The sequence below is a fragment of the Streptomyces sp. NPDC008150 genome, from assembly GCF_042956945.1.
Lineage (GTDB): Bacteria > Actinomycetota > Actinomycetes > Streptomycetales > Streptomycetaceae > Streptomyces.
This window is the reverse complement of record NZ_JBIBHJ010000011.1, coordinates 14,310-70,336: the sequence shown is the minus strand read 5'-3', so window position 1 is coordinate 70,336 and position 56,027 is coordinate 14,310. Positions and strand designations below refer to the sequence as shown.

The 56,027-nt window shown below is 70.3% G+C and carries 50 protein-coding genes, 6 pseudogenes and 1 riboswitch (1 of these 57 only partly in view); of the genes and pseudogenes, 21 read left to right on the top strand and 35 right to left on the bottom strand.

Annotation, left to right across the window (positions count from 1 at the left end; translation table 11 throughout):
* Positions 1–423 carry the 5' portion of a TetR family transcriptional regulator gene (locus ACFZA0_RS25330; protein WP_391020975.1) on the bottom strand. It extends 174 nt beyond the left edge of the window, so 423 of the gene's 597 nt are visible here — the first part of the coding sequence; it begins with the start codon at positions 421–423; its stop codon lies beyond the left edge, outside the window.
* A 72-nt stretch (positions 424–495) separates the two neighbouring features.
* Between ACFZA0_RS25330 and ACFZA0_RS25325 the strand changes: the two genes are divergently transcribed.
* Complete coding sequence (locus ACFZA0_RS25325) at positions 496–1,017, top strand: GNAT family N-acetyltransferase (RefSeq protein WP_391020973.1); 522 nt, start codon at positions 496–498, stop codon at positions 1,015–1,017.
* 634 nt (positions 1,018–1,651) lie between these two features.
* Positions 1,652–2,947 (top strand): SpoIIE family protein phosphatase, encoded by a 1,296-nt coding sequence (locus ACFZA0_RS25320; protein WP_391020971.1) that lies wholly within the window; start codon positions 1,652–1,654, stop codon positions 2,945–2,947.
* A gap of 462 nt (positions 2,948–3,409) precedes the next feature.
* Here the strand turns inward: ACFZA0_RS25320 and ACFZA0_RS25315 are convergent, their stop codons facing one another.
* From ACFZA0_RS25315 to uvrA, 8 genes are all read right to left on the bottom strand, one after another.
* The gene (locus ACFZA0_RS25315; protein ID WP_391020969.1) at positions 3,410–3,922 is read right to left on the bottom strand and encodes a DUF2199 domain-containing protein; all 513 of its coding nucleotides are present in this window, start codon (positions 3,920–3,922) and stop codon (positions 3,410–3,412) included.
* 83 nt (positions 3,923–4,005) lie between these two features.
* Positions 4,006–4,695 carry an HAD-IA family hydrolase gene (locus tag ACFZA0_RS25310; RefSeq protein ID WP_391020967.1) on the bottom strand — a complete coding sequence of 230 codons (690 nt, stop codon included), beginning with the start codon at positions 4,693–4,695 and terminating at the stop codon, positions 4,006–4,008.
* Between the two features lie 20 nt (positions 4,696–4,715).
* Positions 4,716–5,696, bottom strand: a complete 981-nt coding sequence (locus tag ACFZA0_RS25305; RefSeq protein ID WP_391021370.1) for a phosphotransferase — start codon at positions 5,694–5,696, stop codon at positions 4,716–4,718.
* A gap of 367 nt (positions 5,697–6,063) precedes the next feature.
* Positions 6,064–6,546, bottom strand: coding sequence for a hypothetical protein (locus tag ACFZA0_RS25300; RefSeq protein WP_391020965.1), 483 nt, complete (start codon positions 6,544–6,546; stop codon positions 6,064–6,066).
* Between the two features lie 988 nt (positions 6,547–7,534).
* Positions 7,535–8,602, bottom strand: coding sequence for a CU044_5270 family protein (locus tag ACFZA0_RS25295; RefSeq protein WP_391020963.1), 1,068 nt, complete (start codon positions 8,600–8,602; stop codon positions 7,535–7,537).
* Positions 8,599–9,255, bottom strand: coding sequence for a sigma-70 family RNA polymerase sigma factor (locus ACFZA0_RS25290; protein ID WP_391020961.1), 657 nt, complete (start codon positions 9,253–9,255; stop codon positions 8,599–8,601). The genes ACFZA0_RS25295 and ACFZA0_RS25290 overlap by 4 nt, the downstream gene beginning before the upstream one ends.
* 937 nt (positions 9,256–10,192) lie before the next feature.
* On the bottom strand, positions 10,193–10,561 hold the full coding sequence (locus tag ACFZA0_RS25285; protein ID WP_391020959.1) for an anti-sigma factor antagonist: 369 nt from the start codon (positions 10,559–10,561) through the stop codon (positions 10,193–10,195).
* A 378-nt stretch (positions 10,562–10,939) separates the two neighbouring features.
* On the bottom strand, positions 10,940–13,408 hold the full coding sequence (gene uvrA, locus ACFZA0_RS25280; RefSeq protein WP_391020957.1) for an excinuclease ABC subunit UvrA: 2,469 nt from the start codon (positions 13,406–13,408) through the stop codon (positions 10,940–10,942).
* Positions 13,409–13,653: 245 nt separating this feature from the next.
* Between uvrA and ACFZA0_RS25275 the strand changes: the two genes are divergently transcribed.
* Positions 13,654–14,154, top strand: coding sequence for a hypothetical protein (locus tag ACFZA0_RS25275; RefSeq protein WP_391020955.1), 501 nt, complete (start codon positions 13,654–13,656; stop codon positions 14,152–14,154).
* A gap of 192 nt (positions 14,155–14,346) precedes the next feature.
* On the opposite strand, the gene ACFZA0_RS25270 is transcribed toward ACFZA0_RS25275, so the two are convergent.
* A complete protein-coding gene (locus tag ACFZA0_RS25270; RefSeq protein WP_391021369.1) occupies positions 14,347–14,751 on the bottom strand; it encodes a MerR family transcriptional regulator in 405 nt (134 codons plus the stop codon).
* Positions 14,752–14,829: 78 nt separating this feature from the next.
* Here ACFZA0_RS25270 and ACFZA0_RS25265 point away from each other — a divergent pair, with 78 nt between their 5' ends.
* Positions 14,830–16,014, top strand: coding sequence for an MFS transporter (locus ACFZA0_RS25265; protein ID WP_391020953.1), 1,185 nt, complete (start codon positions 14,830–14,832; stop codon positions 16,012–16,014).
* Positions 16,015–16,147: 133 nt separating this feature from the next.
* Here the strand turns inward: ACFZA0_RS25265 and ACFZA0_RS25260 are convergent, their stop codons facing one another.
* Positions 16,148–16,411: a hypothetical protein gene (locus tag ACFZA0_RS25260; protein ID WP_391020951.1), complete on the bottom strand. Its 264-nt coding sequence runs from the start codon at positions 16,409–16,411 to the stop codon at positions 16,148–16,150.
* 220 nt (positions 16,412–16,631) lie between these two features.
* Between ACFZA0_RS25260 and ACFZA0_RS25255 the strand changes: the two genes are divergently transcribed.
* Entirely contained in the window at positions 16,632–17,273 is a 642-nt protein-coding gene (locus ACFZA0_RS25255; RefSeq protein ID WP_391020949.1) for a hypothetical protein, read from the top strand.
* 451 nt (positions 17,274–17,724) lie between these two features.
* On the opposite strand, the gene ACFZA0_RS25250 is transcribed toward ACFZA0_RS25255, so the two are convergent.
* The gene (locus tag ACFZA0_RS25250; RefSeq protein ID WP_391020948.1) at positions 17,725–18,111 is read right to left on the bottom strand and encodes a hypothetical protein; all 387 of its coding nucleotides are present in this window, start codon (positions 18,109–18,111) and stop codon (positions 17,725–17,727) included.
* A 2,229-nt stretch (positions 18,112–20,340) separates the two neighbouring features.
* Here ACFZA0_RS25250 and ACFZA0_RS25245 point away from each other — a divergent pair.
* Complete coding sequence (locus tag ACFZA0_RS25245; protein WP_391020946.1) at positions 20,341–20,553, top strand: DUF6199 family natural product biosynthesis protein; 213 nt, start codon at positions 20,341–20,343, stop codon at positions 20,551–20,553.
* Positions 20,554–20,579: 26 nt separating this feature from the next.
* On the opposite strand, the pseudogene ACFZA0_RS25240 reads toward ACFZA0_RS25245, so the two are convergent.
* Together ACFZA0_RS25240 and ACFZA0_RS25235 are read right to left on the bottom strand one after the other, a co-directional pair.
* Positions 20,580–20,756: pseudogene (locus ACFZA0_RS25240) on the bottom strand (IS5/IS1182 family transposase); the annotation flags it as partial.
* A 1,118-nt stretch (positions 20,757–21,874) separates the two neighbouring features.
* Complete coding sequence (locus tag ACFZA0_RS25235; protein WP_391020944.1) at positions 21,875–22,282, bottom strand: DCC1-like thiol-disulfide oxidoreductase family protein; 408 nt, start codon at positions 22,280–22,282, stop codon at positions 21,875–21,877.
* A 185-nt stretch (positions 22,283–22,467) separates the two neighbouring features.
* Here ACFZA0_RS25235 and ACFZA0_RS25230 point away from each other — a divergent pair.
* A pseudogene (locus ACFZA0_RS25230) lies at positions 22,468–22,623 on the top strand (transposase family protein); the annotation flags it as partial.
* A 20-nt stretch (positions 22,624–22,643) separates the two neighbouring features.
* On the opposite strand, the gene ACFZA0_RS25225 reads toward ACFZA0_RS25230, so the two are convergent.
* The 3 genes from ACFZA0_RS25225 to ACFZA0_RS25215 all read right to left on the bottom strand — a co-directional run bounded on the left by ACFZA0_RS25225 (position 22,644) and on the right by ACFZA0_RS25215 (position 25,645).
* A complete protein-coding gene (locus tag ACFZA0_RS25225; RefSeq protein ID WP_391020942.1) occupies positions 22,644–23,327 on the bottom strand; it encodes a hypothetical protein in 684 nt (227 codons plus the stop codon).
* Positions 23,327–24,265: a hypothetical protein gene (locus ACFZA0_RS25220; RefSeq protein ID WP_391020940.1), complete on the bottom strand. Its 939-nt coding sequence runs from the start codon at positions 24,263–24,265 to the stop codon at positions 23,327–23,329. Before ACFZA0_RS25220 ends, ACFZA0_RS25225 begins: the two co-directional genes overlap by 1 nt.
* Before the next feature lie 75 nt (positions 24,266–24,340).
* Positions 24,341–25,645, bottom strand: coding sequence for a discoidin domain-containing protein (locus ACFZA0_RS25215; RefSeq protein ID WP_391020938.1), 1,305 nt, complete (start codon positions 25,643–25,645; stop codon positions 24,341–24,343).
* A 463-nt stretch (positions 25,646–26,108) separates the two neighbouring features.
* Between ACFZA0_RS25215 and ACFZA0_RS25210 the strand changes: the two genes are divergently transcribed.
* From ACFZA0_RS25210 to ACFZA0_RS25200, 3 genes are all read left to right on the top strand, one after another.
* A complete protein-coding gene (locus tag ACFZA0_RS25210; RefSeq protein ID WP_391020936.1) occupies positions 26,109–26,756 on the top strand; it encodes a TetR family transcriptional regulator in 648 nt (215 codons plus the stop codon).
* Positions 26,757–26,850: 94 nt separating this feature from the next.
* The gene (locus ACFZA0_RS25205; protein ID WP_391020935.1) at positions 26,851–27,018 is read left to right on the top strand and encodes a hypothetical protein; all 168 of its coding nucleotides are present in this window, start codon (positions 26,851–26,853) and stop codon (positions 27,016–27,018) included.
* A gap of 59 nt (positions 27,019–27,077) precedes the next feature.
* Entirely contained in the window at positions 27,078–27,335 is a 258-nt protein-coding gene (locus tag ACFZA0_RS25200; protein ID WP_391020933.1) for a hypothetical protein, read from the top strand.
* 179 nt (positions 27,336–27,514) lie between these two features.
* Here ACFZA0_RS25200 and ACFZA0_RS25195 read toward each other — a convergent pair whose 3' ends face one another.
* Positions 27,515–27,724, bottom strand: a complete 210-nt coding sequence (locus ACFZA0_RS25195; protein ID WP_391020931.1) for a hypothetical protein — start codon at positions 27,722–27,724, stop codon at positions 27,515–27,517.
* Between the two features lie 251 nt (positions 27,725–27,975).
* Here ACFZA0_RS25195 and ACFZA0_RS25190 point away from each other — a divergent pair, with 251 nt between their 5' ends.
* Together ACFZA0_RS25190 and ACFZA0_RS25185 are read left to right on the top strand one after the other, a co-directional pair.
* On the top strand, positions 27,976–28,566 hold the full coding sequence (locus ACFZA0_RS25190) for an SUMF1/EgtB/PvdO family nonheme iron enzyme (RefSeq protein ID WP_391020929.1): 591 nt from the start codon (positions 27,976–27,978) through the stop codon (positions 28,564–28,566).
* 56 nt (positions 28,567–28,622) lie between these two features.
* A pseudogene (locus ACFZA0_RS25185) lies at positions 28,623–29,422 on the top strand (phosphotransferase).
* A 481-nt stretch (positions 29,423–29,903) separates the two neighbouring features.
* Here the strand turns inward: ACFZA0_RS25185 and ACFZA0_RS25180 are convergent.
* The 5 genes and pseudogenes from ACFZA0_RS25180 to ACFZA0_RS25160 form a co-directional block, all read right to left on the bottom strand.
* A pseudogene (locus ACFZA0_RS25180) lies at positions 29,904–30,672 on the bottom strand (transposase).
* Between the two features lie 32 nt (positions 30,673–30,704).
* The gene (locus tag ACFZA0_RS25175; RefSeq protein ID WP_391020927.1) at positions 30,705–31,082 is read right to left on the bottom strand and encodes a hypothetical protein; all 378 of its coding nucleotides are present in this window, start codon (positions 31,080–31,082) and stop codon (positions 30,705–30,707) included.
* Positions 31,083–31,270: 188 nt separating this feature from the next.
* Positions 31,271–31,438, bottom strand: coding sequence for a hypothetical protein (locus tag ACFZA0_RS25170; protein WP_391020926.1), 168 nt, complete (start codon positions 31,436–31,438; stop codon positions 31,271–31,273).
* Between the two features lie 603 nt (positions 31,439–32,041).
* On the bottom strand, positions 32,042–32,848 hold the full coding sequence (locus ACFZA0_RS25165) for a hypothetical protein (protein ID WP_391020924.1): 807 nt from the start codon (positions 32,846–32,848) through the stop codon (positions 32,042–32,044).
* Between the two features lie 59 nt (positions 32,849–32,907).
* Positions 32,908–33,162, bottom strand: a pseudogene (locus ACFZA0_RS25160) (IS256 family transposase); the annotation flags it as partial.
* 47 nt (positions 33,163–33,209) lie between these two features.
* Between ACFZA0_RS25160 and ACFZA0_RS25155 the strand changes: the two are divergent.
* A pseudogene (locus ACFZA0_RS25155) lies at positions 33,210–33,404 on the top strand (chloramphenicol phosphotransferase); the annotation flags it as partial.
* 51 nt (positions 33,405–33,455) lie between these two features.
* Here the strand turns inward: ACFZA0_RS25155 and ACFZA0_RS25150 are convergent.
* From ACFZA0_RS25150 to ACFZA0_RS25125, 6 genes are all read right to left on the bottom strand, one after another.
* Complete coding sequence (locus tag ACFZA0_RS25150) at positions 33,456–34,565, bottom strand: LLM class flavin-dependent oxidoreductase (RefSeq protein WP_391020922.1); 1,110 nt, start codon at positions 34,563–34,565, stop codon at positions 33,456–33,458.
* A 12-nt stretch (positions 34,566–34,577) separates the two neighbouring features.
* Positions 34,578–36,425, bottom strand: coding sequence for a dipeptide ABC transporter ATP-binding protein (locus ACFZA0_RS25145; protein ID WP_391020920.1), 1,848 nt, complete (start codon positions 36,423–36,425; stop codon positions 34,578–34,580).
* 272 nt (positions 36,426–36,697) lie between these two features.
* Entirely contained in the window at positions 36,698–37,633 is a 936-nt protein-coding gene (locus ACFZA0_RS25140) for an ABC transporter permease subunit (protein WP_391020918.1), read from the bottom strand.
* Positions 37,630–38,589: an ABC transporter permease subunit gene (locus ACFZA0_RS25135; protein WP_391020916.1), complete on the bottom strand. Its 960-nt coding sequence runs from the start codon at positions 38,587–38,589 to the stop codon at positions 37,630–37,632. Before ACFZA0_RS25135 ends, ACFZA0_RS25140 begins: the two co-directional genes overlap by 4 nt.
* 2 nt (positions 38,590–38,591) lie before the next feature.
* A complete protein-coding gene (locus tag ACFZA0_RS25130) occupies positions 38,592–40,223 on the bottom strand; it encodes an ABC transporter substrate-binding protein (RefSeq protein WP_391020914.1) in 1,632 nt (543 codons plus the stop codon).
* 204 nt (positions 40,224–40,427) lie between these two features.
* On the bottom strand, positions 40,428–40,547 hold the full coding sequence (locus ACFZA0_RS25125) for a putative leader peptide (protein ID WP_391020913.1): 120 nt from the start codon (positions 40,545–40,547) through the stop codon (positions 40,428–40,430).
* A 32-nt stretch (positions 40,548–40,579) separates the two neighbouring features.
* Positions 40,580–40,692: riboswitch (SAM riboswitch) on the bottom strand.
* Positions 40,693–41,331: 639 nt separating this feature from the next.
* Here ACFZA0_RS25125 and ACFZA0_RS25120 point away from each other — a divergent pair.
* The 6 genes from ACFZA0_RS25120 to ACFZA0_RS25095 all read left to right on the top strand — a co-directional run bounded on the left by ACFZA0_RS25120 (position 41,332) and on the right by ACFZA0_RS25095 (position 49,202).
* Positions 41,332–42,765 carry an MFS transporter gene (locus ACFZA0_RS25120; RefSeq protein ID WP_391020911.1) on the top strand — a complete coding sequence of 478 codons (1,434 nt, stop codon included), beginning with the start codon at positions 41,332–41,334 and terminating at the stop codon, positions 42,763–42,765.
* Positions 42,758–43,924: an LLM class flavin-dependent oxidoreductase gene (locus ACFZA0_RS25115; RefSeq protein ID WP_391020910.1), complete on the top strand. Its 1,167-nt coding sequence runs from the start codon at positions 42,758–42,760 to the stop codon at positions 43,922–43,924. Before ACFZA0_RS25120 ends, ACFZA0_RS25115 begins: the two co-directional genes overlap by 8 nt.
* A 10-nt stretch (positions 43,925–43,934) precedes the next feature.
* Complete coding sequence (locus ACFZA0_RS25110; RefSeq protein ID WP_391020908.1) at positions 43,935–45,248, top strand: NtaA/DmoA family FMN-dependent monooxygenase; 1,314 nt, start codon at positions 43,935–43,937, stop codon at positions 45,246–45,248.
* A 424-nt stretch (positions 45,249–45,672) separates the two neighbouring features.
* Positions 45,673–46,698 carry a 2-oxoglutarate and iron-dependent oxygenase domain-containing protein gene (locus tag ACFZA0_RS25105; protein ID WP_391020906.1) on the top strand — a complete coding sequence of 342 codons (1,026 nt, stop codon included), beginning with the start codon at positions 45,673–45,675 and terminating at the stop codon, positions 46,696–46,698.
* Entirely contained in the window at positions 46,695–48,011 is a 1,317-nt protein-coding gene (locus ACFZA0_RS25100) for a PLP-dependent transferase (RefSeq protein ID WP_391020904.1), read from the top strand. Before ACFZA0_RS25105 ends, ACFZA0_RS25100 begins: the two co-directional genes overlap by 4 nt.
* A gap of 597 nt (positions 48,012–48,608) precedes the next feature.
* Entirely contained in the window at positions 48,609–49,202 is a 594-nt protein-coding gene (locus ACFZA0_RS25095) for a TIGR00730 family Rossman fold protein (RefSeq protein ID WP_391020902.1), read from the top strand.
* Between the two features lie 112 nt (positions 49,203–49,314).
* Here the strand turns inward: ACFZA0_RS25095 and ACFZA0_RS25090 are convergent, their stop codons facing one another.
* Positions 49,315–50,202, bottom strand: a complete 888-nt coding sequence (locus ACFZA0_RS25090; protein WP_391020901.1) for a helix-turn-helix domain-containing protein — start codon at positions 50,200–50,202, stop codon at positions 49,315–49,317.
* A 141-nt stretch (positions 50,203–50,343) separates the two neighbouring features.
* Here ACFZA0_RS25090 and ACFZA0_RS25085 point away from each other — a divergent pair, with 141 nt between their 5' ends.
* Entirely contained in the window at positions 50,344–51,198 is an 855-nt protein-coding gene (locus ACFZA0_RS25085) for an NAD-dependent epimerase/dehydratase family protein (RefSeq protein ID WP_391020899.1), read from the top strand.
* Positions 51,199–51,587: 389 nt separating this feature from the next.
* Here ACFZA0_RS25085 and ACFZA0_RS25080 read toward each other — a convergent pair whose 3' ends face one another.
* The gene (locus ACFZA0_RS25080) at positions 51,588–51,869 is read right to left on the bottom strand and encodes a MarR family transcriptional regulator (protein ID WP_391020897.1); all 282 of its coding nucleotides are present in this window, start codon (positions 51,867–51,869) and stop codon (positions 51,588–51,590) included.
* A gap of 16 nt (positions 51,870–51,885) precedes the next feature.
* Here ACFZA0_RS25080 and ACFZA0_RS25075 point away from each other — a divergent pair, with 16 nt between their 5' ends.
* The gene (locus ACFZA0_RS25075; protein WP_391020896.1) at positions 51,886–52,311 is read left to right on the top strand and encodes a hypothetical protein; all 426 of its coding nucleotides are present in this window, start codon (positions 51,886–51,888) and stop codon (positions 52,309–52,311) included.
* 396 nt (positions 52,312–52,707) lie between these two features.
* On the opposite strand, the gene ACFZA0_RS25070 is transcribed toward ACFZA0_RS25075, so the two are convergent.
* From ACFZA0_RS25070 to ACFZA0_RS25055, 4 genes are all read right to left on the bottom strand, one after another.
* Positions 52,708–53,154 (bottom strand): hypothetical protein, encoded by a 447-nt coding sequence (locus ACFZA0_RS25070; protein ID WP_391020895.1) that lies wholly within the window; start codon positions 53,152–53,154, stop codon positions 52,708–52,710.
* Positions 53,155–53,500: 346 nt separating this feature from the next.
* The gene (locus ACFZA0_RS25065) at positions 53,501–53,734 is read right to left on the bottom strand and encodes a hypothetical protein (protein WP_391020893.1); all 234 of its coding nucleotides are present in this window, start codon (positions 53,732–53,734) and stop codon (positions 53,501–53,503) included.
* Positions 53,735–53,820: 86 nt separating this feature from the next.
* Positions 53,821–55,029, bottom strand: a complete 1,209-nt coding sequence (locus tag ACFZA0_RS25060; protein WP_391020891.1) for a hypothetical protein — start codon at positions 55,027–55,029, stop codon at positions 53,821–53,823.
* A 63-nt stretch (positions 55,030–55,092) separates the two neighbouring features.
* On the bottom strand, positions 55,093–55,824 hold the full coding sequence (locus ACFZA0_RS25055; RefSeq protein ID WP_391020889.1) for a PA14 domain-containing protein: 732 nt from the start codon (positions 55,822–55,824) through the stop codon (positions 55,093–55,095).
* Positions 55,825–56,027: the final 203 nt, after the last annotated feature.

Here is a 56,027-nt window from a genome sequence, read left to right as displayed (position 1 = left end):
GCACACGGCCAACACGTCGAGCCAGTCGTCCACGGTGGACTTGGCGAACCCGGCCCAGGGGCCGTCGGGCTCGACGAGGGAGCGGGCGTAGGCCTCCGCCCACAGCCGCAGCAGGGAACGGTGCTCACCGGCGGAGAGCCACGTCCACACCTGCTCGATCGCCGGTACCAGCCCGGCGGGGCGGTCGGCCTGGCGGAGGTGCTCCAGCAGTGCGACTTCCTCAGTGCGGGCCCGCTCCAGCAGTGCTCGCACGAGTCCGTCCTTGTTGCCGAAGAGGAACATCAGCACCCGGGTACTGGAGCCGATGGCCTCCGCCAGGGGACGCAGTGACAGATCGGCCAGCCCGTGAGCGAGGGCGTACTCGTATGCGGCTTCGAGCAGCTGCGTCTGGCGCGCGGACGGGTTTGCGGACTTCGAGGGCATGGATCTAGCCTAGACCGACTGACACGACCGTGTCAGTAGCGGTGGGTGACCAGTGAGTTCGGAGAGTGCGCAGTGCCGAAGGAAGCATCCCAGCGGCGGACCGTCATCCGCCGCGCCGACCGTCCTGGCGACCTGGGCTGGGTGGTGATGGCCCACGGCGAGACGTACAGCCGGCAGTTCGGCTTCAACACCGACTTCGAGGCCCTGGTGGCCAAGATCGTCGGCGACTATGCCGTGAAGCACTCCCCGGTCGCGGAGGCGGCGTGGGTCGCCGAGGTCGAGGGCGAACGTGCGGGATCTGTGTTCCTGGTCGCCGGTGAAGAGCCGGATGTGGCCAAGTTGCGTGTGCTGCTTGTCACCTCGGCGGCCCGGGGACTCGGCCTGGGCACCCGCCTTGTCGAACAGGCACTCGCCTTCGCTCGCGAAGCCGGCTACCGGTCGGTGACCCTGTGGACCACCGACAACCTCGTGTCCGCCCGCAGGATCTACGAACACTTCGGGTTCGTCCTCACCGACGAGAGGCCCCACCACGGATTCGGTCACCACCTCGTGGGCCAGACCTGGACCCTCGACCTCCACGACAAGGCGGCATGAACGCGGCGACCTCGCCGTCATCCATCTCGCCGTCCTGCCACGGAGCCGCGTCGCGTCACGCCGGGCAGCGGCGCCCGCAGGCCCCCGTCGCAGACGCTGTGTCTCGAGGTGTCTTCCCGGCTCGCGTCGCAGCGAGTCGAGTGGGACTCCCCTGCGGTGGGACTGACGAACTCGTAGCCGAAACAGCCTAGTTGGGCGTTCTGGGTGCCTCCAGTCCTTCGGGGACCGGGGGACCGGGGGACCGGCCGGGGCCGCTTGCGCCTCGGTGCCTGCCATCCGGCGACCACTTTGGCGGTACTGCCAGTCGCAGTGCGCACCGCCCTCCATGGCGCTCAGCCCGACCCGTCGCGTTCCGCCGTTCCACCTGACGCCTCGCATCTTGCGCCTGGTGACGTATGCGGACGAAGGCGTGGCAAAGCGAAGGAAGCGCCACAATGGTACATACGTCCGGTGGTGTGAGGAGCGGCCCGTCGGCGGGTCCGTCGGAGGGATCGCCCTCGCGGGTCCGGTCGTATCCCCAGGTCACAGGACGGGCGATCGTCGTTCACTCCGCGCCGCGTCCCGACCTCCTGCCATCGGGGGATACGTACTGTCCCGCTCAGCGGGAAAGAGGAGCGGCAGGAAGGGAGCTGACATGGAGCGTGAGCGCATCGGACTGGCTGAGGTACTGGCAGCGGCGGAGGAAGCCGCGCCCGTGGACTCTCTCGACGTGGTGGCGCGCAACCTGCGCGATCGGTTCGGCGCCAAGTACGTGTCGTTCCTGTTCGTCGACGTGGTGGGCCGACGGCTGCTGCGCGTCAACGACACGGCGGTGACCGCGGTCCCGCCCCCGCAGCTGGTGCCGTCCTCGGTCCCCGCCTCGTACGGTGATCCCCATACCCGGGCGGCGCACGACGGGGAGCAGGAAGTACGGGCCGAGCAGGTGCCGCTTCTCGGCAGCAGCGTCTACGACGAGGTGCTGCGTTCGCAGAAGCCGGTGCAGGAGCCGCACGGTGAACAGGGGCAGCGGGTGCTCTCCCCGGTGACCAACCGCGGCGACACGATCGGCGTCCTGGAACTGTTCCTCGACGAGGTGGACCCGGACGTGCTGGAGCAGGTCGAGGAAGCCGCGCACGCACTGGCGTACATCATCGTCACCGACCGCCGCTTCACGGACCTCTACCACTGGGGCAACCGCACCACCTCGGTCAGCCTGGCCGCCGAGATCCAGCGCCAGTTGCTGCCCTCGGCGCCGTCGTGCGAGGCCGCGGAGTTCAGCCTCGCCGGCGCCCTCGTGCCCGCTTCCGACATCGCGGGTGACACGTACGACTACAGCGTGGACTCCGACACCCTGCACGTGTCCGTGACCGACGCCATGGGCCACGACGTCGACGCGTCGCTCATCGCCACGCTCGCCGTCAACGCCTCCCGGGGCGCCCGCCGTTCCGGTGCGGACCTCACCGAACAGGCACGCCAGATCCACCGGGCCCTCGTCGACCACGGCCGCCGCACCTTCACCACCGGGCAACTGCTGCGCGTCGCCCTGGACGGCAGCGGTGCGCAGATCGTCAACGCCGGCCACCCCTGGCCTCTGCGGCTGCGCGACGGTGAAGTCGAGGAACTCACGCTCTCCGTCAGCCTCCCCTTCGGCATCGAGGGGCCTGTGCCGTACCGCGTGCAGGACATCGACCTGCGTCCGGGGGACCGTCTGCTGTTCCACACCGACGGGATGCAGGACCGCCTCGCGCGGGCGGTCGACCTCCGGGCCCTCCTGCGTGCCACCGCCGCCGCACACCCGCGCGAGGTCGTGCGCACCCTGGTCGCCGCGGTGAGCTGTGCCTACGAGGGGCTGCCGCCCAAGGACGACGCGACGGTACTGTGCGTCGACTGGCACGGCCCCGACCCCTCCCGGGCCGGTACGGCGTCCACGAGAGCGGCCGGGCACGCCTGACCTTCCCGGCGGCCCCCGTTGCAAGGCCGAACACCCAGTCCCGCCCCGCTCCGCCCCGCGCCGTGATCGACCTGCACGAAGTCGCCTGGTCAAGGCGCCCTCCTGCGCAATGGCAGGCCAACTGGCTGACTGCGGCGCCGCGTTGGTGAAGCCCGACCGCGGTGCGGCCCCATTCCCGGCTGGGATATCACGCAGGTCGACCGGTGACGGGGTCACCGACATCGACGGTGCATCCCGCTTTGCCGTGGTGTGGTCGCACAAGCGGGTTCACGTCCGTTCTCGGCCTCTCATCCGACTCCGCAGGACCCGGTGGTCAGCAGGCAGATGAGGTCGAGGCAGGGGGTGCGTTCGCGGCTGTGCGCCGGGTTCCGTGCACGTTGTCGGTCCGGTGACTGGGCCGCGAGTGGCCGACACCGCTGGGCGATAGTTCAGGAGAACCCATCCAGAGGTTGCGAGCCTTGGTCAATTCGCGGGATGGAGGACGCCTTCGGCGATCTCGCGTACGCGGTCCATGGTGATGCCGGTGTGCTGTTCGACGGCGAGCGGGTGGTCGGTGGGCTCCAGCTCGACGAACGGGCGTTGGCCGACCTGCCTGGTGTGGACGCGGGTCTTCAGGTTGACGGTGCTCGGTGAGTACAGAGCGAGGTCTGTGCTCAGCCACCCGAAGTAGGGCTCTTCGGCTTCGCGTTGTGGACTGTCCCAGAGGTCTGCGGCGCGGGAGAAGTTGTCCCGGCTCAGGGAGACCCAGACCGCCCACGAGAAGACTTCTTCGCTGCCGGCGACCGGTATCTCGATCAGGCCCTTGACGAAGTAGTGCTGCTCCCGGATCACACACTGGTCCGAGGAGAGCAGACTGTCCGGCGTGTCCGCGAAGCTCTCGTTCCACATGTAGGGGGCCGTGGCGGCGTAGCCCATCGGCAGCTGCGCATGGTGCTCGCCACAGCACGAGCAGGTGAATCCGTGATCGCTGGTCATGGGCGGGAGCCTAACGACCGCTGCCGGGTCTGCTCGCGACCGCATCGGCGCAGCGCGCGACATGTGACGGCGGCGAGCGATTGTCACAACCTGTGGGCTGGCACTGCCTGGTGAAGAGCCGACTGCCGTTCGGCGATGAGGTTCGGTAGCCGGCGCATGTCGTAGAAGACGACGGTGTCGGGGCCTTCGAGGCGTTCGGCCGGGGTGAGTCCGCCGGCATAGCCGAAGGCTCGCATGCCGGCGGCGCGGGCAGCGTGGACGCCGGGTTGGCTGTCTTCGACGACCACGCAGGCTTCAGGATCGACGCCCATCTGCTGGGCGGCGTGCAGGAACAGGTCAGGGGCGGGCTTGCCGCGGGAGACATCGGTGGAGCTGTGGATACGGCCTGCGAAGCGTTCGTAGAGCCCGGTGCGGCCCAGAGTGTGCCGCATCTTGTCGTGGGAGCCGCTGGAGGCGACGCATGTCGGCAGAGTGAGCGCGTCGAGTGCTTCCGGCAAGCCGTCCACCGGGGCAAGTTCGGCGTCCACGGCCTCCCGGTGGAGCTGCTCGAACCTCGCCGCCCAGACCGCGGCAGTGTCCGGGCCGAGCTGAACAGCGACCTGTTCGTGGATGGCGGCGTGTGAGCGCCCGATGAACCGGTCCACGACCTCGGCCTCGGTCAGCGGCCAACCCAGCTCGGCTCCGAGGGCGACCTGGATACGAGCGGCTATGCGTTCGCTGTCGACCAGCACGCCGTCGCAGTCGAATATGACAAGTTCGATGGGCTTGATCATTTCCGCAGCATAGGCCGTCTTCAACCTGCCAGGACGAGAGCCAGCGCCTCGGATAGGTGATGCTCGGCGATCCCCCGCATGAACTCCCGGTTGGGGAAGTCCCCGTCGAGCAGACGCAGCGGGCCGGCTGTCAGCGACAGATGCTGGGTGAGTTTGTAGAGGGCAAGGCGGTCCTCGTCGAGGCCGTCCACCGCCAGCCGCCGATACTGGCTGTTGGTATGGCGGAGACGTAGGAACACGTGCTCCCACTCGACGTCGAAGTACAGCAGGTTCTCGATGTCGATGATGACGGGACGGCCGTCTCGGTTGACCATGACGTGGTCCAGGCCCAGCTCGCCATGGACGACGGAGTACTCGGCGCGTGGCCGCACCGCCGCGGTCAGCTGCCGCAGCCGCTCCTCCAACTGATCGCGGGCGTCGGCGATCCTGTGGTCGCGCGCGGTCGCCTCGGCGAGGCAGCGCAGCGCGAAGGCGAGCGCTGCCTGCTCGCATGAGGCCGAACGTGACGTGCCGCCTGCGTCGATCAGAGCCACCTTGCCGAAGGACGGTGCCCTGTGGGCGCGCATCATCGCCAGGCTTTCGGCAAGGCGCGTCATGGTCGGCTCCGCGGCGCGCGGGTCGCGGTTGCAGAGGTCCATCAGGTCCTCGCCGGGCACGTCCTCCACGATTGCCAGGTCGGCCGGGTAGTGGGTGCGGTCACGGTCGACCAGGTGGATCTTGAAGACCCGCAGGCCCAATGTCTCAAGTTGCGCGTGCGCGGCCTCGAACAGGTCGAGCCCGATGCCGCGCGAGAACGGGTCGGCGAGGTCGCCATCGTGCTCGGTGATCGGCCAGTAGTTCTCGGAGTCCTCCCACAGGTAGGCGATCGCCGTCGTGGCGTCGTCCATCGTCAGCCGGTAGACGCCCTTCGTGGTGCCGCCCGCGAGTCGCTCCACCGCCTCCAGTCGTCGCCCGCCGCCCAGCGCGGCCCGCGCCGCACCCGCCAACTGATCCCGCGTCACTTTCTTGGGTGCCACGCCCGCAATCCGCCTTCCGCCTCGATGACTGGGGCACCGTACGCGAGCCGTTGCTCAACGCCGAACGAATTGTCCCGGAGATGGCCGGGCGGCACGCCGTCCCGCTTGAACTCCGGCGTAGGGGAACGGCGAGGTCGCGGCCTCTCCGCAGTAGTTGCTCTCCATGATGAAGGCCATGCTGCGCCGGTCCCGATCGACGAGCACTGCCCGCCGCGGTCACGCGGCGCGGCGGGCAGTGTGGACGCCCTTCCGGACGGCCGGGTCCTGGCGGGAGCCCCAACACGGCTGTGGCAGGGCCCTGTTGCCGACGTGCTGAAGCTGCGACGCGGCTACCGGTACGTCGCGAGGGGGATCAGCACGGCCGGATGTAGTAGACCGGGGTCCACGAGGCGGTTCCGGTGTCCTTCGCGGTGTTGTACCACCGCAGGGAACCGTTCGAGTTGTAGAACCTGGCAGTGGTGCCCGACGTCTGGTTGTTGTTGAACGTGCCGTCGCCGATGCCGTCGAAGCTGTAGTAGCCGCAGTAGTAGTAGTCGTACACGTCGCCCGTGCCGTCCTGGATGCACAGGTGTCCGTTGGCGCACGCCAGTGCTGCGGAGGCCTCGCTGTTGCCGGGTGCGGCGAGCGTCACGCTGCCCCCGGGGATCGCCACCTTGTTCGCGGAGATCTGGTGCGTGCCCGGATGCGCCGCGACGTAGCCGTTCACCTGTTGCTGGAGCTGTGCCGTCCCGGCCGGGCCGGACGCCGCCGTTGCGGCTCCCGCCAGGACCGGGCTCGCGGCCAGTATCGCGGCCGAGGCGAGCGTCGCCAGGACCCTGCGCGATGTGGTGCTCATGTTCCCCTCCTCATGTCCTCCCCGGCACCCGCTCGTCGGCGGGTGCCCTCCTGGGCCACCAGCGTGGCGGGGAGCAACTTGTCCCAGAAGGGCAGGAATGGACAACAACACGGGGGAGGGAGTGGCAAGTTCCGTCGCCCGACCGAGGTCGGAGTTCCGCCAGCAAGGCGCACGCGGAGGCGCGGCCGGCCGCCTGACGCGGTCCGGAACAGGCCCTAACAGGCCAGGAGTTACTCCGCGCAAGCCCTGTACCTGAACATCGATGGCCGGTGGCGGACCCATGAATTCCAGCACAGACCGCCTGCGTGCGCCGGAGGGCAACCGAGGCCGAGGCGAAGCCTTCTGGTCAGCCGGGTGCACTGAGTAAAGCGCCGGGAGGAGCCAGGTTTCTGCTCGTCCGCCTGCTCGGGGTCGACAGACCGGCTCAGTGATGCAAGGCGTGCCGGACGGGCCGTCCTGAGCCCCCGGGGAGACCAACAGGCGGCTCGGACGCGCCATTCACGGCCTGCCGGAAAGCGTGCAAGCGAAGTGGAACCGGTCTGTCGGCAGGCCGACAACACGTAGGCACGCACAAGCCTGTGCCGCCGGACTGCCGGACTGCCGGACCGCCTGACCTTCCGACCGGTCGCGAGGTGCGGGCCCGTGTGCCGGGTGGACATCCCGCATCGGTGAAGGGCCGAGACCAAGTGGCAGGCGGCACCGGCCCGGAAAGCGGGTCGACCGCCCGGCGGCTCGCGCGGTCGCCTCCGACGCCCCACGCCTCGCGCCCCACGTCTCGTGCCCAACGCCCGGCAGCGCGGCCCGCGTTGGGATACGTTCACCGGCGGTTCGGGTGATGTCGCCGCGAGATGCGGGGCGCCCCTTTCCCGGCAGCTCGAACACCGGGGAAGGGGCGCTGCCTTGCGACCGTGGTCGGCCGGCGGCCGGGCCCGGCCCGTCAGCCGACGCTGTAGTCGCGCGTCGGCGTCTTGTGATCAGGCGTGCGGCCTCAGTCGAGGTAGGTGTCGTACTGCTCGACGTCACCGGGCTTCAGCTGCGTCTTCGGGTCGGTCTTGATGCTGGAGAGCTCCGTGCCCAGGATGCGCCCGGTGTGCTCGTCGAGGATGATCGTCCACCGCACCGTCCCTTTGAAGTTCACGCCGTACGCCTGGCCTTCGCGCCCCGCACGGTCCTTGACCGGACCGAGGGCACGCAGGTCGGACTGCTGGGCGAGCAGGCCGTCGATCGCGGCAGTCTGGGCGGGGCCGGGTGTCCATTCACGCAGCAGCCCCTCCACGGCGTCCACCGTCCAGTAGGCGCTGCCGCGGGTGTTGGGGTCGTACTTCGCCAGGTAGTCGGCGAAGCCGCGGACGGTGGTCGGGGGTGTGCTCCGGAAGTCGGCGTTCTTCTCCCATGTCCCTGCCGGCTCGTGCGTGCGGTCGACGACCCGGCCGTCCTTGAAGACCTCCACCTCACCGGTGCCGTCGGCGTTCCAGCGATCGCGGGTCTCGTACACCGGCATCACCTCCGGCTTGTGCTTGCCGTCGTCCCACAGCCCCAGTGCCCACTCCCGGATGTGGGTCCCGCGGTGCGCGGCGCCGGGGGAGTCGGCGAGGGCGGCGGCCCGCTTCGCGACGGTGGCGAGCGGCACGGTGGCCCGGGAGTTCTCCACCTTGAGCGGGGCGGGCGCGGCGACGGCTGTCTGACCGCTGCTGCCGGTGAGGGCGATGCCCGCCACCGCCGCCGCGACGACGGCGGCGGCCGCCCCGAGGGACATCGACCGGACGGGCGTCAGCCAGCCGAAGGGGACGGGACGGCGGGCGGCGGAGCCGGGCTTCGCGGCCTCGGACGGGGCGGCCGTGCCGTTGATCTCGTACATCAGCTGTGCCTCAAGGTCCGCGCTACGGGCGGACGAAAGCCCGGGGGCGGCCGGCGGCGGGACCATCTCACGCAGCGCGGCGAGCTCGATGCGGTCGCGGGCCTCCTGCCACTCCCGGTTCCCCTCCTCGTTGGACGGGCCGGCCGGACGGGAGGATGGGGTGGCGGCACCGGAGCGGTTCCGGAACAGGGCGTTCATGCGAGGTTCTCCTGAGTGGTTCGAGCCGGCGTGCTGTCTACGCGCTGTATCTGTCCGCTGCCGCCCGGGAGTTCCCGGCCGGGCGCACTCTGCGTGTCGTCGCGCCGGGTGGGCGGGCGCCCGGCGGAGTCGCGCAGCTTGGCGCGGGCGCGGGACAGCCGGGAGCGCACGGTGCCGACCGGTATGCCCAGTGCCTCGGCGGCGGCTGCGTAGTCCAGCCCGCCCCAGACGCACAGGGTGAACACCTCGCGCTCGGTGCGCCGCAACCCCTCCAGTGCGGCCTTGGCCGCCGCCAGTTGCTCGGCGTCCGCCAGCCGCCCCGTCACCTCGTCGGCGAAGTCCGGGACGTTGCCCGTGCGCGGCATCCGGGCCAGGGCTGTGCGGTGTCGCCGGGCCGAACGGGCCGTGTTGCGCAGGACGTTGGTGGCGATGCCCAGCAGCCACGGACGCAGACGGCCGGTCTCCTCCGGGCGCAGCCGCTCGCGCGAGCGCCACGCCTCCAAGTAGGTGAGGGAGACGACATCCTCGGCCGTGGCCCAGTTTCCCGTGGACCACAGGGCATGGCGGTACACGGCATCTGCGTGCTCCTGGAACGCTTCGGCGAGCGCGGCCGGGTCACCTTCGCGGAGACGGGCATGGGTTGAGTGAGTCACGTGGATGTACTGTCCGACCGGTCTGGCGGGTTCCAGTGACGTGTGTCACGGGAGTCGGGTGGGGGGCGGCTGAAGCCGGACGCGAACGAACCGGGTAGCAGGAGCCGCTCGACAGTACCCAGTCTCCACACCGCGCTGCCGTGACCACGACTGCCATGGCCACTGACCTCGCTCGACAGCCGGGGCGGGCGGCGACGGCCGTGTGACGGTGCCGAGAGCCCGACCAGGCGTAGCTGTCCGCTGAGGATGTCGCGGGCGGCGTCCTTGAGGAATTGCTGGTGGCTGAACGCAACGGCGCGCATGCGGGCCAGGGCCGTCCAGAGTCAGGAGGGCGGGGATGCGGCTGTATGCCTGGAGCCTGGCGCGGCTCGCTGGGCTGAAGGAGATGGGGGAGGTGTGGTGGATGTCCCCGCCGCCGACCGGGATGTTGGTGCCGACCGGCATGGGAACAGCCGTGACACGGCGGATGCCGAGTTCAGCCGTGGCCTCGGTGTACGGCCCTTCCCCTGCCACCAGTTGGGCGTCCTCAAGCTGGTAACTGCGTTCGTCGGATGCGTACGCGACGGTCCTGACCTGACCCGAGGTGATCGGGCTGACTCCCAACCCGTCCGTACCCACGTCCCCCGCTCACGCTGTCACGGCGGACGGCAGCGCCACTGGGCGGTCGGCGGCACGCGCCACCCCGAGGACACGTGCCCAAGCCGCGGCGTCCTGCCGTACGTCCACGGCACATCACCCGTCCCTGCCCGAAGCGCGGCGGACCCGCACTCGCTCACCAGCAGGAAAGCCCAGACCGCCGAACCGGGCCTGTCAGCCTTCGCCCGCTCGTACCGTCGAGGACGTGCCCGCACGGGACGGCTGCCGGGATCGTCGACAGGAAGGGGCGGGGGCCGTCACTCCCCGGAACTCCGGCCCCCGTCATCGGCCGGATCGCGGTTCAGGCGTGGAGGGCTTGCTGCACGGTGGGGAAGCAGGGGATGGCCTGGTGGAGGCTGACGAGTTCGATGACGCGCCAGACGATCCCGGTGGCGCCGGCCAGGCGCAGCCAGCCGCCGTCCGGGAGGGCGTGGTGGGCTGTGATGAGCACGTTGATGCCGGTGGAGTCCATGAACGTGACCCGGGTGAGGTCGACGACGGTGTACGGCGCGGGCCGGCCGCCGTCCGGGAGGAGTTCTTGGCGGAACTGGGTGCCGGTGTCCTCGTCGATCTCACCGCCTACCGCGAGGACGAGGACGCCGCCCTCCTCGCGGCGGGTGATCGTCAGCCGCCGCGGACTGTGCGCGCGTGCTGGGTGACTTGCTCCCACGCTTCTTCCCTCGCCGACATGTGGTGATGCTCTGGGCACAGGTCATTACCGCAGACTGCCCATGGGGGCCTGGGGAGATGCCTGGGCTGGGGGGTCGCACGCGGGTAACCTACCGTGCGGACACGGCACCCTTGCACGGGCACTCGTGGCGGACATCGGCGGAAACCCGGGGCCGGGGCCAACAGTGACGGCACCGGTCGGTCGTCGACCGTCGGAAGCCGGAGGCCCCGAAGGCCCGTTTGCTCTGCCGGACGGCCTCAGCGTTGCCCAAGCCCGGCGTTGCGCCGTCGACTCCCTGGCCGGCGTGGATGCGCGCGACCATGCGCTCCGGAACTCGGCCGGCCTGTGCTCGGCCCCCGTGCACCGTCGTCACCGTCGTCAGGAGCCCGCGAGCCGGGCCGCGAGGTAGGGCGCGGTGGCGCTGCGGCGAGCCCTCGCCACCTTGGCCGGCGGGCCCGTGGCCACCACCCGGCCGCCCGCGTCGCCGCCGCCGGGCCCGAGGTCGATGACCCAGTCGGCGGTGGCGATCGTGTCCAGGTCGTGCTCGACGACGACGACCGTGTTGCCCGCGTCGACAAGCCGGTGCAACTGCCGCAGCAGCAGCGCGACGTCCGAGGGGTGCAGCCCCGACGTCGGCTCGTCGAGCAGGTAGAGCGCGTGGCCGCGGCGTGCCCGCTGTAGTTCGGTGGCCAGCTTGATGCGTTGCGCCTCACCACCGCTGAGTTCCGTCGCGGGCTGCCCCAGCCGCAGGTACCCCAGTCCCACCTCGCGCAACGACTCCAGACTGCGGGAGGCGGCCGGGACGCCGGACAGGAACTCGGCGGCGGCGTCGACGGACAGCCCCAGCACGTCCGCGATGTTCTTGCCGCGGTAGGTGACTTCCAGCGTTTCGGCGTTGTACCGGGCACCCCGGCAGGTTGGGCACGGCGCGTAGGTGCCGGGCAGGAAGAGCAGTTCCACCGCGACGAATCCTTCGCCCTGGCAGGTCTCGCAGCGTCCTTCGGGCACGTTGAAGGAGAACCGCCCGGCCGAGTAGCCCCGCGCCCTGGCCTCGTCCGTCGCCGCGTACAGCTTGCGCACCGCGTCGAACATCCCCGTGTACGTGGCCAGGTTGGACCGGGGAGTTCGGCCGATGGGCCGCTGGTCGACCCGGACCAGCCGGTCGAACGACTCGGCTCCTGAGGCGTTTTGGACGTCGACCTCCAGCTGCGCCTCGTCGGGCTCCTCTGGCGCGAGTCCGAGGTGGACGCGGACGACCTCGGCGAGCACCTGCGTCACCAGCGTCGACTTTCCGGAACCTGACACGCCGGTCACCGCCGTCAGGACGCACAGCGGTACGTCGACGGACACGTCCCGCAGATTGTGGCGGGACACGCCGCTCAGGTGCAGCCAGCCGTGCGGTGTGCGCGGGCGGTGATCGAGAGGCTCGGCGCGCCCGAACAAGTACTCGCTCGTGGCCGACTCGCCCACCCGCTCCAGACCGGCGACCGGGCCGCTGTACAGCACGCACCCGCCGCCCTCGCCCGCGCCGGGGCCGATGTCCACCACCCAGTCGGCCCGCCGTACGACGTTCATGTCGTGCTCCACGACGAACAGCGAGTTGCCCGCCGCCTTGAGGCGGTCCAGCACGTCCATCAGCGGTTCCGCGTCAGCCGGGTGCAGGCCCGCGGAGGGTTCGTCGAGGACGTAGACGACGCCGAACAGCCCCGAGCGCAGTTGGGTGGCGATCCGCAGGCGCTGCGCCTCGCCCGGCGACAGGGTCGTCGAGCGACGCCCGAGACTGAGATATCCGAGGCCCAGGTCGAGCAGGACGTCGACCCGCGCGACCAGATCGCCGCAGATCCTGACCGCGACCTCCGTCGTCTCCCCGGATCGGGCCGTCGGCGTGGTGGCATCTGCCCCGGACCGCCCCGCGACGGGCCGCAGCAGCGCCACGACCTCGGTGAGCGGCATCGCGTTGATTTCGGCGATGGAGCGTCCGGCGAAGGTCACGGCGAGCGCCTCGGGCCGCAGCCCGCTGCCGTCACACTCCGGGCAGGGCACACTCCTGACGAACCTGAGCGCCCGTTCGCGCATCTTCTCGCTCTTGGAGTCGGCGAGGACGTGCATGACGTGCTTGCGGGCGCTCCAGAACTTGCCCTGGTAGCCGTAGTCGACGCGGTCCTCCTCCGGCTCGACGTACACGGAGGGCTGCTCGTCCGTGTACAGCAGCCAGTCCCGGTCCTTCTTCCTGAGCCTGCGCCACGGCCGGTCGATGTCGATCCCCAGGCCGCTCACGACACTGCGCAGGTTGGCGCCCTGCCACGCGCCCGGCCAGGCGGCGATCGCCCCCTCGCGGATGCTCAGCGAGGGGTCCGGGACGAGGAGGTCCTCGGCGACGTCGTGCACGACACCCAGGCCGTGGCACTCCGGACAGGCACCGGCCGCGGTGTTGGGCGAGAACGACTCGGCCTCCAGTCGGGCGGCACGGGGCGGATAGGTGCCGGCGCGGGCGTACAGCATGCGCAGCAGATTGGAGAGCGTGGTGATGGTGCCGACCGTCGAGCGCGAGCTGGGCGACCCACGGCGTTGCTGCAGGGCCACGGCCGGTGGCAGCCCGGTGATCTCCTGCACGTGCGGTGCACCGACCTGTTGCAACAGCCTTCGGGCGTACGGTGCCACAGACTCGAAGTAGCGCCGTTGCGCCTCCGCGTAGAGCGTGCCGAACGCGAGCGAGGACTTGCCGGAACCGGAGACGCCGGTGAAGGCGACCATCGCGTCCCGCGGAACGTCGACATCGATGTTCCGCAGGTTGTTCTCATTGGCGCCCCGGACGTGCACAAAGGGGTCGGTCGCGTCTCTGTTCACCCTTCCTGACTACCTGATCACGCCGCAGACCGCGCGACAGGCGCCGCTACCGGTCCTCACCCACACGAGCGTCCGGAGTGGCCTTGCACCCGAGGATGTCCTGCACCTCGACTCCGCGGCCCGCGTAGACGTCGGTCCCGCCCGCCGCGTGCCCGGTCCGACGCCGCGGACCGTGGCGTAACGGGGCTGACTTGTAGAGGGCGGTGGTGGGGCAGTGTTCGGCAAGGCAGTTGCATACTCACCGCATGGCCACGTTCTCTGCTCGGTTCCGGGACCCGCGCAGCACCGAGTACGACTTCATCACCTTGATCATGGTGCGGTGCCCCGGTTGTGGGGATGCCGCCCGTGTCGTTCCGGCGCCCGAGGACGCCAATCCTGGGGGGCGGATTCTCTTCAGGCCTCGGCGCCTGGTCTGTCATGGTTGCGGGCTGTCGCGGGCGTGGAGCGGCCGTCGTGTCGCGCTCTCCGCCGGCACAGCTCGACCAGCGACGGATCCGTACTTCGGTATGCCGCTGTGCCTCCAAGTCGAGACCCGGCACGGGTGGTTGTGGGCGTACAACCTCGAACATCTCGACTTGATCCGTCGTTTCGTCCAGGCATCCCTGCGGGAAAGAGCGCCCTGGTACGACACTGGACAGAAGATGACCTTGGTGGCCCGTCTTCCGGCATGGATCAAGAGGGCGAAGAACCGGGACGAGATCCTGCGTGCCGTCAGCCGGATCCACGCCTCACTGGTTGCCGCCTGACCTGCTGTGTCGCAGGTCAACCAGTCTGCTCCCTGCACCTGCGGGGATGGTCCAGCTGTGAAGCGCTCGACGCCCGCGAGCGCGCAGACCGTGCAGGGTCCGGTTCGTCCGTCACCAATGTCGTGTCCCCCAACAGCTGTTGGGGGACACGACATTGGTGACGGCGGCAGTGCTGCTCGGGATCGGTGGGCGTCATGCCGTTGTGATGTGGGCTCTTGCGCTGCTTGTCACACGGTCTGCCACATCGACGGGTGCTGCGGCGATGACTTTGTCGAGTGCGGCGCGGGAGGTCTGCAAGTCGGTGATGGCCTTGGTGATCCGCTCCCGTTCCCTGGTGAGGTCGGCGAGGAGGTCGGAGCAGGTCGGCACCAGATATTCGCCCTCGTCACGCAGGCACGGCAGGATCGTGGCGATGGTGGCGGTGTTCAGGCCGGCTGCGAGCAGGCTGCGGATACGGCGCACGGTGCCCACGTCCGCCTCGCTGTATTCGCGGTAGCCGCTGGGCCGCCGCTCGGGGTGGAGCAGGTTCTGTTCCTCGTAGTAGCGCAGCAGCCGTTCGTGTACGTCGGTCTTCCGGGACAGCTCACCGATCCGCACGTCGTCCTCCTCGTGGATGCCCCGGGCGGGCAACGCCACTTGACTCTCACACCGATGTGAGACTCTAGCTTCCTCGTCATGAGTAAGAACTCCGCTTTGCTCGCGGTCTTGTGCGCGAGCGTCTTCGTTGTCGGTACGTCGGAATACCTGGTTGCGGGCATGCTGCCCGAGGTCGGTGCGGATCTGCAGGTACCGCAGAGCACCGCGGGGCAGGCGGTGACCGCCTACGCGCTCGGTGTGGTGATCGGCGGGCCCGCGGTCACCATGCTGACCGCACGGCTGCCCCGCAGGCCTCTGGCGCTCGGGCTGATGCTGCTGTTCGCCGCGGGCAGCGCGCTCAGCGCTTTGGCCTCCTCGTTCACGATGTTGCTGGCCGGGCGAGTGGTCTCCTCGCTCAGCCACGCCGCGTTCTTGGCGTTGGCGCTGGTGATGGCCACCAGCGCGGTGCCCGAGCACAGGGCCGGCTCGGCGATCGCCACTGTGGCCTCCGGGTTCACCGTCGCCACCCTGCTCGGGGTACCGCTGGGCTCGCTGCTGGGACACGCGGCCGGCTGGCGGGCCCCGTTCGCGGTGCTGACCGCGCTGGCCCTGGCCGCCGTTGCGCTGTTGGCGCTGGTGCTGCCCAGGCAGCAGGCGTCGTCCACCACCGTGCGCGACGAGCTGCGCGTGGTGATCCGCAAACCGGTGCTCCTGGCCATCGCAACCACCGCGGTCGGCTTCTCCGGCGTCGCCGTCGTCTTCACCTACATCGTGCCGCTGCTCACTCGCGTCGCCGGCTTCTCCCCGGCGGCCGTCTCCGCCCTGCTGTTCACCTACGGCGCCGGCAGCTTTCTGGGCAACCTGGCCGCCGGCAAGCTGACCGACAGGTCCATGTCCGCCACGGTGCGCGGGGTGTTCGGCGGCCTGACGGGCGTGCTGGCAGTCATGCCGTTTGCCGCCGCCCGGCAGCCCACCGCCGTGCTTGCGGTCCTGGTCCTCGGCCTGCTGGCCACCGCCACCATTGCCCCGCTCCAGGGACTGATCCTGCGCCATGCCGGTTCCGCCCCGACCTTGGCCGTCGCGGCCAACGTCGGGGCCTTCAACCTCGGCGCCGCCGCCGGCTCTGCCCTCGGCGGGGCCATCGTCGCCGCCGGCGCGCTGCGCTGGACCGGCCTGGCCGGGGCCGTCCTCAGCCTCGGCGGCCTGGCCCTGACCTACTTGGTCCTGCCCCGAACCGCGACCGCGCCGCACACCGGCAACGCCCCGGCGGGCACCGCTACCTGAGCCTTGATCCCACCCCTGGAAGGTCAGTGCCCGAGTAGGTTCGGCGGCGGTAAATGCGCCGGTCGAGGACCGGTGGGCGCTGGGCGGTGGGCGGTCGCCGCGACGGCCGTGGTTGTGGCGGTGTCGTTGCTGGTCAGTCTTCTCCGGGATGGTGCAGGCGTTGCCGCGTTTGTGCAGGTGGGTGCGGGAGCCTCGGGAGTTGTGGGCCCTGTCGGCGATGACCTGGGCGCGTAGGTCTGGATCTACTGGAGGGCCCGGGTGACCAGACCGTCGGCGTACGGCGACGGAAGCGGGTGTGGACCGTCTTCGATGGTCCGTGAAGTTTCGGCAGGTCACGCCTGGAAACCCCGGTCCTGATCCTGTGGACCGTCCCATTGACGACCTGTCGATCTTCCACAACGCGGACGGTCGGTCACGGCCCGGGGGATAGGCGGGGCGGGTAACTCCCCCTCCCGGCCGAAGAGTTCATGGTGACGTAGCACCCCACCGTGAACCATCACCCGATGACCTGTGAAGACGGACCGGGGTGCTCTGACCTCCTAGGTTCGCCGGGTTGAGCGGATGGTGGGGCCGTTGATGCTGGGTGCCCGGCCGGGGCATCCGCCTATGCTCGGCTCGTGCAGCAGCATTCCGACAGCAGCAACCCGTTGATCACAGCGTTCCCGGCCAAGCTTGCAAGCGATGCCGAAGCGGTCCTGGCGGTGATGCCTGCTTCTCGGCTCCGTCCGCATGCCCCGTTTTCGGTCGCTGTGGGTGACCAGCAGGTTGTGATCCCGGGGCGCCTCTACAACGACGAGCCGTCGACCGACGCGGTGGCGTCGCTTTCGTCGCGCCAACGGCAGCTTCTGCATTGCCTTTACTCAAGACACTGCGACGGGGTGGTCAGGCAGCGTCACCTGGAGAATGTCGTTGGTTCCACGGACCCATGGGTCGTCCCCTTCGTCGTACAACTGGCTGGCGAGTACGTTGTCGAGATCCTGGTTGTCATCTGCGACGAACTCCGTGATCTCGCCACGCCCGGCACCCGCGGCCACCTCGCTTACGGGCAGTTCATCGTGGACAACCCTGCCTTTTTCGCGCGCACTCAACGGCGGGTCGTGAGCTACTGGAACTGCTATTACCGAGGCACCTACGCGAGTTTCCGGGGCTACCCGGGATGCACTCTTCTCGACCTCCTACGGTCCGCTGCCTCCGACAGAGCCGGACATCCCTGGCCCAACCTCGCTCCGGCCGGCACCACGGTGGACGGCTATTGCTAGGGGTGCTCCCCGCGTACACGGGGATGGTCCCCGGCCGCGAACAGCGCGCCGCCCGCAGCCGCTTGCTCTCTGCGGTTGCGGGGATGGCTTTGGCGGTGTCGTGCTGCCGGCGGCGTGGAGGTTCTGTGAGGCGCGGTCCCTTTGACAGGCTGCCTTTGGGTACCACCCGTGTGCGGCGCGCGTCGGCACCCTGCGCACCTTCTGCCTGACCTCTGCGCAGGGAGCGTAGGTATACCGGTCCCGTACTGACGGCATCCCGGCGTGGAGGACGTAGCCGGTGTGAGTGAGACCCGTCAATAGACGGCAACCCGTGCTGCGGGCGGTGGCCCCTGCTCGGAAGTGCAGCCGCATGTGCGCGCTTCTCGACCCGTGCACGCTGTCCGGTGTCATTGAGGCTTGAACGGCGTCACCGATACCGATTCCACATGCCGTGAGTCCGCGACACGTCGGCTCATCGGGTCGGTATGGCTCCGTGGGGACTGTTGATCACGATCGGTACTGACCCTTCGACGAGGTAGGGGTGCTCGGGGAAGTAGTCAATGTGGATGTGAGCGCCCGCCTCGGCGCCGGCGATGCCCTTCAGGTTGTCTGCGAGGACGGCCCTGGCTCCGGGATCGCCGCTGATCACCAGGACCCGCCGCGAGGCGTCGAGTTCGATCCGCACCCCGGGACCGGAAGTCTTTCTGGCTTCGATGCCTGCCAAGGCGTCGCCGCCTTGTGCTGGGACGGAGCCGATGAACCCCTCGCCCTCGGCCACCGCGTATGCCAGGCCGGCCAATTCCTCCGCCGAGGCAGTGATATCCACCTCACCGAACACAGGGTCCGAAACCAGTCGCACGGGCGGCGCTCCTTCACGGTCGGACCTCCATGATGCCGTGAAGGTCGAGGAGGGTCGGTGGTGGCCCGCGCGGGGCCAACGACCCCGCCGCAGTGGTCCGGCCGGTCGACGCACAGGCTCCACCCGGCTCTGCACAGGAGCAACGCGGTCCCGGCGCGGGGAGGTCTGTTGCAGACGCTGCCGTACGACGGGCGGGAACACAGGGTCCTCGTGCTCCACATGCATGGCTGCCCGGTGGCCGAGGGCACCGGGCTGCGCCGGTGGATGATCCCGCCCAGGTGTGGGTCTTCCTCCGAGAGAAGCGGGCGACGCCCTGCGCGACCCGCCACCCGGGCGTGTTGCAGGCCTGACTGGTCGCGGGGTGGAGCGGATCAGCAACGAGCGCATTCTGAAGGCCGCTTGCCGGCCTGGTGAGCGTGAGCGACGACGAGCAGTTGCTGCGATCGACAGTGCCGTCGTCAAGCAACTACCGCAGCAGCAAAGCCAGTTGGTCGGTGAACCTGGCATGTCCGGGTAGGCGAGCACGAGAGTGCGAACAGAGGGCACGCATCGAGGCACTGGAGGCAGGATGCACGCGTTCATCGGAGCGCTTCTCATAGTGATCACCGGGTTGCTCGTCATGCTGAAAGGTTGGGCGCAGTCCAGGAGCGCACGGGATTTCTGGCGGCGTAGGCGTGGCCAGTGATGTCGGAGTCGGCGTCTGACGGGCTGGGCAGCAGTACTGGTCTGAAACCCCTCCGGGGGACCTGAGGTGTTCGTGGCCGGGAATCTGATTTCTGACGGACGGGTACGAAGTGCGGGTGTGCACATCGTCGGTTTGTCCACCGAGGCGGGGTGCCAGTGGTCAGCGAAATGGGAAATCTGCTGGTAGGCGTCGCGCTCAAGAGGACGCTTGTTTTCTCTGCCGTTTTCACCGTCGTAGGGTTTGGGGTTTGCTCGCCCGGGCCGCAGTGGTGACCCGGCCCCTGGCGTTGTGGGGGTAATTTTCGCAGGGTGCGGGGCCGCGTTGAAAATCCAGTCCCTGCTGTCCCGGCGATGGGTTTCCTGTTGATCCGGGTGTCGGGTCGGCATAGGGGAGGCAAGAAGTATGGGCAGGTTCGGGAAGGCAGCTTACGGGTCGGAGTCTGCGATCCGCCGCAATGCAGTCCTCACCGTGATGTTCTCGATCGTCACCTGTGTGGCAGGGGTCATGATGTTGGTGAATGGCATCACTCAAGGATGGATTTGCCTAGTGCTGGCCGTCGTTTACGTCGGTGTCGTTCTCGTCGCAACGAGGATTCGGGCACGCGTCGGAAAGGTTGGGAACCAGCAGCCGCACTCACGCTGAGCCCCTGGGGGAGCCGCCCACGGTCCTGGCCGATGTGGCCCAGGGTTGTCCCAGGTCGAGGCGACGGGTTGGAAGGCGCAACCGGCGGTCGCAAGTGCCTACCACCGGGAACGGAGCGTGCGGCCGGTTAGCCGGGACAGCCTTGCGATGGGCGCCGACCCTCCCTTGTGACTGGGCGGTGCCGTAGGTCATCAACCGCCCTGAATGTAGAGCTACTTGGCCAATAAAGCTGTCGGGGCCGGGTATGCGGGCTCAGAAGGTTCAGCGAGACGGAGTCGAGTGGGCACTGCAGGCCTCCGCCGGCAGGTGCCGACTACACCAGTTGGAAGAGGTGGGGGACGTGTCACGATTTTTTGCACGGGCCTACGGCAGCCAAGCGGCCATAAAAAGGAACGCATGGACCGTGGTTGCGTCGTCGATGATTTGCTATGCGCTTGCCGCTTTTCTCGGTATCAAGGCCGGTTGGGGGGCGGCTTACCCACTTCTGCTGGTTGCAGGAGTATGCGACGTTGTCTGCGTTTCTGTATGGCTCGCTTTCCGTAACAAGAGAAGAAGCTAGGGGGCTCCGACTATTGTCCGGTGTTTTAGCGCGGTCGCATTCTGCTGCGTGGGCCACGACGGCGTTCATATAATTTCTGCTGACGATCATGGCCGTTGTAACTGCGATCGCTATTAGTCAACGCGGCAGGCGACGAATCTCCACGGTCGACCACTCGGAACCTCCCGGCAGGCGACGCATCACACGGGAATGGAATACCCCCTTTCCGTGGTCCGTATGAAGAATAAAGCGATGCGGCGGGTGCTCCGTGTGACCCGTTGTTTTACTGAAGAAGCGTCAGGTCCCCCGGTTGGTGCCGATTAAGTTTGATGGTGTGTGCTGCTTCTGATAGCAAGGAGTCGAAATGGTGATCGTATTCCTGTGCCTGTTTCTTGTCATGGGGTTGGTCCAGGTCATACGCCCCCAGTTGTTGTGGCGGTTGAACAGTCGCATGCAGCGTGGTTGGGTCAAAAATCCTGAAGGGACCGAGCCCACCAGTAAGGGATACGCCATGCAACGGGTGACAGGGGTGATTTTTCTGGCGTTTGCCACCGTGATGCTGATCCAACAGGTCTGACCCCAAGATCAGACCGTGAGGCTTTTTCAATCTACGGTTGAGCTGCCGTGATGCAGGGTGTGCACGGCCTGGGCGAGGCCCGTGATGCGGGTGGTCGAGCAGCGAAGTGTGCGGAGTAGCCGCCAGGACTTGAGGATTGCCGAGGCTTGTTCGACGAGGGCGCGGGTCTTGGCCTGGGATCGGTTCACGGCCTGTTGGCCAGTCCGGATCGCCTCGTCGTCGACGGGCACGAAGTGGGCGTTGCCTGTCGTTGGCGTGCGGGCTGGGGAAGGGTTGAAGGGTCCTGGGGTCGAACAGGATTCCGGCGACACTGCGGCTCACCCTGCCCAGGCGCGATCCCGCGCTCTCCCACAACGCCTCGCGCTGCCGGTCGACAGCGGGCACCTCGTCGCGGTATCCGATATCCCACCGGCGTGCTCCGGGGCGGCGAGGGATCTGGGGCTGCCGGACTTCCTCGGCGCTCAATGCGGTGATGCAGGGGACGCGCCGGCCGCCCCACGACTGACCCCTGACCCACGCGACGTAGGCGCCGACAGGGCCGCCGCAGGTTCCCGTCCTGCGGCGGGCCGGTGGCCGAGGGGCCCCGACCGGTACGGAGTCCGAGATCTTCAGCTGTCCAGCTTCCGTGTCGCAGCCGTGGGGCTCGGTGGTGGTCTGTCTGAGGGGTTCCTCTTGTGTGCGCTGGGCGCAGGCGACGGCGCAGGCGGCGCGGACGAAGGCGGCGACGGCCGGTGAGCGCGCGTCCTGGGGCCAGGCGATGGCCAGGGTGGAGTTCGGGGCGTCGCCGACAGGGCGGTAGCGATGTCTGGTCGCGTATATCGCCGGGCAACCGAGGGGGCGCGAAAACACGACGCTGCCCGTCTCGACGAGGCTGAACATCTCCGACAGGTTCGAGGCAGGCGGTACCGCCCCTGGTCGGGGCTCGGTGGGTCGGCCGTGGCTGGCCCGGGAACCGCCCCCGTCTTCACGGGGTGCAGTGGCACCCATTTCAGCCCTGAAGTACCAGCAAAATTCCCGCGGGGAGAATCGAGCCCGTCGCAGCCCCCTCGCCCGCGAGCCAGGGCCCCGCGCCATGAAGGACTGAACGCCGAGGCGTGATGCCGTGTAGGCACATTCCTCTTCGCCCGGGTGGGGAGAATCTGCTGCCGGACGACCACCCGCCATAGCCACCCTCGGCCGCCCCCGTCGGGTCTCCGGGAGCGCCGGAGGTCCGGCAGCGGGGCGCGGTACCGAAGCAGGGCGGTCACGCCGTCCCACCGGTACACGGTCGTCACTAGGGTGCTCCCGAGAGGGACGCCACCCGGAGGCGTCCCTGTCCTCCTCAGCGCCCCTGGGGTGTACGCGCACCGGGCCCGCGGTCGGCCGGCAGTGCGCAGGCAGGTGAACCCCCGGGCAGCCGAGCTCGGTTGGTGGCGACGAGCCGGTAGATACCGTGCGCGAACCAGCGCGCCGGGGGCAGTTCGAGCAGACCGCCCAGCCACGCCCAGGACCCGCCGCTGCGCAGCAGCAGTTTGGCGACGGCCTGGGCGCCGCCGTGCACAGTGCCCTGCGGCGAGATCCACAACACCTCGCGCTCGGCGCGTGGTTGAGTGACCCCGAGGGAGGCGAGGTCCGCGAACTGCCATGCCGTGACAGCGCAGTTCGGACGAAGCCGTCGGGTCACGAAGTTCACCGAGGTCGTGCAGAAGGCGCAGTCACCGTCGTAGACCAGCACGGGTTGGTTCAACATGGCCCCATCCTCCCCGAGCCGACTGCTATCGCCGGGAGGCGGTTCCGCAGGGGCTGTAAATCGTTCGGGTCTGTTCCGTAGTTGGTGGTGGCGGTGCGTTCTCGCCGGCGATCATTGAGTGTGCATGATGCCAACGGGCTGCAGGGAAAGCGTTTTCGGGCTTGTCGCCGTTGATCGTCGAGGATGTGGCGGATGGTGGCGAGATAGTTTGGGTTTCGGCCCGGCCCCGGGACGTTCCGGTCTGCGGGATCGCGATGAAAAGGGTTTACGGGTATCACACCCGGACGGTGCGGGATGTGCCGGTCGACGGGCGGCAGGTCATGGTCCGGGTGAGGATACGACAGCTGGTCTGTGGGGGTGGTCAGATGGGCAGGTGCGGGAGAGAGCCGGGGTCGTCCCAGCGGCGCTTGTTGAGTTGGGCGCGGGGGATGCGGGTGAGGTCGAGTGCGGCGTCGGTGAAGGCGATGGCCTGGCGGCGGACGGCGGCGGTGTCGATGAAGTCCATGACGGGCTTGCCGGAGCTGAGGAGGTAGGCGGGGCCGCTGATGTACTGCATGGAGGGCAGGGCGGAGACGCGCCACAGTCCTTCGCCGTCGCCGGGCCACCAGAAGCCGTTGGGGGATTCGCCGCTGATGGTGTCGGGCATGAAGGGGCGCAGGACGCGGTTGCCGTCGACCTGTGAGCGTTCCTGGGCGGTGCGCGCGACTTTGATCATTTCCTTGTGCGGGGACGCGAAGCACAGGCCGGTCTCGTAGCCGGGGCCGAGGCGGTAGGTGCCGTTCTTGTCGGGGAGCCAGGGGCGGGCGCCGAGGTGTTCGAGGCTCATGGCGGCGGCGGTGCGGGCGACGAGGTCGTCGGTGTGTTTGCGCAGGAAGGCTTCGGTGCCCATGGCGTGGCCGGACATGTGGCCGGTGCTCATGACGATGAGGATCGAGCGGGGAAGTTCGTTGCGGGGGATGCGGGCGAGGTAGTGGGCCATGGAGAGGATGGCTTCGGTGCCGTTCTCCTCCAGGCCGTTGGTGCCGTCGGTGTGGGACTGGATCATCACGAGTTCGTCGGAGGCGCCCGGGATGATGCCGTACAGGTTGGGCGTGGTGATCTCCTGGACGTCTGCTTCCAGGCGCAGTCGGACGGTGGCGCCGTCCTTGGCGGCTTTGGTGAGGGTGGCACCGGTGTCGCGGTCGACGATGAGGGAGGGCAGGTCGCGGATGATGCCGTCGTAGGGCAGGTACTGGCCTTCGGCGGCCTCGGCGGGCAGGTCGAGGATGACGATGACGCCGGCGGCGCCGGCTTTCTTGTGTTGGTCGAGTTCTGTGACGAGGCTGCTGCCGGCGAACCAGGTGCGGTCGTAGGTGGCGAACGGGTTGTAGCCGGAGGGATGTTTGGGCTGGAGGGGGCGTCCCAGTTGATGAGGTCGATGAGTCCGTAGGGCAGCGACGGCGGTTTGACGGTGACCAGGCCGATCGCCCCCTTGACGGGTTTCAGCGACAGCGGTGCGGTGATGCCCTGAGGGCCGGTGTTGCCGGAGTAGGGCACGTACCAGGAGACGTTCACCGGTCCGGCGTTCTGGCCGCCGGTCACGTCGAGTTGCCAGGCGGAGGGCTGCCAGCGGTTGAGGGGGACGGGATCGGTGGTCACGTTGCGGATGCCGACCCGTTCCATGCGGGCGGCGAGGTCGTCGATGTAGGCGTGGTGGGAGCGGGTGCCGGTGGCGCGCAGGCCGATGGCGTCGATGGCTTCCTGCCAGGTGTGCATCTGGCTCAGCGGCATGAACTGGTCCGGTGCCACCTCGCGGGTCGCCGAGCCGCTCAGCGTCTGCTGCGGCCAGGCCGACGCGTTCGTGCGTGAAGCGGCGGAGGCGGTGGCCGCAGGGGTGGTGAGGGCGAGCGCGGCGCCGGCCGAGGCGGCGGCGCCCAGCAGGGTGCGCCGGTTCGGACCGGTCGGTCGGCCCGGAGCGTTCTCGGGTGTGGCGGGCGTGGGCATGGCGGAGTCCCTTCGGGGCGGGGGAGTGGGCGTGGCAGGCAGCTGAGGAACGGGAGTTGAGCCCGAGGCGGTGGCTTACGGGGCGATGGGCGCGGTGTTCTGGATCTTCGGCTCGCGGATCGGTGTGCCGTCGCTCCAGTAGCCCAGGAAGCGGTGTTCGGGGGTGTCGCCCAGGGCGATGTCGGTGTCGGTGCCGTCGAGGGCGGCGTGGCGCAGGGCGTCCCACTGACGCCAGATGAGGTTGTAGTCCAGGGCGTCGACGGCGGCGTTGGGCCCTCCCTGGCTCACGCCGTGGGCGCTGGAGAGTCCGGGGGTGCCGTGGTTGTCGGTGTAGGCCAGGACGAGGTTCTTGTTCTGGGCGGGGATCTGGGTCAGCAGCGGGAAGATCGTGTTGCAGCTGGCGCCGGCCTTGCCGGATTCGCTGATGACGCCGTCCTGGCCGAGGAAGCACACGAATTTGGTGGTCGCCGGTATGCCGGTGAGGGAGGCGTCCAGGGTGGGCTCGGTGCCGCCGCCGGCGTCGGTGGGCTCGTCCAGGAACACGGCGCGCGGTTTGGGCAGGCCCAGGGACTGCCAGCGGTTGACGAGGTTGGCGGTGATGATCCCGCCGAAGGAGTGCCCGAAGTAGGTGGCCTTGTCGAGTTCGGGCTGCACCCGGGAGGGATCCGCCTTCAGGTAGTCGAGAGCGCCGCGGATCCCCGCGAGTGCCGCGTTGCGGCACGGGGTGGCGTCCAGCGGACCGGCGCACGGGGTGATCAGGGAGGTCTGCCAGCGGGGGTAGATGACGATGCTGCCCTTGCGGACCGTGTGCTTGATCAGCGCCTCGTGCATCTTGTAGCCGGAGTAGTCGCCGTAGCCATGGGTGATGACCGTGACCGGTGCGGAAGCGGGGGTGGGGCCGGTCGGCTCGAACACGTACCAGCCGTTCGACCCGCTGCCGCCGCTCGTGACGCGGAAATCGTGGGTGTAGTCGGATCCGCCCGGCCCTGAGGCGGGTTGACCGGGTTGCGGGACGATGCCGAGGAAGTCCCGCAGGACGAGCGGGTGCGTCTGATTCACGGCCGGCCGCACCCTCACCCAGCGGGCCGCGGTGCCGGCCGGCACGGTCAGCCGCACCTCGTTGCTGTCGGCGAACGAACCGACTTCGGTCCAGGTCGCGTTGTCCTTGGACACCTCCACGATGCCGCTGGAGATGCGTGCCGAACCGTGGAACAGACTGGTCATCGACAGTGCCACGGTCGGCAGGGGCAGTACGGCGCCCCGGTCGACCTTGATCCAGTCGTCGGTGGTGGGCGCCCGGTCACTCGTCCAGGCGGACGTTGTGCTGTCGTCGGTGGCGTTGGCGAGGCTGCCCGCCGCAGTCCCCAGTGACGTACTCATCACGGGCTGGCGGGACGTGTCGTCCGCATGGGCGGCGGGGGAGGCCGGCCCGGTCAGGCAGGAAGCGGACACGGCGGCGGCCACGAGGAGGATCCGGACGCCGCGGCGAACGAAGTCCCGTCCAGGAGCGGCACGGGTAGGAGGTGGCGCAGTGCGGCGGCCGTCACGACTCCGTTGTCGTGCAGGGGACTTGAGGGGCATGGGCGGCTCTCCCATCGCGAACGGGGCGGGCATGGAGCGATGGCCGAACCGTAGACTTACCGCCGGTTACTTCTCAACAGTGTGTCGGGAATTTTTCAACGAGATGTCGGCTCGGTCTCGGACGCGGAGGTGGTTCACCCGGCGGATCGGACAGAGCAACGGCCCCATTTCGTCACCTGTACATCGGCACCCGCCCGGCTAGAATCACGACGCCGTGTCGGCTCGAACCGGCACACCTTCCAGAACGAAGAGGCAGCCGCCGATGACCCCCACACCGAGCGGTCCCGCCGGGCGCACCGGCCGCAGACGCGGCCCCAGCAAGGGCGACCTCAAGGAAGCCGCCCTCCTGGACACCGCTTACACCCTGCTGACCGAGAAAGCGCTGGCGGCGATCAGCGTGGAGGACCTCACCCGGGGTGCGGGAATCTCCCGCTCGCAGTTCTACTTCTACTTCGACTCCAAGGACGCGGTGATGCTCGCGCTTGCCGAGCGCATCACCGACGAGATCCGGACCACCGTCGCGGGATTCCACACCAAGTCCGACGGCAGCGTCCCGGACCTGCGCAAGGCGATCGCCGGTTACCTGAACCGATGGCGCACCCAGGGGCCCGTCCTGCGGGCGATGTCGCTGCATGCCGAGAGCGATCCGGCTCTGAACGGCTTTTGGACCGGCATCACGGACGACCTGCTGGCCGGAATCGTGGCCTCCGTCGAACGCGGCCAGCGCGCCGGGCACTTCGCCCCGCCGCCGCCCCGCCCCGAGGACCTCGCGCACGTCCTCTTCGCGATGCTGTGGCGCACCGGGTACGAGTTCTCCACCACGCCGATGACCCGCGCCGACGAGAAGCGGCTCATCGGCACCCTCGCCGTCGTCTTCGAGCGCACGCTGGGCATCCGCCGCCCCGCGTGACACGTTCGGGCGCCTGACGCCCGCGCGGCTCGAACGGCTCCCGTGTTCCGGGTGCGCCGCTACCGTGACACCGCACGCCCCCGGGGAGGCATCCATGGACGAACAGCCGGCCACCACGGATCGGCAGCGCATGGAGCCCGCGGCGGCCGACGCGGTCCGCGCCTACGCCGCGCGTACCCGGGCCAACGCCGAACGCCTCGCCGCCGTCCTGGAGGACATCGCGGAGAACGGCCTGCCCGCTCCCGAGGACTGCACCCCCTGAAGAGAAATCCGCGAGGCGCACCTCGCCCGCCTCGTCGCGCAATGCCCGGCCGTCGCCTCATGCCACGCCGCGCCCGGATCACGTTCTCCGACACCGCTGCCAAGCAGTTCGAAGCCATCACCACGGAATCAGCCGTGCACGCGCTGGACCGCGCCGTGGTCGCCATCTCCGTGGACCCCGGCATCGGAGCCATGCTCCCCGGCCAACCGGACGCCACCGGCCCCCAGTTGCGCGAGTACGCCGACGACATCGAGCAGGTCCGCGTCGTCTGCTACGTGACCGTGCTGCGCACAGTCGGTCGAAGGGCCGTGACGTAGTAGAGGAACGCGGACCCCGTCGATGTCGTCGACGTAGTCGCGCAGCAGGGTGCCCAGCTCGGGATTGACGCCGATCGCGACGATCGCGCGGTCCACCGGGTGTCTCGCGCGCCGTGGAGCTTCGCCAGTTGGCTCAGTGCGGCTCCACCAGGACGACCTGGGAGCGGCGTGGGGCGTGGTCAGGCGACACGGGGCTGTTCACCGGCGAGTCGGTCCAGGTGGGCGCTGCGGGCTTCCTCCCACAGCGCTCCCGTCTGCGGTGACGGGTAGCCGTGGGCGGCGATGTCTTCCAGCACCGAGGCGGGGACGTCGACTCGCGCGCGCTGGTCGGCCGCGTAGGCGCGGGCGGAAGCGGCGGCGTGCTCATCGAGGGGCTGGCGGTCGGGCACGGGGGCCGGGGCTGACCTGTGCCAGTGAATGTTGATCGATTGCCACTGAAGGATGATTGATGGCCGTCTGTGTCACTGAAGGATGACCACTTGCAGATTCGTGTCAGCCAAGGACAACCGTTGGCGGCTCTGTCGTTTCGCGATGGCAGGCCTCGTTAGGATCTCCCGATCATGGACGTAATGACGGGGAACGAGATGGTCGCCATCCCGCCAGGGCAGGTGACGCTGTCGGACCGGCGGACACAGCGCAGTTGGTCGGTCGACTTGCGTCCTACCAACTCCGGCATTCCCAGTCACCCAGGCGTTGTACGCACAGATCACAGGCCAGCGGCCGAGGACCGCCCCTGAGGAAGCTGCCCGTCGAGTGCGTCTCCTGGTGGGACGCGGCGCGGTTCTGCAACGCCCTGTCCCAGTGCGCCGGCCTCGCGCCCGTGTACCACTTCCGTGCCGAGGCCGAAGACATCGAGTGGGACGCGTCCGCCGATGGGTATCGACTGCCGACCGAAGCCGAGTGGGAGCACGCCTGCCGTGCCGGGACGACCGGGCCGCACTACGGGGATCTCGGCGAGATCGGCTGGTACCGCGGTAATTCGCACGAGCGCATCCACGAGGTGGGCGGCAAACGCCCCAACTCGTGGGGGCTTTACGACATGCTCGGCAACGTCTGGGACTGGTGCTGGGATGTCTACGACGCGGAGGTCTATGGCGCCTACCGGGTGCTCCGTGGCGGTGGTTGGTTCGATGAGCACTGGAGTTGCCGGGCCTCCACGCGGCGCCGCAGCCACCCGACTTTCCAGGTCGACGACGTGGGATTCCGCGTCGCACGTTCTGTCGTGAGCTGATCCACGTCGTCGGCAGCCCGGCCCGCACGGGGTGGATCCGGCGATAGCGTGACCTCATGACAACGGAAGACGAGGCGCTGGTCGGCGGCATGGCGAATGCGGGGGCAGTCTTCCGCCGAGGGGAGTTGGTGGAGCGACCAGCACCGCGCAACGCGCGCGCCCTCCATGCCCACTTCCTTGCGCTGAAGGAGCACGGCTTCGACGCGGCGCCGACCCCCGTCGGTCTCACCGCGGATGGCCGTGAGCAGCTTACTTTCATCCCTGGCGACGTAGCTATGCCGCCGTTCCCGGACTGGGCGATGACAAGTTCTGCCCTCGAATCGGTGGGAAGCCTGCTGCGGCGTCTGCATGAGACCAGCGTGGCCGTCGCGGTCGACACCCGCGCCGGGTGGCCGCCCCCGGACCTCGCCGACCCGGAGGGGGAACGATGTTGTGCCACAACGATGTGTGCCCGGAGAACGTCGTCTTCCGCGACGGTCGTGCCGCGGCCCTGATCGATTTCGACTTGGCGGCCCCGGGCCGTGCCCTCTGGGACTTCGCCATGACCGCCCGCTATTGGGTGCCCATGCTCGATCCCGGGTCCGCGGCCGCTTTCTATCCGCACGGGCAGGATGCGGCCGCACGGCTGCGGATTCTTGCCGACGGTTACGGCCTCTCGGCGGGGGACCGCGCCGAGTTGCCCGGCGTCATCGAGCAGGCCACGGAGGTCCGCCGGGCCTTCGTCGCCCGCCGCGTGGCCGACGGAGACCTCGTCTATCTCCGGGCGTTGGCCGAGCGTGGTGGATGGGAACGCTGGGACCGCATGCAGACCTGGCTGGTGGACCACCGTCAGACGTTCACAGCTGCCCTTCGATGACGACGGTCATAGTTCCCACGCCAGCACTGTCGGCGTACACGGATGAGTTCTCCGCCCCACCGAGGAACGGTTCGAGTTGACCCCCACCAGGCGGTCGGCCTGGTGCGCGGCGACGGCTGTAGTTGTCACCGGCCGGTGTGGCTGGTGGGGCCTTGGGCCAGTCCCTGGTCGGCCGTCAGCCGTCGGCGGTGGGCGGCGCCATTTTCAACCGCGAGGCCTTTCCGCCGGAGGAGACCAGGTGAAGACCGACAGCGATTTCGTCCCCCTGCTTGGGGCTCCCGTCCGGCAGGACGAAGGGCATCCTCTCAAGGAGGTCGCCGCGTCCTGGTCGGTTGCGTTGCCCGAGGGCTTCATCGCGAGCTGGAGGCGTCCCGGACGGTTCCCCAGACGGTCCTGCCGACCCCGGGCGGAGTCCTGAGCGTTGTCCCGTAATGATCTCTGAGTGGCTTCGGGCAGGGTGGGTTGCCGTGCGGTGGGTGGTCTATCCGGCGAGGGCGAGGTTGTGAATCCGTGCGATGCCGAGCATGGCGTGGTGGACGCCGTCGCCTTTGAGGCGGCAGTCGCGGAGGATCTTCCAGGTCTTCATGCGGGCGAAGACGTGCTCGACGCGGGCGCGGACCTGCTTGTGGGCCTTGTTGTGAGCCTGCTTCCAGTCGCGCAGTTCCTCGCCCTTGCGGCGCCGGTGGGGCATCACCAGCCCGGTGCCCGTATAGCCGCCGTCGGCGATGGTCATGGTTGTGCCGACGGCAGCCTTCGCGCCGGACTCCTCCCACGCCTTGCAGTCGTTGCGGTTGCCCGGCAGAGGTCGGCCGACCACCACGACGAGCCGGGTGACGGCGTCGACGACGACCTGGTGGCTGGGTGGAGTAGCGGTAGTTCTTGGACTGCTCGGCGCCGGTGTGGTCGCGGGCGGGCACCAGGGTGCCGTCCACGATGAGCACGGTGTCCTTCGCGAACCGCTTGCGGGGCTGGGGCGCGAGCATTGGCCCGAGGTGGTCGATGATCCGGTCCGCCGCCGACTTGGAAACCCCGAACAGTGGCGCCAGTTGGCGCATGGTCAGGTTCGCGCGTCAGTAGGCCGCGATCAGCAGGGCCCGGTCCTCCAGGGGCAGGATCCAGGGCAGGCCCCTACGGGCTGCGTCCGCACCCCCGCGCCGCAGAACCGTCACCAACTTCCAGAACTGGCGCGGGCTCAACCCAGTGAATGCGGCTGTCCAAGGCGGCTCCGACGCCGCGATCACACCAGCCACGCCAAGATCATCGCATCGGAAGGCCTGCCCCGTCAGCGAGGCCCCTTGCCTGAGCGGAACTCGTGGATCACCTGGAGCTCGCCGACAATGTGGGCGTTGAAGTCGTCCAGCTCCTCGGCCGGCACCCAGAGCTCGAGGATCGTCTGCCCACCGGCCTGCTGGATGGGATACCGGCTCAAGAATTCCGACTCGACCTCAAAACGAGTGACGAAGCCGGCGCCATCGTGCTTCACGTTCCAGTCCCGCGCGATCCTGACCGCGTAGTCCTCGTTGAGGACCGGGTAGAAGATCGGCTGCTCCGGCAGCCGGGGCGGCCAGGCACGCCAGTTCAGCTCCCGAACCAGATCCAGCTCCTTGGGGCCGGTGGGGCGCCACAGGGTCGTCGTTGCTCGCTGGCTGGTCATCTGCATCGCTCTCTGAACGGTGGGCCGCTGGTACGGCGGGACGGGAGAGCGGACGATACCGGCACCGTGAACCCGTCAGCCACGCAGTTTCCGTACCATGACCAGCAGTTACGGGACAACCCTTAGGTACGGTTGGATTGCCGTTTCCCCGGGCCTCCAATGGCCCGGGGGACGGTCACGGTGGGGGAGCAGGTTCAGTAGTAGTCGTCGCCTTCATTGTTCGGTCCGTACCGCTCGATGAGGTCGCAGGTGCGGGTCCCGCCTTCGTAGTGCGTCTTGTCGCACTCTTCGTGGTGCTTCCGCTTCGCCGGTGCCGCCGACTGCGGGGCGAGGGGCGGCGGGACGGCCTCGGCGGCCGACACCGCTCCCGCTCACTCCATGCCCGGCGCGGCGAGCACGGCGAGCTTGTCGGGGGCAAACTTGGCTCGGTGTCTGGCTGTTTGCTCAGAAATACCCCGAGCCGGAACCTCCGTCCCGTCCCGTCCTCCAGGCGCTCGACGTGCCCCCTGGAGACCATCAGCCCCTCCCGGGCCTGGTACTGCGTGAGGGCCGCGACGCCCTTCTGGAAGGCGCTCAGGGCCGCTGTGGGCGCCTTCGCGGGAGCCTCGGCTCTGGGGCCGGCGGGACGACGCCGATGCCCTCCAGGTGTGCGCGCTGCCCGTCGCTGCTGGCAGGAGTGGTCTTTCGGAGTTCTGGTCCTCCGGCGGTCGGTGCGGGATCGTTGTGGCAGGTGCGGCTGTGTTCGGTAGTCCGAGGCCTTCCGCGGTGTGTCGTGCGAGTCCTTGGTCCCTCCGGCGGCCAGGTGGCGGTGGAAGAACACCTCCTCCTGCCAGCGGCCCCACACCCGATCCGTGTGGTCGGCGGCTTCCGCCCGGAGGGCGTCGCGGAAGTCGATCAGCGCTCGCGGCCCTCCCGCGCACTGCCGGGACGACGCAGGCTTCAGCGGAACTTGCCCCCACGTGCGATCAGCGATCAACCTCCGATCGCCTGCGTTCCTCCGGATCACTGGCGAGGTGGTCGAAGTACCCGTCGAGCAGGCCGATCAGGCCGGCCACTGCGTGCTGCTCAGTCTCGGGTGACCAGGGCTCCTCGGGGCGGCCGTCGGGAAAGAGCAGTTTTTCGGCCAAGACCCAGTACACCAGGTTCCTGCCGTATCCCAGCTTGGCTGCGAGCCACTCCCTGAACCCGTCCAGCAGGGCTTTGTCGGAGGCGATGTCGTAGCCGTAGAGGAACGCGACCACCGCCCCGAAACTCACACGGCCGACGAACAGTTCAGGGCTCCTCTTGAAGTCGGCCCAAAGGTCCTGGTGCGACCGCGTCGGCTTGCCCCGGCCGCGGCTCCAGGCAGCGGGCACATGCCTCAGGTCGGTGCCGACCCCCCAGACGGAATACGAGACCGCTTCCGGCCCCACGCCGAGAGCCGCGAGGAGGACGCCCGCGCGGGCGGCCGGATCGACAGGCCCACCCTTGCGGGTCCACACGTGGGTTCCCGGAGCGTCTCCCTCGTGGTGGGTGACGACGAAGTCCGTCCCGTCCAGCACGAAGAACGCCGCCCGCACACTGCCGCGCCCGTCCCACGAGGTCTCAAGAGTCAGCTTCAGCCGCCGCGCCACCGCCTCCAGGTCCACTGAGAGCAGGGCCAGCGAGCTCAACGGCCAGGTTGCGCTCTGGAACATGGACGCCTGCCGCACCGGATTGCGTCCACCTGCCTGGAGATCCGTCGCGGGCTCCCAGTCAGCCTCTGCATCTGGTATTTCGATCATCTCGGTCACGACGCACAGTCAACCAGTACACGATCTCGATCCGGCCGGCCGCTGAGGTAGCCGCAGGCGCGTGAGTTGCCGCCGTTCTTCCCAGCCGGATCGTGCTTGTCATAGCCGAGATGGTCGGTGATCTCGCCCTCGAGAGCGGACTCCAGGAGCCGCTTGGTCAGCTGCTGCAGCAGCCCACCCTCGCCGGTCAGCTGAAGACCCTCGGCCTGAGCCCGGCCCACCAGCTCGTCAATCAGCCGGTCGTCCACAGACTTCGCCGGCTCCGCCTCAAACGGCTCGACGGGTTCGGCCTCGGTCGCGTTGTCGCTGGTCATCGATGCATCCTCCTTGATCAGGAGTTACACCGATCGTTTTACAGTCCCTGCTGTGGGTCGGCGTCAGGTGTGACGCCGCGGTTGCCGCAGCCCGCGAGGCGGCACGAGGCGATCGGACCATCGGGATGGCCGCGTCCCAGGCGGACGTGGTCCACCAGGGCGTGACCTATGACCTGGAGGTGGACACTACGCACGCGGAGGCGATGGAGTGCGCACGAACCATCGCGGCGCGAGCCACCTGACCGGCAGGTCGCTGATCGGTTGCTGTGACCGCAGCCGTCGTGCGGGAGAAGTCACTGCCACGGAGCCGGCTTCCCGTGGCCGCCTGCGCGGACGTCGGAGAGGGAGACGAGCTCGGAGGGGGGCGCCACTCCCTCTTCGCCCTGCCCGGGGGCGGGACGCCAGCCCAGTTCGGGGGCGATCAGGTGCCGTACGTCGTGCAGGATCTGTTCGTACTCCTCCCGGTGGAACTCGTAGGGGAGTTCCAGCCGCAGTTCCGCGACCTCGCCGAAGACCGGGTCGGCGGTGAGCCGTTCCACGATCTCGTCGGCGGTCCCGACGATGTCCGGGGCGAAGAGGGTCCGCCGGGGCCCCTGCGGGGCCAGGGTCCTGGCGTGGCGGCTCTCCGCGTAAGCCCGGTAACGGGCGCGGCCGGCCGCGTCGGCGCCGTCCAGCGGCACGATCACCCGGCCCAGGGCGACCCGGGCGGAGCTGCCCTCGGGCAGGGCGCGCCGGTGCTCGTCGAGCAGGTTGCGCTGGGCGGTGGCGACGTCGTCGGTGTCCTCGCCGGTGACGATGTTGCCGGTCAGCAGGGAGAGTCCCTGCAGGCCGGCCCAGCGGGCGGAGCGCCGGCTGCCGCCGCCGTACCAGATCCGGTCGGCGAGACCGGGGTTGTGCGGCTGGAGGCGGGGGCGCTGGACGTTGCCGGGTGAGTGGATGACGGTGTCGGGGTCGCCGAGGTAGTCGCCGCGCAGGTGCTCGACGACCCGGGCGATTCGGCCGTACGACAGGTCGTACTCGCGCCAGTCGCCGTCGTGGACGACGTCGCCCAGCAGGTCGGCGTGCGGCATGCCGGTGCTGAAGCCCGCCTGGAGCCGGCCGCCGGACAGCACGTCGGCGAGGGACAGGTCCTCGGCGAGGCGGAAGGGGTTCTCGTAGCCGATGGGGATGACGGCGGTGCCCAGTTCGATCCGCTCGGTGCGCTGCGAGGCCGCGGCGAGGAAGACGGCGGCGGAGCCGACACCGTGCTCCAGGTGGCGCTGGCGCACCCATGCGCCGTCGTAGCCGAGCCGCTCGCCGTACTCGAAGAGAGCGAGGGTCTCCTCCAGGCCGGTGGCGGGGTCGTCGTCGGCGAAGTTGCCGGGGGTGAGGAAGGCGAGGGAGGACAGGGCGGGGTTGCTCATGGGGCGGCGCCTTCAGCTGGTGGGTGACTCGGCGGGGGCGGTGGCCGTGCCGGTGATGGGGGAGGCGGCCTCGCCGGAGGAGGCCGTCCCGCCCGAGGAGGCCGCGTTGCCGGGGGAGGCCGTCCCGCCGGGGGAGGGGACCTTGCCGGTGGGGACGGTCTCGGCGGCGGGGGCCTCGCCGGAGGCGGGGGCGGGCGTCTTGCCGGCAGGGGTGGCCGCCGGGGCGGCGGCCGGGGCGTTGCCGCCGGGGATCGCGGCGAGGAGTTCGCGGGTGTAGGGGTCGTGGGGGCGGGTGAAGAGCTCCTCCGGCGAGCCCGTTTCCACGATCTGGCCGGACCGCATCACCGCGACCCGGTGCGCGATCTGCCGTACGACGGCCAGGTCGTGCGAGATGAAGAGGTACGCCACTCCGGTGTCAGCCTGCAACTCGGCCAGCAGGTCGAGGACTTGGGCCTGCACGGAGACGTCGAGGGCGGACACCGGCTCGTCGCAGACGACCAGGTCGGGCGAGAGGGCGAGGGCGCGGGCGACGGCGACGCGCTGGCGCTGTCCGCCGGAGAGTTCGGCCGGCCGGCGCACCAGGGTCGAGGCGGGCAGCGCGACCCGGTCGAGCAGTTCGCGGGCCCGGTCGAGCCGGGAGGCACGGTCGCCGACCTTGAAGGAGCGCAGCGGTTCGGTGATGACCTCGGCGACGGAGAACCGGGGGTCGAGGGAGGCGTACGGGTTCTGGTAGACGAGCTGGGCGCGGCGGCGCAGCGCGCGGGCGCGGGCGCCGCGGGCGGTGGTGACGTCCTCACCGTCGAAGAACACCTGTCCGGAGGTCGGGTCGGCGAGGCGCAGCACCATCCGGGCGGTGGTGGACTTGCCGGAGCCGGACTCGCCGACCAGGGCGAGGGTCTCGCCGCGGCGGAGGGTGAGGCTGACGTCGTCGACCGCGCGCAGGGTGCGGGATTCGCCGCCGGCCCGGGGGAGCCGGAACTCCTTGACCAGGTTGCGGGCCTCGACCAGCGGGGCGGGCTCGTCGGCGGGACGGGAGACGGGGGCCCGCAGGGGGCGGGCGCCGGCCAGGCTGGGGGCGGCGGCCAGCAGGCGGCGGGTGTACTCGTGCTGCGGGTCGGACAGCACCCGCTGGGTCTCGCCGGCCTCCACCACCTGGCCCTGGGACATCACCACCAGCCGCTGGGCGCGGTCGGCGGCCACCCCGAGGTCGTGCGTGACCAGCAGGATCGCGGTGTCGGAAGTCTTGGTGAGGTGCTGGAGGTGGTCGAGGATGACCCGCTGCACGGTGACGTCGAGGGCGCTGGTCGGCTCGTCGGCGATGATCAGGCGGGGGTTCGCGGCGATGGCGACGGCGATCAGCGCGCGCTGGCGCATACCGCCGGAGAGTTCGTGCGGGTACTGGCGGGCCCGGACGGCGGCGTCCGGCAGTCCGGCCCGGTCGAGGACGGCGACCGCCTCCTCGCGGGCCGCGCGGCGGGTCGCCAGGCCGTGGACCAGCAGCACCTCGGCGACCTGGTCGCCGATGCGCCTGACCGGGTTGAGGGAGACGGTCGGGTCCTGCGGGACCAGTCCGATGCGGGCGCCGCGCACCAGGCGCAGCTCCGCCTCGGAGAGGGTCGCCAGGTCCTGGCCGCCGAAGCGGACGGTGCCGAAGTCGATACGTCCGTTGGCCGCGAGGAGACGGGTCACGGCGTGCGCGGTGGTGCTCTTGCCCGAGCCGGACTCGCCGACCACGGCGGTGACCTGGCCGGGCCACACGTCGAGGTCGACACCCCGGACGGCCGGGACGGTGCCGCCCCGGGTGCGGTACGACACGGACAGGCCGCGGATCTCCAGCAGGGGCTGCGGTGTCTTCGTCATGTTCTGGTCCGCTCCGGGTCGGTTCTCGGTGGTGGGCGGGGTGCGGCCCGCTGCCGGGAGCTCGGGCCGGTGCGCGGTGCCGGGGGACGCCGCCACGGCGGGGCTCCCGGCACCGGGCGCGGTGACGGCCGGGGGCGCCGGACGGCTGCCGCCCCGGGGCGACTCGGTCTCCCCCCGAGGGGTGGTCCCCGGCTCGGGCGCGGGGGTCGCCGGCTCGGGCGTGGCCGGGGCCGGTATCTCCGCCTGGGGCCGCGGCCCCCGCTGCGCGGCGGTCATCGCCGACGGGCCCATTCGCCGTCGAGGGCCCGGGCCACCCGGTTGGTGGCGAGGACGGTCGCGGCGATGGCCAGGCCGGGCAGCGCGGTCAGCCACCAGGCGTTGGCGAGGTAGTTGCGGCCTTCGGAGATCAGCGTCCCCCACTCGGGGGCGGGCGGCGGTGCGCCGTAGCCGAGGAAGCTGAGGGCCGACACGGCGAGGATCGAGGTGCCGAAGTCGAGGGTGGCGAGCACGATCACCGGACCGGCCGCGCCGGGCAGGACGTGCCGGCCGAGGACCGAGTACCAGCGGGCGCCGCAGGAGCGGGACGCCTCCACGAACACCGCCTGCCGCACTCGCAGCACCTCGGACCGCGCCACCCGGGCGAAGGAGGCGACGCTGGCGATACCGACCGCGACCGCCACCTTCACCGTGCCGTAGCCGAGCGCGGTGACCAGGGCGAGGGAGAGGAACAGTGCGGGGATGGACAGCAGGACGTCCACGAACCGCATCAGCACGTCGTCCACCCAGCGGCCGACGAACCCGGCGACCACGCCGAGCAGTCCGCCGACGACGAACGCGACCAGCACCGCGATCAGGGTCGCCTTGAGGGAGAGCTGGGCGCCGTGGACGACGCGGGAGAAGACGTCCCGGCCGAGTTCGTCGGTGCCGAACCAGTGACTTGCGCTCGGGGCACTGAAGTTGTGCGAGGGCACGCCCTTCAGCGGGTCCTGGGAGGTGAACAGGTCCGGCCGGAAGGAGGCCAGGACGATCAGGACGAGGATGACGACGGACAGCAGCAGGCCGGGGCGACCGCCCAGGAAGCGCAGTACCTCCCGGACGTCGGGGCGGCGGCGCGCCGGTCCGGGGGCGGGGGCCTCCGTCTGCGGACCGGCCTGCCGGGCCGGGGCGAGGGCGGTCTCGGCCGGGTCGCCGAGAAGGCTCTGACTCATGCGAGGCGCGCCTTTCTGCCGGAGGCCACCACGATCCGAGGGTCGAGCAGCGGGTAGACGAGGTCGACGAGCAGGTTGCTCGCCACGAAGATCAGCGAGCCGAACAGCACGACTCCCTGGACCAGCGGGATGTCCTGGACGGTGACCGCCGAGGCGGTCACCCGGCCGAGGCCGTCGCGGGAGAACACCGTCTCCACGACCACGGAGCCGGCGATCAGCTGGCCGACCAGCAGTCCGACGACGGTCAGGGCGGGCAGCGAGGCGTTGCGCAGCGCGTGCCGCAGATGGATTCGCGTGCGCCCGGCGCCCTTGGCCCGCGCGGTCTCGACGTACGCCTGGTCGAGCGCGGTGAGCAGGCTCTTGGCCAGGACCTGGGCGATCTGGGCACCGGTCGGGACGGCCAGGGTCAGGGCCGGCAGGACCAGGCCGGGCACCCCGTCGTTGCCGAACGCCGGGAACCAGTGCAGCCGGAAGGAGAACGCCTCCACCAGCAGCAGGCCGACCCAGAAGGTGGGGACGGACACCCCCAGCGGTGGCAGCGACAGCAGGAACTGCCGCAGCCACCGCCGGGAGGTGTAAGTGGCGGCGACCGCGAGGCCGCCGCCCAGGAGCACCGCGAGGAGCAGGGCGGCGCCGGTCAGTTGGAGCGTCTGCGGCAGGGCGTCGGCCAGGGTCCGGGTGACCGGGCGGCCGGTGGAGACGGAGTCCCCGAAGTCGCCCCGCACCGCCCGGCCCAGGTAGTCCGCGTACTGGAGCAGTACGGGCTTGTCGAAGCCGTACTGGTGGCGCAGGGCGGCGAGCCGCTCCGGGTCGACCGGCCCGGAGTCGAGGCCGCCCGCGGCCATCGCGGTGACCGGGTCGCCGGGCAGGTAGTCCAGGACCAGGAAGGCCACCGTGTAGGCCGCCCACAGGACGCCGACCGCCTGGGCCAGACGTTTGACCACGTAGCGGCGCACGGTCAGCCGATCCAGGTGTCGTGCAGCTGGATCCGGCTGGAGGCGTCGAACTTCAGGTCGTGGACCTTCTTGGACACGCCCAGCTGGGTCTGGAGCTCCACCACGGGGACCGTGTAGGCGTTTTCGATGAGTTCCTTCTGAGCGTCGGCGACCAGTTGGGACCGCTTGGCGGTGTCGGCGGCGCCGGCCTGTTCGGACAGGGTGGTGTCCAGCGGGCTCTTCGGCAGGCGGTAGAAGTTGGTGAGGCTGGTGGAGAACTGGCCGCGCAGGATGTCCGGGTCGGCCCGGGTCACGTTGCCCCAGGAGAGGTCGAAGTCGCCGCCCGCCAGCACGGTCGCGAACTGCGGGAGCTGGACCTGCTTGAGGGTGGTGCCGATGCCGACGGCCTTCAGCTGCTGCTGGATCAGCTCCAGGGCGGGCTGGTTGGTGGCCGCGTTGGGGATCCAGACGATGCTCAGGCTGAGCTTCTTGCCGCCCTTGGCACGGATGCCGTCACTGCCGGCCTTCCAGCCGGCCGCGTCCAGCAGGGACTTGGCCTTGGCGGGGTCCGTCGTGAGCTCCGAGGAGAGGTCGGTGTAGTCGGGGGTGGTGTGCGCGAGGACGCTGGTGGCCGGCTGGGTGCCGGTAGGGAAGACCGTGGAGGCGATCTCCTTGCGGTCCAGGGCGTAGCTGATCGCCTGGCGCACCGCGGTCTCCTTCACCGCGGGACGGGAGCTGTTGGCGGTCAGGCCGAAGACCAGACCGGGGTTGGCGCGGCGCTGAAGGTTGACTTGGCCGCCCTGGAGGGCGGTCTCGTCGGCCTTGCCGACACTGCCTATCGCGTCGACCTGGCCGGACTGGAGGCTGCCGGAGCGCACGCCCGCCTCCGGGACGACCTTGAAGACCAGCTTGTCGAGGTAGGCCTCACCGGTCTTCGCCCACAGCGAGGAGCCCCAGTTGTAGCCGGCGCGCCTGGAGAGGGTGACCGACTGGTTCTGGGAGTACTTGTCCAGCACGAACGGACCGGAGCCGCTGACGCCGTCGCTGCACTTCTGCTGCGGGGTCTTCTTCACGCTCGCCGCGGATTCGATGCCCAGCGAGTGCGTCGAAGTGGCCTGGAGGAACTGGACGTTGGGCGCGGCGAAGGTGATCTTGACGGTGTTCGGGTCGACCACGGTGGTGCTCTTCAGGCCGGCCAGGTAGCCCTGGGCGAGGGAGGCCAGCGGACCGAGGTCGGGCACCGCGTCGAAGTTGTCCTTGACCACCTGGGCGGTGAGCTTGGAGCCGTCGCTGAAGGTGACGCCCTCCCGCAGGTGGAAGGTGAAGGTGGTGGCGTCGTCGCTGACCTCCCAGCTCTTCGCCAGCCACGGCACGATCTTGCCGGTCTTCGGGTCCTGGTCGGTGAGCGAGTCGACGATCTGGCGCACCGAGTAGATGGTGTCGTTGCTGCCGACCTGCTGGGGGTCCACGCAGCCGGCGTCGGAGCTGACCGCGAAGGTGAGGGTGCCGCCGGACTTCGGCTTGGCGTCGGAGGAGCCGCTGCCCGAGCCGTCACCGCCGGTGCCGCAGGCGGTCAGCAGGATGCTGGTGGTCAGGAGGGCGGTGAGCGCCGCCCATCGGGTGGTTCTGGCCGGGAGTGCCGGAAGTACGGTCACGAAGAGGTTCTCCTCAATCGGAGTGCCGGGTGCGCAGGCGTGTGCGGGCACGCCGGCGCGGAGCGCGCGGACCCGGCGGGCGGACGCCGGTGACGGCGGACGCGTACGACGGGGCGGAGCCCTGGGCAGGTGGTGACACGGGGACGGGAAACGTGCGGAGCCGACGGCCGGTGACTGTTCGTCAGGCGGCGTGGGGGAAGCGCGTCAGGCGTGACAGAGACAGCTGGTGGAGCGCTTCAGGTCGATGTGGCGCCGCCGGGAGAGCCGGGAGAACACCATGGCGACGGAGGAGGAGGCCCGTTGGCCGGCGTGGTGCTGCCGCATGCGTTCCCCCCTCGGTCTCCGGCCCCGACGGGGCCACGCGCTTGCGGGATCACCGGTGATCCCGCCGGGCTTTCACCTGGAGCACCCCACCGCGGTGGAGGGTTGCCGGTCAGCGAGCCAGGGCTTGACGCTGACACTCAATGCCGGCCGCGATCGTATGGAGCGGTTTCCTCGGACGTCAATGCCCGGAAGCCTCCGAAAACGGGATCCCGCGCGAAGAAAGTCGTCCTGTCTCAGAGGGCGGGACGGTCGGTGGACGCTGCACAGGCCGTGTGCTTTGATCCGGGGCATGGAGATCGCAGGGCAGGCACCCACCGTGCTGCTGGACCCGTTCTGGGCGGGTCGCCGCGCAGATCAGTTCGACCAGACCTGTAGCTGAACCGCCCCGCCCGGTTCGCCCTTTCCCTCCTCTGCCGATACGTGGCCGGTTCGCCGCGTTCGGGTTCGCTTCCCCCCTCCCTTCGCCCGTCGGGCCCGCCGTCCCGGCCGCCGCCGGCGCGCCGAGCCGCGGCCGAGCCCCGGTTGAGCACTGGCTGAGCCCTGTTGGGGGCACGTCGCCCCCACGTCCCGCGCGGACCTCCACCAGGACGGACCGCGAGGCGAAACGGGGGCGGAACACCGGACGCGGCGCCGGACAGGAACGCGGGGCGGGCCGCCGCGCGGCACGGGAGACGGAACACCGGACGGACTGCCCGCCGCCGCGCGGACCCACCCGCGCGCACCGCGCTCCCGCCCCGCGACCGCCCGCCCACGACCGCCCGCCGCTCGTGGCGAAGGAAGGCCCATGGCTGTCAACGACGCCGAACCCACTGGGGTGTTCGCCGCGCTCCGGGTCCGGGACTACCGGATCTACTGGAGCACGGGACTGGTCTCCAACATCGGCAGCGCGATGCAGGGCGTGGCGCTGGACTGGTTCGTGCTGACCCTCACCCACAGCGGTACGGCGCTCGGCTGGGTCGCGGGGCTCCAGTTCGCCCCGGTGCTGCTGTTCGGCCTGTGGGGCGGGGTGATCGCCGACCGGTACGACCGGCGCCGGCTGCTGCTGTGGACGCAGGCGCTGTACGCGGCGCAAGCCGTGCTGTTGGCCGTCATGGTGCTGTCCGGGTACGCGCCGCTCTGGCTGCTGTACGTGCTGTCCTTCGCGCTGGGCGCGGTGTTCACCGTGGAGAACCCGGCCAGGTTGTATTTCGTCAGGGAACTGGTGGGCCGGCCGCTGATCCCCAGGGCCGCCGGGTTGAACATCCTGTCGCTGAACGCCGCCCGGCTGATCGGCCCGGCCGTTGCCGGTGTGCTGATCGGGGTGATCGGTACCGGCTGGGTGTTCGCCCTGAACGCCGCCTCCTTCGCGGCCGTCCTGGCGGGCGTGGCGTCGATCCGGCCGAGGGCCGCGGACGCCCCGGCGGCCGCCCCGCCGCCGTGGCGGAAGGCGGGTGGGGAGGGACTGCGGTACGTCGGCTCACGGCCCGAACTCGTGGGCGTCTTCACCGTCTTCGGGCTCGCCGCGACCTTCGCGGTCAGCTTCCCGACCACGTTGACGCTGTTCGCCGGACGGGTCTTCGACGTCGGTTCGGACGGTCTCGGCTTCATGAACACCGCCCTGGCCGTGGGCACCGTTGCAGGCACCCTTGCCGCGACCCGGGGGATCACGCCCCGGGTGCGGACGGTCGTCGCCGGAGCGGTGCTGTTCGGCGCGTTCGAGGTGCTGGCCGCGCTGATGCCGTCGTACCCGGCCTTCCTCGCGCTGCTGCTGCCGACCGGATGCGCGTTGATGATCCTCAACACTGCGGTCAGCGCGTTCGTCCAGTCCGAGGTGGACGACGCGATGCGTGGGCGCGTGATGGCCGTCTACACGGTGATCTCGATGGGCGGCAGCCCGGTCGGCGGCCCGGTGATCGGCTGGGTCTCCGAACACGCCGGGGTGCGCTGGGGGATGGCCTCGGGCGCCGCGGCGGCCGTCCTCGCGGCGCTCGGGGTGGCGCTGTGGCTGTCGCACCGGCTCGCGGCCGCGCCGGCCGGCCCGGTCACCGCCCCCGTCCGCACCTCCCCGGCCCCCGTCCACTCCTCTCCCGGTTCCGCCCGCACCTTCCCCGGCCCGCTGCCGGCGTCCGGCCCCGACCGGCCGGGCGGCCGCGCCGAAGGCTCCGACCACCGTCCCGCCGGCGACCGGGCTCCCGTGTCGGCCGGTGACCCGTCCACCGGAGGCACCGTTCATGACTGACCACGACACCGCACCGCCCGCGCTGCACCTCGCCCTGGAGGCCGACGGCGACGGCGCCCACCCGGCCGCCGCCCGCCACCCGGGCCGGAGCGCCGGGGCGGGACTCACCCCGCGCGGTGTGCGGGAGGCGGCCGCCTCGGCGGAGGAGGCCGGGTACGCGCTGCTCACCCTGGCCGACGCGCCGCTGCCGCCGGCCACCGGACCGGCGGCCGGTCCGGCCGGCCGGATCGAGGCGGGCAGCCGGGCCGCGTTCCTCACGCTCGCCACCGACCGGCTCGGGCTCGCCCCCACCCTGCACACCACCACCACCGAGCCGTTCCACCTCGCCACCCAGCTCGCCAGCCTGGACCACGCCTCGAACGGCCGGGCCGCCTGGCTGGTCGGCGCGGCCGACGACTCCGGCTCGCTGGCCACCGTCGGGCGGGCGCCGCTGTCCCCCGAGAAGACCCGGCGTGAGGTGGCCGACGTGGTCGAGACCGCCCGCGCGCTCTGGGACTCCTGGGAGGACGACGCGGTGATCAGGGACGTGGCCACCGGCCGCTTCCTGGACGCCGACCGGGTCCACCACATCGACTTCGAGGGCGCCGGCTTCACCGTCAAGGGACCGCTGATCACCCCGCGCCCGCCGCAGGGCCAGGTGGTCGTCCTCGCCCCGGACGCCCTCGGGATCGACGAGCGCGCCGACATCGTCCTGGTGTCCCGGTCCACGCCCGAGGAGATCGCCGAGCGGGCCGCCGAGGCCCGGGCGGCGGGCGCGCCGCTGGTCTTCGCCGAGGTGGAGGCCGTGCTCGACACCGACGACGCCCCGGCCGCCGCCCGGCTGGCAGAGCTGAACGCCACCGCCGACTGGCCGGGCACGGGACGCCTGCGTCACACCGGTTCCGCCGAGGAGCTGACCGACCTGCTCACCCGGCTCGCCCCGCTGGTCGACGGGGTGCGGCTGCACCCCGCCGTCCTCGCTGTGGACGGGCCGGTGCTGGTCGAGCGTGTGCTGCCCGCCCTGGCCGCCGCCGGACTGCACCGGCCGCCCCGGGCGGGGGACACCCTGCGCGCCACGCTCGGCCTGCCACGTCCCGTCAGCCGCTTCGCCACCGCGGCCGCCCCGGCGGACCCCGCCGCCCCGGCCGTCTCTGCCTGCCCCGCCGCCATCAACGTCTGAGGTGACCGCCATGACCGACTCACCCACCGAACCCCGCCTCCACCTCGGCCTGTTCTTCACCGGTGTGGGCGCCCAACTGGTGTGGAGCGAGCCCGACGCCCCCTCGCACACCGCGATCGAGACCTTCGTCGACGTTGCCCACGCCCTGGAACGGGGCCTGTTCGACGCCTTCTTCCTCGGTGAGGGCCTGCGGGTGCGGGAGAACCAGGGCCGCATCTACGATCTCGACGTGGCCGGCCGCCCCGACGCGATCACCCAGCTCTCCGCGCTGGCCGCCGTCACAGAGCGGATCGGCCTGGTCGCCACCCAGAACACCACCTACAACTACCCCGCCGACCTGGCCCGCCGACTGGCCTCCCTCGACCTGCTCACCGAGGGCCGGGCCGGCTGGAACATCGTCACCACCGACAACGCCTGGACCGGTGCCAACTTCCGCCACGGCGGCTGGCTCGCACACGAGCGGCGCTACGAGCGCGCCGGGCAGTTCGTGGACACCGCCAAGGAGCTGTGGGCGTCCTGGAACCCGGGGGCGCCCGCCTCACCTGTGGAGCGGGACACCGACCTCGTGCGGCTGCGGGCGACCACCACCGTCCCGCCAAGCCCTCAGGGCCGTCCGGTGCTCTTCCAGGCCGGCGACTCCGACGGGGGCCGCGACCTCGCCGCCCGCCACGCGGACGTGGTGTTCTCCGCGAACACCGAGTACGACAAGGCGGTGGCGTACGCGGCCGACCTGCGCGGCCGACTCGCCCGGTACGGCCGTACGCCCGACTCCCTGAGAATCCTGCCCGGCGCCACCGTGGTGCTCGGGGACACCGAGGCGGAGGCGGTGGAGAAGGCCCGCTGGCTTCGCGAACAGCAGGTCAACGGGCCCCGGGCGATCGCGTTCCTGGAGCAGTACTGGGGCACCGACCTGTCCGCCTACGACCCCGAAGGCCCGCTCCCCGACATCGAGCCGGCCGAGGGCGAACTCGACCCGTCGCGCGGCACCCTGTCGATCGAGCACCGCACCGGCAAGGCGGAGCGGATCCGCGCATGGCGGGCCCTCGCCGAGGAGCGCGGCTGGTCCATCCGGCAGCTGGTGGCGGAGGTGTCGCCGGGCGGCCACCCGTCCTTCGTCGGCACCCCGTCCGCCGTAGCCGACGAGTGGACGCGTTACGTCCGGACCCGCGCGGTCGACGGCTTCAACCTGGTGCCCCACCTGCTTCCGGCGTCGATCACCGACGTGGTGGACAAGCTGGTGCCCGAGCTGCAGACCCGGGGCGTGTACCGCACCGCGTACGAGGGCACCACCCTGCGCGAGCACCTGGAGCTGCCGAAGCTCTGACCCCGGGGCGCGGGACGCCCCAGTTCCCTTCGGCGCCGGGCTCCTCCGCCGGCGTCGAAGGGGCGGCCTCCGTGACGAAGACCAACAGGCTTGAAGATCTTCGCGGTCGTTTCCCGGTCCTCGGACGCCGTCTCACCCGTCAAGACGCACCGTGGACGCCTCCGCGAGCGTGTGCTTTGATCCGCTCATGGAGACAACTGGCCAGGCACACACGGTGCTGCTCGACCCGTTCTGGGTGAGCCGCCGCGCCGACCAGTTCGACGAGACCTGTCGCTGACCCTTCCACACCGACTGAGATCTCGACCTTCCCCCCATCCCGCCCGCTCCGGGCACATCCCACCGCTCCGCCATCAACAGGTGATCCCTGTACGGCTGTTGACGCGCACTGCGGTGTCCGGCCCTGCTGCCGCCGCGAAGGAACCCCATGGCACAGCCCACCGTCCTGCCCGTCGTCGACATCTCCCGCTTCCGCGATCCCGGCACCGACCGTGACGCCTTCCTGGCCGAACTTCGTTCCGCCGCCCACGACGTGGGGTTCTTCTACGTCACCGGACACGGCGTATCCGTATCCGTCCGGGACGGGATCCTGCGCGCGGCCCGCGCCTTCTTCGCCCTCCCCGAGGATCGCCGGCTGGAGATCGAGAACCTCAACTCCCCCCAGTTCCGCGGCTACACGCGCACGGGAACCGAGTACACGGCCGGCAGCGCCGACTGGCGCGAACAGATCGACATCGGCCCCGAACGAGAGCCGATCACCACCGGACCGGCGGATCCCGACTACCTCCGGCTCGTCGGCCCCAACCAATGGCCCACCGCACTACCGGAGTTGCGGGACATCGTGCTGCGCTGGCAGGCGGAGGCCCTGCGCGTGAGCCGCGAGGTCCTGCGGGCCCTCGCGGCCGCGCTCGGCCAGCACGAGCGCTACTTCGACGAGTGGTTCGACGACGAGGCCGCCGTCCACGTGAAGATCGTCCACTATCCGCCGCGACCGGCCGAGGACGCCGACCAGGGCGTGGGCGTTCACAAGGACTACGGCTATCTCGCGCTGCTGCAGCAGGACGAGGTGGGCGGACTCCAGGTCCAGCGCGAGGACGGCGGCTGGATCGACGTGCTACCGGTACCGGACGCCTTCGTGTTCAACATCGGCGAGATGCTGGAGATCGCCACACAGGGCTATCTGAAGGCCACCCGGCATCGGGTGGTCAGTCCGTCGGGTGTCGACCGCTACTCCATTCCCTTCTTCCTCGGCCCGCGCCTCGACGCGGTCGTCAAGCCGCTCCGGCTCCCGCCGGAACTCGCGGCACTGAGCCGGGGCGTCACCGACGACCCGGACAATCCCCTCCTCGCGGCCTTCGGAGAGAACGCCCTGGTCGGGTGGCTCCGCTCGCATCCGAAGGTCGCCGAACGCTGGTGGTCCGACGTCCTGGCGAAGCGGGAGAACACCCGATGAGCAGTGAACGCCCCTACAGGGATTGGGAATTCGAAACTCGGCAGGTGCACGCCGGCGCCGTTCCGGATCCGGTCACCGGCGCCCGTGCCGTGCCGATCCACCAGACCACCAGCTACGTCTACCGCGACACGGCGCACGCCGCCGCGGCCTTCGCCCTCGACGATCTCGCCACCCACGCCTACACCCGGCTGTCGAACCCGACCACCGCCGTGGCCGAGGAACGCGTCGCGGCCCTGGAAGGCGGCTCGGCCGCCGTCGCGGTGGCGAGCGGCCAGGCTGCCACCGCCCTCGCCCTGCTGAACCTGGCGCGCGTCGGTGACCATATCGTCGCCTCGTCCTCGCTCTACGGCGGCACGCGCACCCTCCTGGAACACACCTTCGCCGACTTCGGCATCGCGGTCACTTTCATCGACGACCCGGACAACCTCGGCGCCTGGTACGCGGCCGTGGGCCCCGGTACCAAGGCGTTCTTCGGCGAGACCATCGGCAACCCGCGAGGCAACGTCCTCGACACCGAGGCCGTTGCCCGCATCGCCCACGAGGTGGGTGTCCCCCTCGTCGTGGACAACACCGTGCTTACGCCCCACCTGCTGCGGCCCATCGAGCACGGCGCGGACATCGTCGTGCATTCCACCACCAAGTTCCTCTCCGGACACGGCACCGGCATCGGCGGAGTCGTCGTGGACAGTGGCCGCTTCGACTTCGGCGCCGACCCCGACCGGTGGCCCGGCCTGACCCACGCCGACCCGACGTACAACGGACTGTCGTTCTGGGAATCCTTCTCCCCCCTCGGCCTCGCCTACGCACTCCGTCTGCGTACCCGACTCCTCCGGGATCTGGGACCGGCAGTCTCGCCCTTCAACAGCTTCCTGCTCCTGCAGGGGCTGGAAACCCTCAGCCTGCGCATCGAGCGGCAGGTGGCGAACGCCCAGGCACTCGCCTCCTGGCTGGAAGCGCAGCCGCAGGTCGACCGGGTCCACTACGCGGGCCTCGCGTCCAGCCCCTGGAGGACCCAGGCCAAGCGGTATCTGCCGCGCGGGGCCGGCGCCCTGCTCGCCTTCGAACTCGCGGACGGGCTGAACGCCGGGCGCCGATTCGTCGAAGGGTTACAGCTGTTCAGTCATCTCGCCAACATCGGCGACGTACGCAGTCTCGTCATCCACCCCGCCTCCACCACCCACGCCCAACTCGACGCCGACCAGCAGGCGGCGGCCGGTGTCACCCCGGGCCTGGTGCGGCTCTCCGTAGGTGTCGAAGGCCTCGACGACCTCATCGCCGACCTGGAAACCGCTCTGAGGGCGGCCTCCGCATGAGAAGCCGTATCGCGATCGATCATGGAACGGGCCAGCCGAACAGGTCTCCCAACGGGGCCGTCTTCCCCGCAGCCACCCCGACCTGTCCGACCAGGACCACGTCCTGCTGGGGCTGCTGAACGCGGGCCTCAAGGACGAGGCTGTCCAGCGCCAACTGGGCATCAGCGAAAGGACGTTGCGCCGGCGCATCGCCGACCTGACCGCCCGGCTCGGAGCCATCAGCCGGTTCCAGGCGGGGACGCAGGCGGTGCGGCGGGGGTGGGTCTGACAAGAGCGACGCCGGTCCGTGTCGGTGGTGAGCAGCGGCAACCGGTCCATCCGTCCGGACCGCGCCGTCCCGTGAGGTCGGTGCCGTTGCCGCCGCCGCAACCGATCTCACGACGTGTCACGTAGCCGTCGTCACCTCCTGGACCCGGATGCCCGCGCCGGCGGCGGCCGACTCTCACCCTGCACTTGAGGGTCAGGTGCGGCTGCCGAGGGACGGCCGTCGCCCGGTGAGCCGCCTCCCGGGGCGCCCTCGTCCGAAGCCCCTGGTCGGAGGCGTGAGACGCGTGGTAGACCGAAAGGCCCGCCCCCTCCTGCGCCCCGGAGAGTTCCATGCGTCGTGTCGCCGTCTTCCTCGCCTCGTCCAGCGGACACGACCCTGCCCACGTCGCGTTGGCGGCTGCTGTCGGCTCCGGGCTGGCCCGGCGCGGCATAGGACTGGTCTACGGCGGTGGCCGCCGGGGCCTGATGGGGGTGGTGGCGGACAGCGCGCTGGAGGCCGGCGGCGAGGTGGTCGGCGTCATGCCGCGCAGCATGGTCGAGCGGGAGTGGGCCCATGAGGGGGTGACGGAACTGGTCCGGTGCGACTCGATGCACGAGCGCAAGGCGATCATGGCCGAGTACTCCGACGCCTTCGTCGCGCTGCCCGGCGGTCTCGGCACACTGGAGGAGATATTCGAGGTGTGGTCGTGGCGCCAGCTCGGCTTCCACACCAAACCGGTGGGTTTCCTCGACGCGGGAGGGTTCTGGACGCCGCTGCTCGGCGTCCTGCGCGGCCTGGTCGACTCCGGCTTCCTGCCGGCCCCGACCCTGGACGACCTTGCCGTCGCCGCCGACCTGGACGGCCTGCTGGAGTCCCTCGAGGAACGGCTGCGCGCAACCCCGCGGGCCGCGCACGGAGAGGGCTGGGGCGGGTCCGGCACCTGAGCCATCGGCACCCGGCGGGGCGGCGCGTTGACACCGACAGGAACAGCGGGCCTTCGCCCCGTTCTGGATGCGCCTCCGTTCGGGTGCGACCCCCGTTCCCGGGGACGACGGCCTACGACGTGTGCCGTGCGGCTGGCCCCTGCTCCTGCGGTGCGGAGTCCGCCGGGGTCAGGTCCTGCATGCCCACCACGCGCAGCAGTCGCAGGCGCTCGTACGATTCGGTACCCGGGCGGGCGGTGTGGATGACGAGTTGCTGGTTGTGGCCGGAGTTGGCGAGGACCTCGCAGTCGAGTTCGAGGATGCCGACGGCAGGATGCCGGAAGCGCTTCGTGGAGGCGCGGCGTACGGCGACCTCGTGCTCGTCCCAGAGGCGGGCGAACTCCTGGCTGCCGGTGCGCAGTTCGCTGACGAGGGCCGCGGGTTCGGGGTCCGTGGGGCGGGCCGAGGCGACCGCGCGCAGACCGGCGACCTGCTCGCGGGCGCGTTCGGGGCGGTCCTCGGGAGGGAACAGCTCTTGGGCGTCCGGGTCGAGGAAGAAGCGCCGGATCATGTTGCGCTCGCGGGGCGGGCGGGCGAGGGCGTCTCCGCTCAGCGCCTGCGACAAGGCGTTCTGGGCCAGGACCTGACCGTAGTCGGTCGTCACCATAGCCGGGGTGTCGTGGAGCCGGTCCAGTACGAGGAGCAGGCCCGGGCGTACGTGGGCGCTGGTCGCCTCCCGGCGCGGTGGCTCCTCGCCGGCGAGATGGAAGAGGTGATCGTGCTCGTCCTGTGTCAGCCGCAGGGCACGGGCCAGCGCGGCGAGCATCTGGCGGGACGGCCGGGGACCCCGGGCCTGTTCCAGCCGTGCGTAGTAGTCCACGGACATGCCGGCAAGCTGGGCGACCTCCTCGCGGCGCAGCCCCGGCGTACGGCGCCGGGTTCCTGCCGTGAGGCCCACGTCGGAAGGGTCGAGGCGGGCGCGGGCGTGGCGCAGGAAGTCGGCGAGTTCGGCTCGGTTCACCCTTCCAGGGTGCGGGAGACCGGCCCGGTTATCCAGGACCTCACAGTCCCCTGATCAAGAGGTCTCTCCCGCCCGGCCTGGCTCCGGGCAAGGCTGGAACGTGCAGGCAGACGGACCATGAATACGAGCGAGGAGCACGCCATGCTGACTTTGGTGACCGGTACGACGGGACAGGTCGGACGCCGCTTCGTGCCGAGGCTGCTGGCCCAGCGGCAGCCCGGCGAGCAGGTGCGCGTGCTGGTGCGGGACGCTGCGCGCGGCGAACGCTTCGCGGAGCTGGGTGCCCAGGTCGCGGTGGGGGACATGCGCGACGAGAAGACGCTGGGCGAGGCACTCGCCGGGGTGGACGCCGTGGTGAACGTCGCCGCGTCCTTCCGCGGGGTGCCCGACGAGGAGGCCTGGGCCGTGAACCGTGACGCCGCGGTGGCGCTGGGCCGTGCCGCGCAGGTCTCGGGCGTGGAGCGGTTCGTGCAGGTCAGTACCAACAACGTGTACGGCGTCGGGCGGGGACGCCCGCTGACGGAGGACGACGAGAGCCGCCCGGGTGGCGCGATGTGGGGTGCCTACCCGGCTTCCAAGGCGGAGGCAGAGCGGGAGCTGCTCGCGCTCGAAGGGCTGGACGTACGCGTCGGACGGCTTCCCTTCGTCTACGGCGAGGGCGACCCGCACCTCGCCAACGCGTTGCACTGGGCGTCGGGTTGGGCGCCGCACCAGCGCTTGCAGATGGCCCATCACGCGGACGTCGCCCAGGGCCTGATGCGCCTGCTGTACGCGCCGGGCATCGCCGGCCGGATCTACAACGTCGCCGACGACGCCCCCGTGACGACGGTCGAGCTCTACCAGCTCAACGGTGTCGAGGTTCCCGCCGGGCTCCACGAACTCACGGACCCCGACCCGTGGCACGGGATCACGTCCAACCTGCGGATCCGCCGGGACCTCGGCTTCCGGCCGATCTACCCGAGCGTTTGGACGGCCCGGGACGCCGGAGCGCTGTGACGGCTCCTGAGCCCGGCCGCACGGGGCCTGACGCCGGCGTCACCAGTGCGCCGGCCGTGCAGCCGACGTGTGGTCGCCGCGTTCGGCCCGCTGCGCCGGGGTACGGACGGCCTCGCGGCGGTCCTGACCCGCTCCACCGGGCCGGGGCAGGACCGACCGGCAGCTCGACGGCCCTGTACCGGCGCCGTGCCGGGCGTCCGCGCGTGCCGACGCGGCCCTGACGGCCGCCGAGGCGGACGCACCGCGGGGCGCGGAGTCCGCGACGGCCGACATCGCCGCAGCGGCATCCGGACGGCAACGGTGGACCCGACGCCCCCGCGTGGCTGGGAAGTCGGGCAGGGCGGGTGGTGGTTGGGCCGGCTGGGCCCTTCGCGTTCGGCTGGCCCGGCTCACGGGCGGATGACGGCCTGTTCGAGCAGGCCCTGCAACGTGCGCTGCTGTTGCGCGGTGAGGCCGGTCAACGGCGAGTCCTGGGCGAGGAGTTCGAGGAGCCGTTCGCGCAGTGCGGTGTCCGCGCTGAGGACCAGGTGCTTGGCGCGGCGGTCGGTGGGGTGGGCGCGGCGCTCGACCAGGCCCTGCTTTTCGAGCTTGTCGACGACGAAGGTGGCGTTGGAGGGCTCGCAGCTCATCCGTTCGGGGAGCGGGAGGTGCGGTGACGGACCGACAGCCAAGGGGAGAGGGACCGTCATGACGAACTCTGCGGTTGACCGGAGCGGGCGGACGCGGCGGCCGGCGGGCATCCGCTCGCTGCGACTGGGCTACACCAGGGTGTCGTTCGTGCCCGACGGGGACGTCCGGCTCCCGCCGCGCGGCTGGCTCCCGGACACCACCGACGAGGTGTGGGCCGAACACCCCGAGTACCTGAACCGCTGGCTCCTGCTCGGCGGGCTGCTCCTGGCCGTGGTGGTGGCGATCGCGTCGCGGATACGGCGTTGGCGGACCCCGGCCGCCCTCGGACTGCTCGCGGTCGTCGTCCTCCTGGTCCTCGCCGACGGGCACGCGGCGCGCGCGGACGCGGTGGCCCTGCGGATCGTGGCGTCCGGCCACTGCGACGAACCCATGGCGTACAACGTCTCGTACGGCTGGTTCGACTGGAGCCCACTCGGCCCCTGAACATCCCGACATCACGACCGTCCCCGGGGCTTCCGCGCTCGCTCCGTTTCGGCTTTGGGCTGCCACGTGCTGTTGCGCCGACGGCGTTGGTCGGTGCGGTCGGGCGCCGACGGTGGTCGGCGGCAAACGAGCGGGAGGCGCGATCCGTTGCTCCCGAGAACCGGCAGCGCCGTTCCCCCGGCTCGGCATGCCTGTGGCGGCAGCCCGGGGAACGGCGCATCTCGACTTCGGCGAACCGCCGTTGAGGTGGTCGACCGCACGACGTGGCACGATCGCGACCGACGAGCTTGTGATCCCTGGGGACGGCCGGATCGGTCGGTGACGGTCATTCCGGCCGCCAGGAGGCTCTGGAGGGGCCGCGACAGCCCCGCTGCCGGAGCCGTATGAGCTGCCGTGTCAGCTGGTGTAGAAGGACTGGTAGCCGTAGGAGCCGGTCCACTTGCCGGCGCTGCGGTCGTAGGTGCGGGCAACCATGAAGACCAGGCCCTCCTCGTAGAAGTCCTTGTTGCACACGACCCAGGTGCCGGCGCCCTCGGAGTTCACACACTGGCCTGACCGGTAGATACCGCTGTCGTTCCAGTGCTTGTAGTTCTCCCAGTCGGAGACCGCGGAGGCGCTGTCGGCGTCGCCGTCGTAGACGTAGATCTTGTCGCCGCTGGGATCGAAGCAGACCTTGGCCTTGTCTATCGAACCCACACAGCCGGCGCCGCTGCTCGGGCCGCTCACCTTCGTCCCCTGCTGGAAGGAGTCGGCGGCGGCGGCCGGACTCGCGCCGGACAGCGCGATCGCGAGCGCGCCGGCAAGGGCGGCACCGGCGGTCATGGTGGTGCGGATGCGGTTCATGTGTTTCCTCTCCTAGCACAAATGCGTGCGACAGCCGCCGCCCACGCCGCGGAGCGGGCGCGAGAGACGGTCGTTCCCCCAGGAGTGGTCTGGGTGTTGCGGCACGGTGTCTGAGGGTCTACCTGATCACGGTAAGGACTCACAGGCAACACACAGCTCAACAATCCCACGGGTCAACTCACCAATTCTCCAGACCACTTGCCCTTCCCATCGGCCGCATCCCGACCGCCTTCCGAACCCGCGGGAGCCGTCGCCCCCATCACGGCGATCAGCGCCAGTCCCGGGGAGAGGGCGACGAAGCTGCCACGAAGCACCCAGCGTGCGTGCAGGACGCCCAGCGTGGTGCTCAGCACGGCGCCGCCGCCTCGAACTTGGTCGTGCGCGCCGCGATGTCCTCGGCGGAGGAACCGGTCGGCTCACCGCTGACCCGGCCGGCGACGAGGCAAGACGACGCGGTCGGCGGGGGAAGCTGCGACGGGTCGTGGCTGACCAGGATGACCGCCCTGCCCTCCCGATCGGGAATACCCCGCAGCAGGGGCAGCACCCCTCGCCCGGTCTGCGAGCCGAGCGCGCCGTGCACGTTTGGGGCAACGTGGCAACGACGCGTGGCCCCGGTTGTGTTGCCACCCGGTGCGCTCTGCTGCCCCGCGCATCCGCGTATGCCGGTCACGTGTAGTTCTGGAGGACCTCCCATTCACCGAGCGTGCCGTCCGCGTGCGTCAGGGCCACTCGGTAGAAGAGCGTGCTCCGCGCCGGGACCCCGGTGTCGGTGAAGTAGTACCAGTGGCTCGCCGCCGTCGTCGCGAACGACGTGCGGCTTTCCCAGCTCAGCGTGTCCGGGTTCCAGCGCTGGACGAGGAACCCGGTGGCGTCGTCGTCCGAGACGTGGTCCGGCTCGTAGTTCCAGCGGAGCGTCTGGGTGACGGCGTCCGCGTCGTACGAGTCCACGGCCAGGAGCCAGATGTCCGACTCGCCACTGGAACCGTCGGGGGGCGTCAAGTCGCGCTCCGTCACCTCGACGGAGGCGACGGTCGGGTCCTCCCGATTCAGGGCGTTGCCGTCGTCGTCCTCGGCGACCACCACGTAGCGCAGCCGCTCGCCGTCCGGGAGCGTTTGGTGCATCAGCTCCGACGCGGTCGTTGTTCCCGCGTCCCACCACTCGCCCGAACCGCCCACCTCCTGGAACCAGACGCTGTAGTGGTCGATGTCCGAGTCCGGGCTGTCGTCCCAGTCGAGGCTGACACCGTCGTCCTCGGCCTCGGCGGTCAGGCCGGTGACCGGCTCGGGAGTCACCAGGTCTCCGACGTGGTGGACCGTGACGGTGGTCGAGGCCGGGCCCCGGTTTCCGGCGAGGTCCACGGGCCGCAGCGAGTAGGTGTAGGTGGTGTCCGCCGTGAGCCGGGTGTCCGTCCACGTCGAGGTGCCGGAGCCGACCACCACACCGTTGCGGTAGACGTCGAACGTCCCGTAGTCGGGGGCGTGCGACCAGGTGAGGGTCACCGCGTGCTCGGTGTCGCTCGCGGCGAGGTCGTCGGGCACCCAGGTCGGTGCGGTCTTGTCGAGGGTGCTGTAGACCGCGGTCCCGGAGGCGGGCGATTCGTTGCCGTAGACGTCCACTGCGGTGACCACGTACCGGTAGTCGTCACCGGTCTGCGGCAGCGACTGCTCGTAGTACGGGCTTTTCACGGTCGCCACCAGATTGCCCGGGGTGGTTGCCACGACGGCCGCAGCCGAGCGGTAGACGCGGTAACCGGCCAGGTCCTTCTCGGAGTTGGCGTCCCAGTACAGCTTGACCGCCGTGGCCCAGCCGATGGCCCAGTTGTCCTCGACGCCGACGGGCGCCGCGGGCGCAGTCGTGTCACGGATGGTCGTCACGCCCAGGTCCGCCGTGCCCGCGGACTCATGGCCCGCCTTGTCGTAGGCGCGGACCTCGTAGTATTAGACGGCACCGTCGAGCGGCAGCGTGCTGTCGGTCCACGCCGTGGTCGAGGCGGTGGCCGCCACGGTGGCCGCGGGTTTGGCGGGATAGGAGGCACCCTTGGGGCGGCGGTAGACGTGGTAGCCGGCGAGGTCCATCTCCTTGCCGCGCGCCCAGGAGAACTTCGCCGCGCCGGTGGTCGTGCTGTAGGCCACCTTGGGACTGCCGGGGGTGAGCGGAGCGACCGTGTCGACCGTCGGGGAGGTGCGTGGTGCGTAGGAGAAGGAAACAGCGGCGTTGCCGGTCCAGTTGACGTAGTCGACGCGTAGGGTGTGTGTCCCCTTGGGAACAGTGACGTCGACCGTCTTCTTCACGGTCGTGGACCCGTTCTTCCACAGGTCGATCTTGCGAATGCCGTCCAGGTAGACGCGGACACCGTCCAGCGCCGACGCGGTGAAGGTGAACGGGCCCCCGGAACCGAAGTCCCGGGTGACCGACCAGCGGACACCGAAGCCGCTCTTGGGCAGGCCGGAGACGGGGGCGCCGGAACCCCAGTTCTGCGCGATCACACTGTCGCAGTCGGTCCGTTTCGGAGTCCCGGAGAACGACGTGTTCGCGTAGAACAGCCGCTTGAAGACAGGGGACGCGCAGCTGGTCGCCGCCCCGGCGGAGGGGGCGAGCAGCAGGGGGCCCGTGGTGGCGAGCAGGATGACGGTGACCGCGCCGGCGGCCGGACGTCCAAGGTGAGGCATGCGTTCTCTCTCGAAGCCGGGATCGGCGGCCTCGGGCCGCCGATGATCACGACTTGGCGCCCTGCCGCTTGGTTGTACGGCCGCCGATCACAAGAGGGCTACGCTTCACCGGCCCACCGGCCCACCGGCCCACCGGCCCACCGGCCCACCGGCCCACCGGCCCACCGGCCCACCGGCCCACCGGCCCACCGGCCCACCGGCCG

Bases quoted from the DNA above. Each gene is read 5' to 3' on its own strand.
- ACFZA0_RS25140 (WP_391020918.1), bottom strand. From the start codon at position 37,633: ATGAGTCAGAGCCTTCTCGGCGACCCGGCCGAGACCGCCCTCGCCCCG.
- ACFZA0_RS25115 (WP_391020910.1), top strand. From the start codon at position 42,758: ATGACTGACCACGACACCGCACCGCCCGCGCTGCACCTCGCCCTGGAG.
- ACFZA0_RS25085 (WP_391020899.1), top strand. From the start codon at position 50,344: ATGCTGACTTTGGTGACCGGTACGACGGGACAGGTCGGACGCCGCTTC.
- ACFZA0_RS25275 (WP_391020955.1), top strand. From the start codon at position 13,654: ATGGCCACGTTCTCTGCTCGGTTCCGGGACCCGCGCAGCACCGAGTAC.
- ACFZA0_RS25225 (WP_391020942.1), bottom strand. From the start codon at position 23,327: ATGATCCAGTCCCACACCGACGGCACCAACGGCCTGGAGGAGAACGGC.
- ACFZA0_RS25210 (WP_391020936.1), top strand. From the start codon at position 26,109: ATGACCCCCACACCGAGCGGTCCCGCCGGGCGCACCGGCCGCAGACGC.
- ACFZA0_RS25245 (WP_391020946.1), top strand. From the start codon at position 20,341: ATGGTGATCGTATTCCTGTGCCTGTTTCTTGTCATGGGGTTGGTCCAG.
- ACFZA0_RS25235 (WP_391020944.1), bottom strand. From the start codon at position 22,282: ATGTTGAACCAACCCGTGCTGGTCTACGACGGTGACTGCGCCTTCTGC.
- ACFZA0_RS25100 (WP_391020904.1), top strand. From the start codon at position 46,695: ATGAGCAGTGAACGCCCCTACAGGGATTGGGAATTCGAAACTCGGCAG.
- ACFZA0_RS25175 (WP_391020927.1), bottom strand. From the start codon at position 31,082: ATGCAGATGACCAGCCAGCGAGCAACGACGACCCTGTGGCGCCCCACC.
- ACFZA0_RS25075 (WP_391020896.1), top strand. From the start codon at position 51,886: ATGACGAACTCTGCGGTTGACCGGAGCGGGCGGACGCGGCGGCCGGCG.
- ACFZA0_RS25310 (WP_391020967.1), bottom strand. From the start codon at position 4,695: ATGATCAAGCCCATCGAACTTGTCATATTCGACTGCGACGGCGTGCTG.
- ACFZA0_RS25110 (WP_391020908.1), top strand. From the start codon at position 43,935: ATGACCGACTCACCCACCGAACCCCGCCTCCACCTCGGCCTGTTCTTC.
- ACFZA0_RS25150 (WP_391020922.1), bottom strand. From the start codon at position 34,565: ATGAGCAACCCCGCCCTGTCCTCCCTCGCCTTCCTCACCCCCGGCAAC.
- ACFZA0_RS25125 (WP_391020913.1), bottom strand. From the start codon at position 40,547: ATGCGGCAGCACCACGCCGGCCAACGGGCCTCCTCCTCCGTCGCCATG.
- ACFZA0_RS25295 (WP_391020963.1), bottom strand. From the start codon at position 8,602: ATGAACGCCCTGTTCCGGAACCGCTCCGGTGCCGCCACCCCATCCTCC.
- ACFZA0_RS25070 (WP_391020895.1), bottom strand. From the start codon at position 53,154: ATGAACCGCATCCGCACCACCATGACCGCCGGTGCCGCCCTTGCCGGC.
- ACFZA0_RS25095 (WP_391020902.1), top strand. From the start codon at position 48,609: ATGCGTCGTGTCGCCGTCTTCCTCGCCTCGTCCAGCGGACACGACCCT.
- ACFZA0_RS25205 (WP_391020935.1), top strand. From the start codon at position 26,851: ATGGACGAACAGCCGGCCACCACGGATCGGCAGCGCATGGAGCCCGCG.
- ACFZA0_RS25105 (WP_391020906.1), top strand. From the start codon at position 45,673: ATGGCACAGCCCACCGTCCTGCCCGTCGTCGACATCTCCCGCTTCCGC.
- ACFZA0_RS25120 (WP_391020911.1), top strand. From the start codon at position 41,332: ATGGCTGTCAACGACGCCGAACCCACTGGGGTGTTCGCCGCGCTCCGG.
- ACFZA0_RS25315 (WP_391020969.1), bottom strand. From the start codon at position 3,922: ATGACCAGCGATCACGGATTCACCTGCTCGTGCTGTGGCGAGCACCAT.
- ACFZA0_RS25265 (WP_391020953.1), top strand. From the start codon at position 14,830: ATGAGTAAGAACTCCGCTTTGCTCGCGGTCTTGTGCGCGAGCGTCTTC.
- ACFZA0_RS25215 (WP_391020938.1), bottom strand. From the start codon at position 25,645: ATGAGTACGTCACTGGGGACTGCGGCGGGCAGCCTCGCCAACGCCACC.
- ACFZA0_RS25055 (WP_391020889.1), bottom strand. From the start codon at position 55,824: ATGCCTCACCTTGGACGTCCGGCCGCCGGCGCGGTCACCGTCATCCTG.
- ACFZA0_RS25220 (WP_391020940.1), bottom strand. From the start codon at position 24,265: ATGCCCACGCCCGCCACACCCGAGAACGCTCCGGGCCGACCGACCGGT.
- ACFZA0_RS25320 (WP_391020971.1), top strand. From the start codon at position 1,652: ATGGAGCGTGAGCGCATCGGACTGGCTGAGGTACTGGCAGCGGCGGAG.
- ACFZA0_RS25200 (WP_391020933.1), top strand. From the start codon at position 27,078: ATGCCACGCCGCGCCCGGATCACGTTCTCCGACACCGCTGCCAAGCAG.
- ACFZA0_RS25300 (WP_391020965.1), bottom strand. From the start codon at position 6,546: ATGAGCACCACATCGCGCAGGGTCCTGGCGACGCTCGCCTCGGCCGCG.
- ACFZA0_RS25145 (WP_391020920.1), bottom strand. From the start codon at position 36,425: ATGACGAAGACACCGCAGCCCCTGCTGGAGATCCGCGGCCTGTCCGTG.